The 57,671-nt window shown below is 30.6% G+C and carries 54 protein-coding genes and 1 other annotated feature (2 of these 55 running past the window's edge); of the genes, 43 read left to right on the forward strand and 11 right to left on the reverse strand.

The annotated features are described in order from the left end of the window. From uxuA to RSA29_RS07795, 5 genes are all read left to right on the forward strand, one after another. Positions 1-972, forward strand: partial view of a mannonate dehydratase gene (uxuA, locus tag RSA29_RS07775; protein ID WP_346943468.1) — the 3' portion only. 102 nt of this gene lie to the left of the window's left edge; only the last 972 of its 1,074 coding nucleotides appear in the window; the start codon falls outside the window, past its left edge; its stop codon occupies positions 970-972. A 28-nt stretch (positions 973-1,000) separates the two neighbouring features. Further along, positions 1,001-2,611 carry a mannitol dehydrogenase family protein gene (locus tag RSA29_RS07780; RefSeq protein ID WP_346943469.1) on the forward strand — a complete coding sequence of 537 codons (1,611 nt, stop codon included), beginning with the start codon at positions 1,001-1,003 and terminating at the stop codon, positions 2,609-2,611. Positions 2,612-2,987: 376 nt separating this feature from the next. After that, positions 2,988-4,733, forward strand: a complete 1,746-nt coding sequence (locus tag RSA29_RS07785) for a methyl-accepting chemotaxis protein (RefSeq protein ID WP_346943470.1) — start codon at positions 2,988-2,990, stop codon at positions 4,731-4,733. Positions 4,734-5,005: 272 nt separating this feature from the next. Beyond that, a complete protein-coding gene (locus RSA29_RS07790) occupies positions 5,006-7,132 on the forward strand; it encodes an EAL domain-containing protein (RefSeq protein WP_346943471.1) in 2,127 nt (708 codons plus the stop codon). 283 nt (positions 7,133-7,415) lie between these two features. Then, a complete protein-coding gene (locus RSA29_RS07795; protein WP_346932178.1) occupies positions 7,416-7,973 on the forward strand; it encodes a hypothetical protein in 558 nt (185 codons plus the stop codon). Between the two features lie 205 nt (positions 7,974-8,178). On the opposite strand, the gene RSA29_RS07800 is transcribed toward RSA29_RS07795, so the two are convergent. Then, complete coding sequence (locus tag RSA29_RS07800) at positions 8,179-8,334, reverse strand: hypothetical protein (RefSeq protein WP_346943472.1); 156 nt, start codon at positions 8,332-8,334, stop codon at positions 8,179-8,181. A 115-nt stretch (positions 8,335-8,449) separates the two neighbouring features. Continuing rightward, positions 8,450-9,040 (reverse strand): restriction endonuclease, encoded by a 591-nt coding sequence (locus RSA29_RS07805; protein WP_346943473.1) that lies wholly within the window; start codon positions 9,038-9,040, stop codon positions 8,450-8,452. A 282-nt stretch (positions 9,041-9,322) separates the two neighbouring features. Here RSA29_RS07805 and RSA29_RS07810 point away from each other — a divergent pair, with 282 nt between their 5' ends. The 3 genes from RSA29_RS07810 (at position 9,323) to galE (ending at position 12,785) form a co-directional block, all read left to right on the forward strand. Beyond that, complete coding sequence (locus tag RSA29_RS07810; RefSeq protein WP_346943474.1) at positions 9,323-9,592, forward strand: hypothetical protein; 270 nt, start codon at positions 9,323-9,325, stop codon at positions 9,590-9,592. A 261-nt stretch (positions 9,593-9,853) separates the two neighbouring features. Further along, positions 9,854-11,608 carry an HD domain-containing phosphohydrolase gene (locus RSA29_RS07815; protein ID WP_346943475.1) on the forward strand — a complete coding sequence of 585 codons (1,755 nt, stop codon included), beginning with the start codon at positions 9,854-9,856 and terminating at the stop codon, positions 11,606-11,608. A gap of 160 nt (positions 11,609-11,768) precedes the next feature. Continuing rightward, complete coding sequence (gene galE / locus RSA29_RS07820; RefSeq protein ID WP_346943476.1) at positions 11,769-12,785, forward strand: UDP-glucose 4-epimerase GalE; 1,017 nt, start codon at positions 11,769-11,771, stop codon at positions 12,783-12,785. A gap of 106 nt (positions 12,786-12,891) precedes the next feature. Here galE and RSA29_RS07825 read toward each other — a convergent pair whose 3' ends face one another. The 3 genes from RSA29_RS07825 to RSA29_RS07835 form a co-directional block, all read right to left on the reverse strand. Continuing rightward, on the reverse strand, positions 12,892-13,110 hold the full coding sequence (locus RSA29_RS07825) for a hypothetical protein (protein WP_346943477.1): 219 nt from the start codon (positions 13,108-13,110) through the stop codon (positions 12,892-12,894). A gap of 18 nt (positions 13,111-13,128) precedes the next feature. Continuing rightward, positions 13,129-13,755: a flavodoxin family protein gene (locus RSA29_RS07830; RefSeq protein ID WP_346943478.1), complete on the reverse strand. Its 627-nt coding sequence runs from the start codon at positions 13,753-13,755 to the stop codon at positions 13,129-13,131. A 186-nt stretch (positions 13,756-13,941) separates the two neighbouring features. Next, positions 13,942-14,490, reverse strand: coding sequence for a tryptophan transporter (locus RSA29_RS07835; RefSeq protein ID WP_346943479.1), 549 nt, complete (start codon positions 14,488-14,490; stop codon positions 13,942-13,944). 248 nt (positions 14,491-14,738) lie between these two features. After that, positions 14,739-15,041, reverse strand: a binding site (T-box leader). 394 nt (positions 15,042-15,435) lie between these two features. Here RSA29_RS07835 and RSA29_RS07840 point away from each other — a divergent pair. The 11 genes from RSA29_RS07840 to RSA29_RS07890 all read left to right on the forward strand — a co-directional run bounded on the left by RSA29_RS07840 (position 15,436) and on the right by RSA29_RS07890 (position 23,679). Further along, a complete protein-coding gene (locus RSA29_RS07840; RefSeq protein ID WP_346943480.1) occupies positions 15,436-17,631 on the forward strand; it encodes a DNA topoisomerase III in 2,196 nt (731 codons plus the stop codon). Positions 17,632-17,770: 139 nt separating this feature from the next. Further along, the gene (locus RSA29_RS07845; RefSeq protein ID WP_346943481.1) at positions 17,771-17,962 is read left to right on the forward strand and encodes a YwbE family protein; all 192 of its coding nucleotides are present in this window, start codon (positions 17,771-17,773) and stop codon (positions 17,960-17,962) included. A gap of 189 nt (positions 17,963-18,151) precedes the next feature. Next, entirely contained in the window at positions 18,152-18,427 is a 276-nt protein-coding gene (locus RSA29_RS07850) for a metalloregulator ArsR/SmtB family transcription factor (protein ID WP_346943482.1), read from the forward strand. Between the two features lie 150 nt (positions 18,428-18,577). Then, a complete protein-coding gene (locus tag RSA29_RS07855) occupies positions 18,578-19,510 on the forward strand; it encodes a CobW family GTP-binding protein (RefSeq protein WP_346943483.1) in 933 nt (310 codons plus the stop codon). A gap of 17 nt (positions 19,511-19,527) precedes the next feature. Further along, the gene (locus RSA29_RS07860) at positions 19,528-19,767 is read left to right on the forward strand and encodes a thioredoxin family protein (protein WP_346943484.1); all 240 of its coding nucleotides are present in this window, start codon (positions 19,528-19,530) and stop codon (positions 19,765-19,767) included. A gap of 236 nt (positions 19,768-20,003) precedes the next feature. Beyond that, positions 20,004-21,017, forward strand: coding sequence for a permease (locus RSA29_RS07865; RefSeq protein ID WP_346943485.1), 1,014 nt, complete (start codon positions 20,004-20,006; stop codon positions 21,015-21,017). 14 nt (positions 21,018-21,031) lie between these two features. Further along, positions 21,032-21,274, forward strand: a complete 243-nt coding sequence (locus RSA29_RS07870) for a thioredoxin family protein (RefSeq protein WP_346943486.1) — start codon at positions 21,032-21,034, stop codon at positions 21,272-21,274. A 105-nt stretch (positions 21,275-21,379) separates the two neighbouring features. Continuing rightward, positions 21,380-21,799, forward strand: coding sequence for an arsenate reductase ArsC (locus tag RSA29_RS07875; protein WP_346943487.1), 420 nt, complete (start codon positions 21,380-21,382; stop codon positions 21,797-21,799). Positions 21,800-22,015: 216 nt separating this feature from the next. After that, complete coding sequence (locus tag RSA29_RS07880; RefSeq protein ID WP_346932195.1) at positions 22,016-22,198, forward strand: DUF1858 domain-containing protein; 183 nt, start codon at positions 22,016-22,018, stop codon at positions 22,196-22,198. A 365-nt stretch (positions 22,199-22,563) separates the two neighbouring features. Next, entirely contained in the window at positions 22,564-22,917 is a 354-nt protein-coding gene (locus RSA29_RS07885) for a cupin domain-containing protein (RefSeq protein WP_346943488.1), read from the forward strand. An 81-nt stretch (positions 22,918-22,998) separates the two neighbouring features. Continuing rightward, positions 22,999-23,679 carry a hypothetical protein gene (locus RSA29_RS07890; protein ID WP_346943489.1) on the forward strand — a complete coding sequence of 227 codons (681 nt, stop codon included), beginning with the start codon at positions 22,999-23,001 and terminating at the stop codon, positions 23,677-23,679. Between the two features lie 211 nt (positions 23,680-23,890). Here the strand turns inward: RSA29_RS07890 and RSA29_RS07895 are convergent, their stop codons facing one another. After that, the gene (locus tag RSA29_RS07895; protein ID WP_346943490.1) at positions 23,891-24,424 is read right to left on the reverse strand and encodes a DUF6512 family protein; all 534 of its coding nucleotides are present in this window, start codon (positions 24,422-24,424) and stop codon (positions 23,891-23,893) included. A 407-nt stretch (positions 24,425-24,831) separates the two neighbouring features. Between RSA29_RS07895 and RSA29_RS07900 the strand changes: the two genes are divergently transcribed. The 12 genes from RSA29_RS07900 (at position 24,832) to RSA29_RS07955 (ending at position 38,529) form a co-directional block, all read left to right on the forward strand. After that, on the forward strand, positions 24,832-25,167 hold the full coding sequence (locus RSA29_RS07900; protein ID WP_346943491.1) for a PadR family transcriptional regulator: 336 nt from the start codon (positions 24,832-24,834) through the stop codon (positions 25,165-25,167). Beyond that, complete coding sequence (locus RSA29_RS07905) at positions 25,160-26,113, forward strand: DUF1700 domain-containing protein (protein WP_346943492.1); 954 nt, start codon at positions 25,160-25,162, stop codon at positions 26,111-26,113. Before RSA29_RS07900 ends, RSA29_RS07905 begins: the two co-directional genes overlap by 8 nt. Beyond that, positions 26,106-27,215, forward strand: coding sequence for a hypothetical protein (locus RSA29_RS07910; RefSeq protein ID WP_346943493.1), 1,110 nt, complete (start codon positions 26,106-26,108; stop codon positions 27,213-27,215). The genes RSA29_RS07905 and RSA29_RS07910 overlap by 8 nt, the downstream gene beginning before the upstream one ends. Before the next feature lie 359 nt (positions 27,216-27,574). Further along, positions 27,575-28,255: an ABC transporter ATP-binding protein gene (locus tag RSA29_RS07915; RefSeq protein ID WP_346943494.1), complete on the forward strand. Its 681-nt coding sequence runs from the start codon at positions 27,575-27,577 to the stop codon at positions 28,253-28,255. A gap of 12 nt (positions 28,256-28,267) precedes the next feature. Further along, a complete protein-coding gene (locus tag RSA29_RS07920; protein WP_346943495.1) occupies positions 28,268-30,787 on the forward strand; it encodes an FtsX-like permease family protein in 2,520 nt (839 codons plus the stop codon). A gap of 375 nt (positions 30,788-31,162) precedes the next feature. Then, entirely contained in the window at positions 31,163-32,206 is a 1,044-nt protein-coding gene (locus RSA29_RS07925; protein ID WP_346943496.1) for a GGDEF domain-containing protein, read from the forward strand. 98 nt (positions 32,207-32,304) lie between these two features. Next, positions 32,305-33,003: a response regulator transcription factor gene (locus RSA29_RS07930; RefSeq protein WP_346932208.1), complete on the forward strand. Its 699-nt coding sequence runs from the start codon at positions 32,305-32,307 to the stop codon at positions 33,001-33,003. Positions 33,004-33,124: 121 nt separating this feature from the next. After that, entirely contained in the window at positions 33,125-34,372 is a 1,248-nt protein-coding gene (locus RSA29_RS07935) for a HAMP domain-containing sensor histidine kinase (protein WP_346943497.1), read from the forward strand. Positions 34,373-34,471: 99 nt separating this feature from the next. Continuing rightward, entirely contained in the window at positions 34,472-35,335 is an 864-nt protein-coding gene (locus tag RSA29_RS07940; RefSeq protein ID WP_346943498.1) for a hypothetical protein, read from the forward strand. A gap of 43 nt (positions 35,336-35,378) precedes the next feature. Further along, on the forward strand, positions 35,379-35,939 hold the full coding sequence (locus RSA29_RS07945) for a hypothetical protein (protein WP_346943499.1): 561 nt from the start codon (positions 35,379-35,381) through the stop codon (positions 35,937-35,939). Positions 35,940-36,152: 213 nt separating this feature from the next. Further along, positions 36,153-37,532 (forward strand): DNA recombination protein RmuC, encoded by a 1,380-nt coding sequence (gene rmuC / locus RSA29_RS07950; protein WP_346943500.1) that lies wholly within the window; start codon positions 36,153-36,155, stop codon positions 37,530-37,532. 52 nt (positions 37,533-37,584) lie between these two features. After that, positions 37,585-38,529 (forward strand): GGDEF domain-containing protein, encoded by a 945-nt coding sequence (locus RSA29_RS07955; RefSeq protein WP_346944397.1) that lies wholly within the window; start codon positions 37,585-37,587, stop codon positions 38,527-38,529. A gap of 44 nt (positions 38,530-38,573) precedes the next feature. On the opposite strand, the gene RSA29_RS07960 is transcribed toward RSA29_RS07955, so the two are convergent. The 4 genes from RSA29_RS07960 to RSA29_RS07975 all read right to left on the reverse strand — a co-directional run bounded on the left by RSA29_RS07960 (position 38,574) and on the right by RSA29_RS07975 (position 41,267). Continuing rightward, positions 38,574-39,686: an aldo/keto reductase gene (locus tag RSA29_RS07960; protein ID WP_346943502.1), complete on the reverse strand. Its 1,113-nt coding sequence runs from the start codon at positions 39,684-39,686 to the stop codon at positions 38,574-38,576. A 63-nt stretch (positions 39,687-39,749) separates the two neighbouring features. Next, positions 39,750-39,905, reverse strand: coding sequence for a hypothetical protein (locus tag RSA29_RS07965; RefSeq protein WP_346932215.1), 156 nt, complete (start codon positions 39,903-39,905; stop codon positions 39,750-39,752). A 111-nt stretch (positions 39,906-40,016) separates the two neighbouring features. Continuing rightward, entirely contained in the window at positions 40,017-40,721 is a 705-nt protein-coding gene (locus RSA29_RS07970; protein ID WP_346943503.1) for a glycerophosphodiester phosphodiesterase family protein, read from the reverse strand. Positions 40,722-41,111: 390 nt separating this feature from the next. Beyond that, positions 41,112-41,267: a hypothetical protein gene (locus tag RSA29_RS07975; RefSeq protein ID WP_346943504.1), complete on the reverse strand. Its 156-nt coding sequence runs from the start codon at positions 41,265-41,267 to the stop codon at positions 41,112-41,114. Between the two features lie 313 nt (positions 41,268-41,580). On the opposite strand from RSA29_RS07975, the gene RSA29_RS07980 reads away from it, so the two are divergent. Further along, positions 41,581-42,825 carry a glycoside hydrolase family 3 N-terminal domain-containing protein gene (locus RSA29_RS07980; RefSeq protein ID WP_346943505.1) on the forward strand — a complete coding sequence of 415 codons (1,245 nt, stop codon included), beginning with the start codon at positions 41,581-41,583 and terminating at the stop codon, positions 42,823-42,825. A gap of 161 nt (positions 42,826-42,986) precedes the next feature. On the opposite strand, the gene RSA29_RS07985 is transcribed toward RSA29_RS07980, so the two are convergent. After that, entirely contained in the window at positions 42,987-43,826 is an 840-nt protein-coding gene (locus RSA29_RS07985; protein WP_346943506.1) for a phosphatase, read from the reverse strand. 408 nt (positions 43,827-44,234) lie between these two features. Here RSA29_RS07985 and RSA29_RS07990 point away from each other — a divergent pair, with 408 nt between their 5' ends. The 11 genes from RSA29_RS07990 to RSA29_RS08040 form a co-directional block, all read left to right on the forward strand. Further along, a complete protein-coding gene (locus RSA29_RS07990; protein WP_346943507.1) occupies positions 44,235-45,083 on the forward strand; it encodes a Rossmann-like and DUF2520 domain-containing protein in 849 nt (282 codons plus the stop codon). Further along, a complete protein-coding gene (gene panB / locus RSA29_RS07995; protein WP_346943508.1) occupies positions 45,083-45,910 on the forward strand; it encodes a 3-methyl-2-oxobutanoate hydroxymethyltransferase in 828 nt (275 codons plus the stop codon). Before RSA29_RS07990 ends, panB begins: the two co-directional genes overlap by 1 nt. A 177-nt stretch (positions 45,911-46,087) precedes the next feature. After that, a complete protein-coding gene (gene panC, locus RSA29_RS08000) occupies positions 46,088-46,933 on the forward strand; it encodes a pantoate--beta-alanine ligase (RefSeq protein WP_346943509.1) in 846 nt (281 codons plus the stop codon). Positions 46,934-47,016: 83 nt separating this feature from the next. Next, positions 47,017-47,400 carry an aspartate 1-decarboxylase gene (gene panD / locus RSA29_RS08005; protein WP_346932224.1) on the forward strand — a complete coding sequence of 128 codons (384 nt, stop codon included), beginning with the start codon at positions 47,017-47,019 and terminating at the stop codon, positions 47,398-47,400. A gap of 221 nt (positions 47,401-47,621) precedes the next feature. Continuing rightward, positions 47,622-48,077: a DUF4870 domain-containing protein gene (locus RSA29_RS08010; protein WP_346943510.1), complete on the forward strand. Its 456-nt coding sequence runs from the start codon at positions 47,622-47,624 to the stop codon at positions 48,075-48,077. A gap of 310 nt (positions 48,078-48,387) precedes the next feature. After that, the gene (locus RSA29_RS08015) at positions 48,388-49,092 is read left to right on the forward strand and encodes an ABC transporter ATP-binding protein (RefSeq protein ID WP_346932226.1); all 705 of its coding nucleotides are present in this window, start codon (positions 48,388-48,390) and stop codon (positions 49,090-49,092) included. A 2-nt stretch (positions 49,093-49,094) separates the two neighbouring features. Further along, complete coding sequence (locus tag RSA29_RS08020) at positions 49,095-52,343, forward strand: FtsX-like permease family protein (RefSeq protein WP_346943511.1); 3,249 nt, start codon at positions 49,095-49,097, stop codon at positions 52,341-52,343. An 87-nt stretch (positions 52,344-52,430) separates the two neighbouring features. Further along, a complete protein-coding gene (trxA, locus tag RSA29_RS08025; protein ID WP_346943512.1) occupies positions 52,431-52,739 on the forward strand; it encodes a thioredoxin in 309 nt (102 codons plus the stop codon). A 366-nt stretch (positions 52,740-53,105) separates the two neighbouring features. After that, positions 53,106-54,140: a type I glyceraldehyde-3-phosphate dehydrogenase gene (gap, locus tag RSA29_RS08030; protein WP_346943517.1), complete on the forward strand. Its 1,035-nt coding sequence runs from the start codon at positions 53,106-53,108 to the stop codon at positions 54,138-54,140. A 266-nt stretch (positions 54,141-54,406) separates the two neighbouring features. Continuing rightward, positions 54,407-56,548: a YgiQ family radical SAM protein gene (locus RSA29_RS08035; RefSeq protein WP_346943513.1), complete on the forward strand. Its 2,142-nt coding sequence runs from the start codon at positions 54,407-54,409 to the stop codon at positions 56,546-56,548. A gap of 308 nt (positions 56,549-56,856) precedes the next feature. Beyond that, positions 56,857-57,671: the 5' portion of a DegV family protein gene (locus RSA29_RS08040; RefSeq protein WP_346943514.1), read on the forward strand. 31 nt of this gene lie beyond the right edge of the window; only the first 815 of its 846 coding nucleotides appear in the window; the start codon lies at positions 56,857-56,859; its stop codon lies beyond the right edge, outside the window.

A 57,671-nucleotide genomic window follows, 5' to 3' on the forward strand; every position in this document is an offset into this window, starting at 1 on the left:
GATATTCCAGCAGGTGAAGTATGGCCTTTAGAAAACATTTTAAAGTTAAAGAGTGAAGTAGAAGCAAGTGGATTGAAAATAGAGGGAATAGAGAGTGTAAACATTCATGATTCTATTAAGATAGGATTACCAGAGAGAGATCAATTTATCGAAAATTACATTACAACTTTAGATAATTTAGGTAAAGCAGGTATTGATATGGTTTGTTATAACTTTATGCCTGTATTCGATTGGACTCGTTCAGATCTTGCAAAGGTAAGAGAAGATGGTTCTACTGTTTTATCATATGATCAAGATTTAATAGATGGAATTGATCCTAAAAAAATGTTCCAACAGATTGATAGCAATAGTAATGGATTTGTAATGCCAGGTTGGGAACCAGAGAGATTAGAATATGTAGAAGAATTATTCGAGAAATATAAAGAAGTGGACAATGAAAAATTATTTGAAAATCTTGTATACTTCCTAAATAAGATTCGTCCAATTTGTGAAAAACATAATATAATGATGGCGATTCATCCAGATGATCCTGCATGGCCTGTATTTAATCTGCCAAGAATAATAAATAATAAAGAAAATATATTAAGACTTTTAAATACAGTAGATGCTAAGTTCAATGGACTTACACTATGTACAGGATCATTAGGATCTAACCCTAAGAATGACATATGTGATATAATACGTAGCGCAAAGGGGAGAATTCATTTTGCTCACGTACGTAATTTAATTCACCATGCACCAGGAAAATTTGATGAAGCAGCTCATTTATCAAAGGATGGATCCCTTGATATGTATGAGATAATGAAAGCTTTACATGAAATTGGATTTGAAGGACCAGTACGTCCAGATCATGGTCGTGCTATTTGGGGTGAAGTTGCAATGCCAGGATATGGTTTATATGACCGTGCACTAGGAGCAGTTTATCTAAATGGATTAGAAGAAGCAATCAAAAAATCAAGTAAAGTAAAATAGCTGAAATTAGATAAAAGGAGGTAATGACTTGAAACTTAAACAAAAAGAATTAGAAAACAGACAAATATGGGAAGAAAGTGGCTTTGAATTACCTAAATTTGACAGAGTTAAAATGATCGAAGAGACTAAAGAAAACCCAGAGTGGATACATTTTGGGGCTGGAAATATATTTCGTGCATTTCCGGCAGCTGTTTGTCAAGATTTACTTAATAGAGGGATTTTAAATACTGGAATAATAGTTGCTGAAGGCTATGACTATGAGATTATTGAGAAAAGTTATAAAGAATTCGATGATTTAAATGTTTTAGTAACATTAAAGGCAGATGGAAGTTTAGAGAAAAAAGTAATAGGAAGTATTGCTGAATCTTTATGTGTAGATATAAGTAACACAAATCATTGGAATAGATTAAAAGAAATATTTAGAAGTAAGACTTTAAAAATGGTTTCTTTTACAATTACAGAAAAAGGTTACAATCTTAAAAATGCAAAAGATGAATTCTTTAAAGATGTGGAAAGCGATTTTAAAAATCAACCATCATCAGCAACAAGCTACATTGGAAAACTTGTAGCATTATGTTATGAGAGATTTAAAGCTGGAAAGTTACCAGTAACATTAGTGAGCATGGATAACTGTTCTCATAATGGAACTAAGCTGGAAATGGCAATTACTGAATTTGCAAAACAGTGGGCAGATAATAAATTAGTAGAACCTGAATTCGTAACTTATATAACAGAAGATTTATCTTATCCATGGACTATGATAGATAAGATTACTCCAAGACCTGCTGATTCTGTTATAGATATGTTAAAAAGTGTAGGATTTGAAGATACAGAAGCAATTATGACTTCTAAAAATACTTTTATTGCACCGTTTGTTAATGCTGAAGAACCACAATACTTAGTTATTGAGGATAATTTTAAGAATGGTAAACTTCCACTTGATAAGGGTGGGGTTATCTATACGGATAAAGAAACTGTTGATAAAGTAGAGAAGATGAAGGTGTGTACTTGTTTAAATCCACTTCATACTGCATTGGCTATTTACGGATGTTTACTATCTTATACTAAAATATCAGATGAGATGAAGGATGAGGACCTTGTAAAGCTAGTGGAAAACATAGGCTATAAGGAAGGATTACCTGTTGTTGTAAATCCAGGTATTATATCACCTAAGGACTTTATAGATGAGGTATTACAGGTAAGATTACCAAATCCATTTATGCCGGATGCACCACAAAGAATTGCATGTGACACTTCACAAAAGTTAGCGATACGTTTTGGTGAATCTATTAAAGCTTATGAATTAAGTGATTCTCTTGATGTTAAAAGTTTAGTATCAATACCTCTTGTTATAGCTGGATGGTGTCGTTACTTAATGGCTATAGATGATGAGGGTAATTCCTTTGAACTAAGCCCAGATCCAATGCTTTCAGCAGTAACTCCAATAATAGCTAAGATTAGCATTGGGGAAGTTGAAAATGTTCATGATATCTTAAGCCAAGTTTTATCTGATGAAAGAATTTTCGGAGTTAACTTATATGAAGTTGGATTAGGAGATAAAATAGAAGGTTACTTCAAGGAACTGATTGCTGGAAAAGGGGCAGTTCGTGCTACTCTAAAAAAATACAATAATATATAAGTTGTAGTTTAGAAAATACATTTATGTATATTAGATGTAACCCATACTAAGGAAATTTTAATCAAGAAGATTAAAATATGAAGAATTAATTTGAAGAACTTTATAAAAAGTTTATTTTAATATAGCTAAGGAAGTTTTAACTATTATAGTTTTAATTTCCTTAGCTATTTTATTTGGAAGATTTTTGATGATGCATTTCACATACATGGAACTAGAAAAATTACTCGCTATAATAACCTATAATTGGATAACAAGTTACAAAAAAGTGTAATAAAACTAATTAATTTACAAACTTATAAAGATGAAAGCTATTGAAACGATAATATACATGTAATTGATATTAATTAAATTAATTATTATAAAAGGGGGATAAGAAATGAAATTATTAAAAGTTTTCAAGTGCAAAAAGGGTGTAAAACGTGTTAAAGGTAAATTGATTAGATCGTTTTTGGGGGTAGCTCTATTTATTGCAATAGTTGGGGTGGCAGGAGCAATAGGGATTAAGAGTGTAGAAAGAATAGCGGATGGTATTTCTAACTTGATATTGAAAAGTGTTTACATAGTCTCAGATATTAAAGGAAACATAATGGAAAGTAAGAGTGATATACTAGAGTTAGTGTATATAAAGGATTCATCTAAAATAGATAAATTGAAAAAAAACATTGAAAAAAATGTAAGTGAAAACAATGAATACATAAAAGTTTATGATGAAATTTTTAGTGAGATGGATCACCTAAAGGATGAAAATGAGGTATATGAAGGGTTTAAAATCAATTTAGGTAAGGATAGAGGACAAAGAGAGAATATTATTAAACTTATAAATGATAACAATTATGTAGAAGCGGAAATTCAATATAAAATAATGGCGGAAGATGATCATGAACTTTATGAAAGTTTAGATAAAATAAAAAGCATTAATTTGAAGAGAGCAGATCTGGCGGATGATTACATTGGTGTTATATATAAAGGGGCTAGTATAGGTAGTATTATATTTACTATATTAGGATTTTTAACAGCAATATTAATAGGAATGATTACTGCAAAAAATATTGAGAAACCGCTTAATGAGATAAAGGAATTAGCTAATAGGCTATCCACATATGATTTTTCAACTCCAATTGAGCTTACGAGAAAAGATGAATTTGGACAAACTGCATTAGCTTTAAATACAGCACAGGAAAATGTGAGTAATTTAGTGAGGATAATTATGGAAAATTCTCAGGATATAAGTGCATCATCGGAGGAACTTTCAGCGACAGTAGAAGAGTTGTCATCAAAAATTACAATAATAGATGAATCTGTAGGAAATATAGCCTATGGAATGCAGGAATCAAGTGCTACTGCGGAAGAGATAAGTGCATCAGCTCAAGAGGTAGATGAAAATATTAACCTACTTTCATCTAAGGCTTCAGAAGGAAGCAATAATGCGAATAAATCTAAAGAGCGAGCAGGACAAGTAAAGAAGAATAGCGAAAATGCCATTGAGGAAATGAGAAAAATTTCAGATGAAAAGCGAAGCAATATGGGAAAAGCTATTGAGGATGGGAAAATAGTTGATAATATAAAAGCTATGGCAGATACCATTGGGGGTATAGCTACCCAGACAAATTTATTAGCATTAAATGCGGCAATTGAGGCAGCTAGGGCTGGTGAACAGGGAAGAGGTTTTGCAGTAGTAGCAGAAGAGGTAAGAAAACTTGCAGAGCAATCATCACAAGCGGTAATAAACATTCAAGATACTATTATCAAAGTTCAGCAAGCATTTAAGAGTAGTATAGAGACTGGTACTGATATATTAGAATTTATAAACACAGAGGTAAGTAAGCAATTTGATGAGTATGGAGAAACTGGTAATCAATATTATAGTGACTCAGAACTTGTTAGCGAAATGTCAGAGGAAATTGCTACTATGTCTGAAGAAATCACAGCTACAGTCGGAGAAGTAAGTAAAGCTGTACAAAATATGGCAGACGTTTCGCAAAAATCAAGTGAAGATGCAGAAACAATAAGAGAGAGTATTAATGAAGTTACGCAGGCTATAGAACAAGTAGCAATGACAGCGCAAAGTCAAGCAGAACTTTCTCAAAGGCTTAATGAAATAATTGAACAGTTTAAAGTTTAATAGTGTATTGTTGTGAATAGCGATTATGGCATAAATTTTAGAAGAATTTAGTTAGGATGGAGTTAGTGATTAACATATGAACTAACTCCATACGATTATGTTGCTTGCCTTGATGAGATTCACCAGGCTTAGTGATTAACATATGAACTAACTCCATTCAAATATATTTGCTATTAGCATAAACTATAGGATTATTTGAAAAAAACTGTATTAAAACAAAGAAATCACATGATGAATTATAATCATACCAATTATTTAAGTGGAGGTTATATATGGAAAATAAAGTGCTTAATTTCATAATTAACATATTTAATGCTATTGAAGATAATAAAATTATTGGAGCTATAAGGCGAGGGTTAGTTATATCGATTCCTATACTTATGGTAAGTTCAATAGTTATTGTGGTACTAAATATACCAATAAACTCTTATCAAATATTTTTAAATGAATTTTTAGGTGGAAGCATTAAAAGTATACTAACATATGTAACAAATGGAAGTTTAGAAATTATAGCTCTTATTTTACTTATTACTATAAGCTATAGCTATGGGGAGATGGTAGATAAAACTAGGTTTGATTGTATAATTATGTCTGTAGTATCAGTGTGTTCATTTATAGCGTTTGCAGGTTCCGAAGGAACAAACTCTTTAACGAATATATTTAACTCATTGTGGCTATTTACGGCAATTGTAGTATCAGTTTTGTCTTCTGTAATTTATGTTAGAGTTAGTTCTATTAAGTGGTTTAAACTTAGAACTCATTTTGATGGGACCGATATTTATTTTAATTCCTCAATATCAGCTATAATACCGAGTTTATTAGTGATATTATGTTTTTCATCTCTAAATGTATTAATTAGTAATTCATTTGGAGTAAATAGCTTTCAAGAACTATTCTCAAGGGGTATTAATTCACTGTTTGATGGTATGGGTAGAAATTTAGGGAGTGCAATATTATTTGTATTTTCGATGCAATTTATGTGGTTTTTCGGGATACATGGAAGTAATATATTAGATTCTGTTGCAAGAGGATTATTTACTTCAGGTCTTAATACTAATATGAACCTAATTGCAATGATGGAAGCTCCTACAGAAATTTTCACTAAAACATTTTTTGATACATTTGTATTTATGGGTGGTTGTGGTAGTATTATTTGTTTAGTAATAGCCATACTTATAAAGGGCAAAAGAAGAAATACAAGGCAACTAGCAACTATGTCGATTATACCAGTATTTTTTAATATTAGTGAATTTGTAGTCTTTGGAATGCCAATAGTATTCAATCCAATTTTACTTATTCCATTCATATTAACTCCAATCGTTTTAACAATAGTATCATATGTGTCATTAGCATTAGGGTTAGTTCCACTTACGATTTCTCAAGTTGAATGGACAACACCTATATTTTTTAGTGGATATGCTGCTACTAAATCATTAAATGGAAGTGTACTTCAACTTATTAATTTGTTCATAGGAACCCTTATATACATGCCATTTGTTAAAGTTTGTGATGAAGTACATATAAGCAAGGTGAAGAATAATATAAATGAGCTTACTAGAATACTTCAGGAAAGTGAAGTTGCAGGTGAGGTGCCAGTTTTATTAGAGCGGAAAGATAAGTTATCTTCAATAGCAATAATGTTAGTAGAAGATTTGAAAAGTGCTATTAAAAACAATGAGTTAATGTTATTTTATCAACCACAAGTAAATTCAGATGGAGAAACTATAGGTGTAGAAGCTTTACTTAGATGGGAACATAGCTTAGGGGGATATATGTATCCACCTCTGATAATAGCATTAGGCAAGGAAGCTAATATATTAGATGAACTTGGATTTATTATAATAGAAAAGGGCTGTATTGCAGTTAATAAATTAGAAAAGCTGTTTAATTTATCAATAAAAGTATCAATAAATGTATCAGTAGATCAACTGAATAATCCAAATTTTAACAAAGAATTAAAGAGCTTAATAGATAAATACAATATTAAACCTAATAGTATTGGGATTGAATTAACTGAACAGATAGCATTAAGTAATAGTATAGCTATTACGAATAGATTAAAGGCAATGAAAAAACTCGGTGTTCAAGTTTTGATGGATGACTTTGGAATGGGGCATAGCTCTATGATGTATCTACAAAAAAATGAATTTGATGTAGTAAAGCTTGATGGAACATTAATAAAAGACATACTTAGTAATGATAGAAGTGTTGATATAATTGCATCAATAGTACATCTTTCAAAATCACTAGGTTTTTCTATAATAGCAGAGTATGTGGAAACTAAGGAGCAAAGAGATAAACTTTATGAAATAGGATGTAGCAATTATCAAGGATATTTATATAGCAAGCCTTTAGATTTTGATACTTTAGTTGAATATATAAAAACAAGTATGAATTAAAATGATTTAACAAGATTTAGGTATAAAGGTTAAAGTTTAGTAATCGATATTAATTTAGGATAAAAAAATTATAAAAAGAGATAATATGAAAAAAATAAAAAATCCTATAGGATATTATCTTTGGATGTGATATAATCATTTTTTGAACATAGGAATACATATTAAAGAAGAATGAAATTACATAGGGTAATATTAGGGTAAATGTCGAATGGAAATGTAACTAGACATATTATATTGCTTAGTTAACAAGGGGAAAATGCAATAAGACTACGGAGGAATAAACATGGAAGAGAAAGTAATAAAACTATCTAAATTTAAATTAAGAGAATTTGTAGAGTATTCAGTAAGAAATGAAGAATTGCTTCCAATAGCATATAATGTAGGAACTATGGACAAACTATGTGATGGACCAGACTATGTTTCAACGGCTATTATTAAAAATGAGGAAAAAATTGAAACTTTTTTAAGAGCATTTTTAGAAGAGGGTAAGGCAATATATAGTGTCTTTGCGTATCAAGGAGTTGGAGAAGAAGATGATGTTTACTTCATTAGTGGAGAAAGAGCATATAATCCACTCCCATGGAATTATTCTTCAAGTATTACTAATGAGGAATGTAAAAAAGCCGGGTTGTTAGACACAGGAGATTATAGATTTGCATTAACAGGTGAATTAGGTTTGATTTTAAAGCTTGAAGGTGATGATGTAGTTATTAATTCAGCTTATTGTGAGGATGTTAAGGGGACTGAATGTAAACTTATAGAAAACTGTGGAAAACTTGATGAGATGATAGAAGAATTCTTAGAGGATTTTAAGATTGAAATGGACAGGTTATATGCATAGATTTTTGGCGTTAAGTTAGAATTAGATTTAAAGGATATATTATAAAATGGAAGCAGAATATGAACATATCCTTTTAAAAATATTATGTGTTTCTAAGTTGAAAATAGCTAAAGTGTAAAATTAAAGTGAATATAATAAAGTGAGGACTATGTAATTTTTAATGTAGCCCTCTTTTTACTATATTTATTATTAAAATATTGTTTTATTATTTGTTCGAACAAATTTTACAAATGTTAATTGTCTTGCCAGATACATCTTTTTTACTCCAAACTAATCTCACCCTTTTTCGCCCACATAAAGGACAAGTGCCTCTCCATCCAACTATACTTTTAATAACTTTACCTCTTTTTTGTTTACCCATTTTCTTATCCCTCCTTTCATTTACAATAAAGTATATTAAGAAAAGTAAAAGTTATGACTAAATACAAAAAGTTGCTATTAAAATTATGGATGAAAACTTTGCATAAATTATATCTTTATATTTCTAATATCAAGGAATAGTTTTCTTGTCCTTGACGATTTTTTATAATTTCAACTATATCCTTCATTGTTAGAATTTTAATAGTTAAACTACTAGAAGATTCTAGAGTTTTAATATAATCAAGAGCATTCTGATGGACACTACCGGTAGTTACAATAAAGCCTGATTTTACATTGTTAGCCATCATAGCTCCCACAAGCTTTTGACATATAACTCTACCTATAGTGAAATCTTCATCTTTAGTAGTTACAGGATTACCATTCTCATAAGATTCTTTAATATTATATCTTTTACATTCTACATATATTTTTTCACTATCTTTAGATGTGAGTATTAAATCAACACCTCCATCATTGGCTTGTGAAGTAAGTTCTACGTTTGTATATTGTGGATTTTCTTCAAAAAGCCATTTACAGAATCCTTCAAATTCAAGACCTGTCATATTATGAATACTTTCTTTTTTCACATTAATAGTGAATTTGATTTTCTCGTCCTTTAAATTTATAAACAACATAATAATTGGAGTAACGCTTTTAAATAATATTAAAAGAAAGATTAATAAAAAAGCTATTTCAAATAATTTCATTACAATCACCTCAATACAATTATTTCCATATATTGAATTTTTAGTCTTGAAAGATTAAGTATACAGGTAATTATTCATTAAGGTAAGAGTACTAAGTTTTAAATAACTCAAAAATAAAGTTAAGTACACATATAATGGTATTTATTCATATTAATAATAGTAGGTGTGAAATACTTATTATATTTAATAAATATTTATATGTTAAGTATAAGTAAAAGTTTGAATTAAATTTAGATAGTTTATTTAGCATAAAACGAGAAATTTAAAGGAGTTATTTTAAAGGTGATTATAAGAAGAATAAAAGATAGATATCTCTCACGAGGAGATAAAAGTCAAATTGAAGATGAGGTAAATAGAAGACTAGAGGCAGAAGAGGAAATTAGAATAATTTTAGAAGAAAGAATTTTAGATGCTATTGAAGATTTAGTAGATAGAAATGGTGGAGTTTCAGGATTAGATGGACAGACGGTTAGCGACATCTTAAGTTATTATATTGCTGGAGATCCTAGATTTAAGGATAAGTTGAAAAATGAACTTCAAAGGTTGGGATAAGAACAAATTGTATGAAATGGAATATAAGGATAGTTAATCATATTACTATTTTATATAGTCTATATTTTTAGAAAAGTTTTGTGGATGGGAATAAAATAAGTTTGAGATTTCAATAGACGTATCACCTATATTTTGTATACCCCTGGAAGAGTGGAGACTTTTCCAGGGGTTAAATATTATTTATTCACTTTAGGAGTCCAATATAGTAAAATATGTAGAATCATGGTAAAATAATATCATTGAGAAATGTAGGTGATAAAAATGAACTTATGGGAATTGTTTGTAAAAAATATGCCTTGGCCAGTTTGGATTGAGGATTCAGATACAAGAGTTATTTTTCTAAATGAAGCTTACGAAAAACTTTATAAAGTTAGGTTTCAAGAAGTAAAAGGAAAAACAAATAAAGAAATTTATCCAACCACTATAGCCGACAAATATGATAATAACATAAAAGCATGTTTGTATAAAATGGGTATAAACACATCAGAGGAAATTATAGATAATAGAGTAAAACAATGTCATACATTTCCAATCTTTGACAATGAGGGAAAGATTAAGTTTGTGGGTGGAATAATTGTTGATGTTGAAAACGATAAAGTTAAAGAGCGTGAGCTTAATTATCAAAAGAATATAGTAAGGACTATTATAGATGCACTTCCAGAAGCTATATTTTATAAAAATAAGGAATGTAAATATATTGGATATAATAAAAAATTCCAGGATTACTATAGAAATCTAGGTGTGTATGACATAATGGGAAAAACAGATTTAGAGATTAATCCTAATAAATTAGCGGCAGAGAAATTTAATATTGAAGATAATGAAATAATTAAAAATAAAAAACAAAAGTATATAGAAGGTGTTACTTATGATAAATATGGTAATAAGGGGGCAGAAGAAAGCTTAAAAGTTCCAGTTATAGATGACGACGGTGAGGTTTTGGGAATTGTTGGGCTTGCTAGGGATGTAACTCCACGAAAAAAATTAGAAGAGAAACTTCGATATTTAAGTTATACAGATACTCTTACTGGAATTTATAACAGAACATATTTTGAAGAGAAGATAGAGGAATTAAACAAAGATGAATTTCTTCCATTGGGATTAATAATGGGAGATGTTAATGGTCTTAAGTTAATAAATGATTCAGTAGGTCACTTAGAAGGGGATTTGCTTTTAAAAAGTATATCTAAAGTGTTACAGCTTGCTAGTGATGATAAGGGGTTTGTTTTTAGATGGGGTGGGGATGAATTTATGATTCTTATCCCAAATTGTAATGAATATAGTTGTGAGAAAGTAGTACAAAGAATTCAAGAAGAGTGTAGAAATGATGATTATAAATATATTGAGCTAAGCATATCCTTAGGTCAGGTTGTGAAATATACTATTGAGGAGGATATTTATGATTCAATTAAAGAGGTTGAAGAGCGGGTATATCGACAAAAACTTTTAAATCAACACAGTATTAGAAGTTCTATGATGAATTCATTAAAGAAGAGTTTAGAGGCTAAGAGTATAGAAACAGAAGAACATACAGAAAGAGTTGAAAACTATGCCTTAGAAATTGGAAGAAGACTTAAGCTTAGTGTTTCTGAAATGGATGAACTCGCTATCGGAGCTAGACTTCATGATATAGGTAAAATAGGTGTTGAAGAGGACATATTATTAAAACCGGGACCACTTACTGAAGAGGAATTTGAAATTATGAAAACCCATACAGAAAAAGGATATAGAATAATTAATGCATCTAGTGAACTATGGAATGTTGCAAAATGTGTTCTAACGCACCATGAAAAATGGGATGGAAGTGGTTATCCTCTTGGCATTGAAGGGGAAGATATACCTTTAATGGCAAGGATTATATCAATTTCAGATGCTTATGACGGTATGACACAGGATAGGGTTTATAAGAAAGCTATGAATAAAGAGCAAGCTATTAAAGAAATAAAAAAATTTTCAGGAACTCAGTTTGATCCAAGTGTAGTAGAAATATTTTTAGATTACATTGAGCAGGCGTAATAAAGATATGTTGAGCTAATACTATTTTAGGGTAAGTAAAAAATCCTAGAATAGCATTAGCTTTACTCTTTAATAATTGTATATTATGGTATATAATTGTATAAGTGTTAATATAACAATGACAAACATATTGAAGAAAATTATGAATGGAGTGTTTAATATGGCAGTTTTAGTAACTGGCGGAATGGGATATATAGGTAGTCATACTACTGTAGAACTATTAAAGGATGGTTATGAAGTTGTAATTGTAGATAATTTAAGCAATAGTAAGGAATTAGTTAATGATAGAATTAAGGCTATAACAGGTGTTAAACCTAAATTTTACAAATATGATGTATTAAATGCGGAAGATATGAACAAGGTTTTTAAGGAAAATAATATAGATTCAGTTATACACTTTGCAGGGTATAAGGCTGTAGGAGAATCTGTAGCCAAGCCTATCGAGTACTATTACAATAATATAACGAGCACCTTAGTGCTTTTACAAATTATGAGAAATCATGGCGTGAAAAATCTTGTGTTTAGTTCATCTGCGACGGTTTATGGGGATGCTAAGATTATTCCAATAACAGAAGAGTCACCTCTTTCATCAACTAATCCATATGGAAGTACAAAACTTATGCTAGAAGATATTTTAAGAGATGTATATAAATCAGATAACTCATGGAATATAGCATTACTTCGTTATTTTAATCCGGTTGGTGCTCATGAGAGTGGAACTATTGGAGAAGATCCATGTGGGATTCCAAATAACTTAATGCCTTTTATAACTAAGGTTGCCATTGGAGAGATTAAAGAACTTAGTGTATTTGGAGATGATTATAACACTCCAGATGGTACAGGGGTTAGAGATTATATCCATGTAGTTGACCTAGCTAAAGGGCATATTAAAGCTATTGAGAAATTAAGAGGAAACTCTGGTATTGTAACTTATAATTTAGGGACAGGAAATGGGTATAGTGTTCTTGATATGGTTAAAGCATTCTCGGAAGCTAGCGGAAGAGAAGTTCCTTACAAAATTGTGGATAGAAGACCTGGAGATATTGCAACTTGTTATGCAGATCCAGTAAAAGCAAACACTGAACTTGGGTGGACGGCTGAAAAAGGAATAAAAGATATGTGTGAAGATTCTTGGAAATGGCAAAGTAATAATCCAAAGGGTTATGAAGAAGCATAGAATTAAATTATTTATAATACATTGGTGTAACTAATGAAAAAAACAGCAATAAAATATAATTTTGTTGCTGTTTTTTTATTCATTTATTGCTGTGTTACAGATCGCATTATTGTGATTTAGGACGTGTTTTCAAAAGATTTTTTTTGAAAAGTTTTAATTTAGAAACATCATATTTTATAGAGTACAGGCCAAGTGCCTCAAGTAGAATACCAAGGCTTAAACATGCCCCCATAAGAAAATCTGGCAATATTGCAAATTGGTTAAAAATGAAATAGGCGCAAATAAGCAACATACCGAAGCGTAGATAATTATTTGATTTTTTCAAGTAATAACCTCCTTATTGCTATCTAATAAAGTTAGTTCTTTCTTTTTTCTCTTTTTCGGGTAATGAAATTCCAGCTTTTTTGCCAGCATCAATGGATTTAAGCATCCATGCCATATTTTTACCTAGAGTTCTCATAGTCTGCATACCTTCAAGGTCCTGCTTAACCTCATCAGGCGTATTACCATGAACCATGTTCCAATATTGTGAAGAAACAATTGGCATATTTGATATTGTAAAATATTTATTTAACTGGTCAAAGGTAGCTGTTGCACCACCTCTACGACAGCTTACAATAGCAGCTCCAGGTTTATATGCGAAACTATTTCCAGCATAAAAAAATCTATCTAGGAAAGATGTAATCATACCAGATGCACCAGCATAGTGAACTGGAGAACCAAAGATAAATCCATCTACATCTTCAGCCTTTTCTAGGGCAATATTAACAGTATCATCGTTAAATATACATTTACCACTACCACTTCGAGAACAGTGACCACACCCCATACATCCTCTTATAGGATTTTTGCCAACATAGAATATTTCAGTCTCTATATTTTCATTTTCAAGCTCCCTTGCAATTTCACAAAGAGCAGTATAGGTGCAGCCCCTCTCGTTAGGACTGCCGTTTATTAATAATACTTTCATATAAAAATCCCCCTCAACTAGATTGAAAAATTATTTGTTACTATGATAATTATATCATTAAATTTGAAAATAAATGCAATTTATAGATAGTATATCTACTCACTTATATAGAATTTTTAACAATTAAATATATAATAGAGGTGAAAATAGATGAAGGTCCTTAAAATAGTATAACGTTTGAACAAATTACCCTCTAGCTGAATAAGAGCTTCTTTTCAAAGCTAAGGTTACGGTTTTATATAAAAAAATACCACCAAGTAGGTTTATTGCTACAGTTGGTAATACTACAGTTAAAAATAAAGCAGTGAAGGGTGCTGGTAGTCCTACTAGTATTTGTGCTGATACTAAAAATATTGTGCCGCTAATTAATGTTCCAATAGGTAATATTAATACTACGACTATATTATCTTTTTTTAATTCATCTATCTTATTTAAAGCTTTTACTTTGAAGATAAAAAACATTAGTAGATAGATGAAGTTAGCTGTAACCATCTTATCTATGATGTTAGGAAGTTGTCCACCTGGAAATTTAGTTGTCATTGATGCAAATATTCCTGTGATTAATGCAGCTATCATTGAAGTTTTATAATCATGTTTGTTTAATATCATAATTATAAATAACATAGCCAGTGCAAAATCTGGTTGCATTGGTAATCCTAAGGCAGGGGTGATTTGGTGAAGTATTGCGCCTATGGCTAAAAGTATTCCATTCATTGTTAGTTTTTTTGTGTTCATAATTTGAATCCTCCTAAATTTAATTAATATTTTATTATTTTGCCAGTCTCCAATGTCATCTTTATCAGAATTAATACTTCATACCATGTAAATCACCTCCTTAAAATTTGTATATTTTAATAAATTATAGAGTAAAAATTGTGATTAAAGTAACCATTCGTAGAGTGGAATACTACTATACTCATATAATATTGATAATAATTTAAATATTATTATTAAAAAATAAGCAAAAAAACTCCGTCCTAAATTAATAGGACGGAGTTGTTATCCGCGATACCACCTAAATTGCAATATATGTATAGAAGAAATATCTTATTAACTCTACAATAGCTAATAAAAGATTATATACATAAATACGCCTCTCAAAATTCGAGTACTAACATACTCTACCCGCTATAACGTGCAGTCCACGGTAACCAGTACTATCTAAAAAGATTTCCCTTTACTCCTCTGAGGCCCATTCATTAAATTCCTTCATGTCAGGATTCCACCGTCCCCGACTCTCTGTAACGAAACTAAATTTAAATACTATCCCTCATCAATGGATTAATCTATATTATTATATATATATAATTGTAAGATAAAATATTCATCAATTTCTAATAATAATATAACTATTTTTGTTATTTGTCAACTCTGGTTGTATTATTATTTAATATGGTCTGATTGATTATTATTTAATATGGGAGTAATTGAGTGAACATTAATGAGATAAGGTATAAATATAAATTAAGGCAAAGTATGGTATAATACAAAGGATGATATAAGGCATCTTCAAAAAATAAACAAGTTAGTATGTTCGATTATTTTGACTTATTATTTATTTTCAGATGTCTAATGGTAAAATTATTTTAATAAGTTAATAATATAGCTACAACTTATGTGCTTTAGTAATAAAATTTCAAGTTGAAGGTAAGTTGTGGTAAGAATGAAAGGAAGTAAGTAATGGGAAAAATATTAGTTTTAGCAGAAAAGCCAAGTGTAGGTAGAGACCTAGCAAAGGTTTTAAAATGTAATCAAAATAAGGGTGCATATATAGAGGGAAGTAAATATGTTGTAACTTGGGCACTTGGGCACTTAGTTGGACTTCAAGATCCTGAGGAATACGATGAAAAATATAAAAAGTGGAGTATGGAAACACTTCCAATGTTACCACAGCGTATGAAGTTAACAGTTTTAAAGAAGACTCAAAAACAGTTTTATGAAGTGAAAAAGCAGATGTTAAGAGCTGATATTGATCAGATAGTTATAGCGACAGATGCAGGACGTGAAGGGGAGCTTGTGGCTAGATGGACAATTGAGAAGGCTGGAGTTAAAAAGCCTCTTAAGAGATTATGGATTTCTTCTCAAACTGACAAGGCTATTTTAGATGGATTTAATAACCTTAAACCAGGTGGAGCTTATAATAATTTATATAAGGCTGCTGTATGTAGAGCTGAGGCAGATTGGATAGTTGGACTTAACGTAACTCGTGCTTTAACCTGTAAGTATAATGCACAACTTTCTGCAGGAAGAGTTCAATCGCCGACTTTAGCTATGATAGTTCAAAGGGAAGAGGATATTAAAAACTTTAAACCTAAGGATTATTATACAATAACTGCGAAAAATAATGATTTTTCACTTCAGTGGGTGGATAAAAGTAATGGCCAAAGTATATTTAGTGAAGAGGCTACAAATAAAATTTTGAATAAAGTTAAAGGAAAAGAAGCCACTATCGTTGATGTTACGGAGAGCTTAAAAAAGAAAAGTGCTCCAGCTCTTTATGACTTAACTGAGCTTCAAAGGGATGCAAATAGAATATGGAGTTACTCTGCAAAACAAACTCTTTCTATAATGCAAAGACTTTATGAGAATCATAAGATATTAACTTACCCAAGAACTGATTCAAGATATATCACAACAGATGTAGTTGGAACCCTTCCAGATAGATTAAGAGCAATTTCTATTGGGGCATATAGAGCTGTAGCTACTAATATTTTAAAGGGTAAAATTAATCCTAGTAAAAGTTTTGTAGATAATAACAGGGTTTCGGACCACCATGCTATAATTCCTACAGAGCAAAGTCCTAATATTTCTAACCTTAGTACAGAGGAAAAAAATATATATGATTTAGTAGTGAAAAGATTCTTAAGCGTTATGATGCCACCTTTTGAATATTTACAAACTAATATAGTTATAGATATGGCAGGAGAAAAATTTATAGCTAAGGGTAAAGTTATAAAATCAAAGGGATGGAAGGCTGTTTACGATAGAGAAGATGTGGAAGAAGGTTCAGATGAAGATGGACTTAAAGATCAAGTTCTTCCACAACTTATTAAGGGTAATAAGTTAAAAATAAACTCTGTAAACTCTAATAAGTGTCAAACTAAACCACCAGCTAGATTTACTGAAGGAACACTATTATCTGCCATGGAAAATCCACATAAGTATGTAAATGTGGGAAAAGATGCAGCTAAAACACTTAATGAAACTGGTGGACTTGGAACAGTTGCTACAAGAGCGGATATAATAGAAAAGTTATTCAATGCTTTCTCACTAGAAAAAAGAGGTAAGGAAATAGTTCCAACTTCTAAGGGGAAGCAGCTTATAGAGCTAGTTCCTAGTGAACTGAAATCACCACTGTTAACTGCAAAGTGGGAAAGTCAATTAGATGATATAAGTAAAGGTAAAGAAGATTCATTAGATTTTATTGTAGAAATGAGAAATTATGCAAAGGCTCTAGTTGAGGATGTTAAGACCAATGGCAATAAGTTTGTACATGAGAATGTAACAGGAGCAAAATGCCCTAACTGTGGGAAATATATGCTAGAGGTTAAAACTAAAACAGGAGTTATGAACGTGTGCCAAGATAGAGAATGTGGACACAGAGAAGGTGTTAGTAGAACTACCAACGCAAGATGTCCTGAGTGCAAGAAAAAACTTACACTTAAAGGTCATGGGGAAGGTCAAATCTATGTATGCCCAGGCTCAAACTGTAACTTCAGAGAAAAAGCGTCTCAGTTTAACAAGCGATTTGAAAAGGGTGGAAAAGTTGATAAAAGAGATGTTGGTAATTATATGAAGAAGATGAAAAAGGAAGCCGAGGCAGAAGCAGCTAATGATAATCCATTTGCAGCACTTGGAGATTTATTTAAGAAATAGAGCTAAATAATTAAAACTAGATTTAATAGTTAAAGCAATTGAAATTAAATTTATCTATGATAACATCAGCTATTAGTAAACTTGAAGAAGGTAGAGGTTGTAGCGATGAGATATTAGATAAATAGTAAGGAGAAATATAATGGATGGAACTAAAAGAGCAGATGTTAAACTAGGATCAAAGGTTCTAGTTGTAAAGAAGGAAGACCAACGTACAGGAAAGTTAACTGAGGGAATAGTTAAGAGATTACTAACTAATTCGGCAGTTCATCATAGAGGCATTAAGGTAATGCTTGAAGATGGTGTTGTTGGAAGAGTTCAGAAGATAGTTTAATATGTAATAATATGAAATAAGCCAAGGTATAATATGTAACCTAGGCTTATTTGTATTATAAGTATTTATTTATTTCGTTATGTAAGTATAATTACTTATATTCTCCATATAGACAAATATCTATATGGAGAATATAATATTGGTAAAGAGTAGAGGTTCAATGAAATATAAAAGTAGAGGTGAATTAGCGTGAAATATGGATATTCTGAATATGTACAAATGTTTAAGGGGTTAGCAGATGAAACCAGATTAAAAATTGTTAAGATGCTTACAGAGGAAGAGGAATTATGTGCATGTAAGATTCTTGAGAATTTTAATATTACACAACCAACCCTGTCTTATCATATGAAAATTTTAATTGATAGTGGACTTGTTATAGGCAATAAAGAAGGTTCATGGATGCATTATAGAATAAATGCGGAAAGAGTAGAGGAACTTAGAGAGTTTTTGAAATTTAATTTATAATTTCAGCTATGTTTTAGCTTAGTGTTGATAAGGACTTAACATTATCTTCGATAACTGTGCTAAGAGTTTAAATTAGATTTATAGGATATTCTTAAAAAGTTTTTTGCAATTATTTATTGATGAATATTAATTATAAAGGGTGGGGTTAAAATGGGAGATAAAACTAATTTATATGTATTAACAGGATTTTTAGGTTCAGGTAAAACTACGGTACTTCTAAGGCTTCTTGATTTGTTGAAGGAAGAGAGAGTAGGAGTTATCCAAAATGAATTTGGAAAGCTAGGTATTGATGGGGAAATAATTAGAAAAGATAATATTGAGATGGTGGAAATAAACAGAGGATCAATATTCTGTTCTTGTTTAAAGTTATCATTTGCACAAGCTTTAGCTGACATGGGAAAACAGGATTTGAAATATTTGTTTGTGGAGAGCTCAGGACTTGCAGATCCTTCAAATGTGGAGGAAATACTTCAAGGTGTTAAGGTTTTAGCAGGAGATGTATATGACTTTAAAGGGGTTTTATGCCTAATTGATGGAGTGAATTTCATAGAACAACTTGAAGATTTGGAGACTGTTAATCGTCAATTAAAGCATTGTAATATGGCTATTTTAAATAAGGTGGATTTAATAAGTGAAGAAAAATTACAAGAAGTAATCCAAGAGATTAGAATAATAAATCCAGTTTGTGACATAATAACTTGTTCTTTTGGGGAGTTTGATATGGATTTCTTAAGTGAAGATTTATTAAAAAATCAATGGGTTGAAGGTGAAGAAACTACCAATACACCAGATACTAAACCTAATAGCTTTACAATGAAGTTTACTGGCGTTGTTGCAAAGGACAAGTTAGAAGAATTTCTTAATAATATAAAAGCTAGTAGTTATAGAATAAAAGGGTTCTTCAAACTAGAAGAAGGGTGGCATCAAGTTGACGTTGTTGGAAAAAATATTGACTATAAGCCATGTGAAGAGAAGGATATTTCCCATATGATATTTATATCTAAAATAGGTCCAAACATAATAAAACAGATAATGGATAATTGGAATGAAATCATAGGAGAGAAGATGGAGTTAAGAAATTAGATTAGGGGGTAAATACTATGGAGATTAAAATTCTTGGAGAAGGATGTTCAAAGTGTAGTAAGCTTTATGACAATACAGTAGAGTCGGTAAAAGGGCTTGGTATAGAAGCGGATATTATTAAGGTGGAAGCTTTAATGGATATAATAGCCCTTGGTGTTATGACAACACCTACATTAATGGTGGATGGGAAAGCGAAATCTATGGGGCAAGTTTTGTCTGCCAAGCAAATTGTTAAGATTCTTAAGGCTGAAATTTAGTTGAAGAGATGTGAAATCTATAAGTGAAAATATCCATTGGTATTTTAAGATAAAATGCTAATGGATATTTTTTAGGGATTTACATGTATCTAGGTATTATTATCAATAACACCTCTAGAAAACATAAAAAATTATTGCCAAAAATTTAGAAATCATATAGACAAATATCTATATGATGCATATAATAAAGATATAGAGATTTATCTATGTAATGCTTAATGATAGGAGTAAAGATTATGAATTTATTAATTGGACTATGGAATTTTTTTCAGAACCAAATTCTTGGAATGAAGTGGCTAAGTGAAGTTATAGGATTAGGATTATCATCTTTAGGATTGGATATTACAACTAGAGTAGGTGGAAGCGTACAGTTTTTTATATATGATACGGTGAAAATAATGATCTTATTATCAGTGTTGATTTTCTTGGTTTCATATATTCAGAGTTATTTTCCACCAGAGAGAACTAAAAAAATTATAGGGAAATTTAAAGGGGTAAAGGCTAATATAGTTGGAGCATTGCTTGGAACATTGACTCCGTTTTGCTCATGTTCATCTATTCCACTATTTATAGGGTTTACCAATGCTGGACTTCCAGTAGGTGTTACATTTTCATTTTTAATATCATCACCACTGGTTGATATTGCAGCATTTTTACTTTTAACTAGTATATTCGGCATTAAGATTGCATTAGCATATGTAATAGTAGGAATAATATTAGCGGTTATTGGTGGAAGCTTAATCGATAAATTAGGAATGGAAGATTATATAGAGCAATATATAAAAACGGGAACTGCTATTGATATAGAGGCTCCAGAGCTTACTAAAAAAGATAGAGCTACCTTTGCTAAGGATCAGATGTTTTTCACTGTGAAAAAGGTATGGCTTTATGTTTTAATTGGAGTTGGAATTGGAGCAATAATTCATAACTGGATACCTACAGAGGTTATTCAAAGTATATTAGGTGAAAATAATCCATTTTCTGTATTGCTAGCAACAGCCGTTGGTATACCAATGTATGCAGATATTTTTGGCACACTTCCAATAGCAGAAGCATTATTCTTTAAAGGGGTAGGTGTAGGAACCGTATTATCATTTATGATGAGCGTAACAGCACTATCACTACCATCAATTATTATGCTTAGAAAAGCTGTAAAACCCAAATTATTAGCCACTTTTGTAGGCATAGTTAGTGTCGGAATTATTATTATTGGATACGTATTTAATTTCTTTGGTTACTTATTTATTTGAAGGAGGATTATATTATGAGAATTATTGTGTTAGGAGCATGTTGCAAAAAGAGTGCTCAGATGTTTGAGAATGCTAAGATTGCCGTTGAACAAATGAATTTAGGTGTTCAGGTTGAGAATACTGGTGATGTTATGGAGATAGCACGTTATGGAGTTATGCAAACACCAGCTTTAGTGGTAAACGATAAAGTGTTATGTTATGGTAAGCTTTTATCACCAGATAAGATTATAGAATTAATTAAGAAAGCTATTAGCTAAACTAGAGAAAATAACTAGAAGAAATATAGGATTATTTTGAATGGCTATCTCAATTTTGAGACAGCCATTTAATATAAGTATAAGAAGAAGTGGAGAGATTATATTATGAAAACAAAGGTAGCATTTATCTGTGTTCACAATTCATGTAGATCACAGATGGCAGAAGCATTAGGAAAATTATATGCAAGTGAGGTCTTTGAAAGTTATTCTGCAGGGACAGAGTTTAGACCACAAATAAATCAAGATGCAGTAAGAATAGTAAAGGATTTATATAATGTGGACATGAATAAAACACATAAGTCAAAGCTTTTAGAAGATATTCCAGAAGTTCATATAGTGATAAAAATGGGATGTAACGTAGTGTGTCCATATCTTCAGGGGAATCATGTAGAGGATTGGGGACTTGAAGACCCAAGTGGAAAATCAGATGAGGAGTTTATAAAGACTGCAAAATCAATTGAAGAAAAGGTTAAAGACTTAGCTAAAAGGATTAAAAATAATGAGATAAATATTAGAAGAGCATAGATAAATAATTAAGGATATATGTAATTATTGGTATCATATGTTACATAATTATTAAAAAGAATATGGTATAGTAATAACTATAAAAGATAAATATAAGAGGGAAATTAAATAAGTTTTATGTATGCTAAATATGAAATGAAGTTTTACTATTTGTAGAAATGGATTGAAGTATTTGATATACTGAATAAAATGTATAAATAAGAGGAGGAAAATTATATGATAACTAAAGAAATGACAATTGGGGAAGCAATAAGACAAAAGGGTTCTGTGGCTGAGGTATTAATGGGATTTGGAATGGGTTGTGTTGGATGCCCATCGGCACAAGCGGAAACAATTGAAGAAGCAGCAAACGTACATGGATTAGAACTACAAGAATTATTGGAAGCATTAAATAAATAAATAAATAAATAAAGTGAGGTTATCTTGGAGTGATTTTAAAATCATTTTAGGATAGCCTCACTTTTTATCATTACATAAATTTTTGTTAAGATGTACGACTTAAAATTAAAAATTTAAGATTTGAAGTCGGATAGTAGGATTAAAATCATTAATTGATTTTTAAAATTAAATTGTATAAATTTTATTAGAATATATATATTAATTAAGTGGTAACTAGTGTTACAGATTAAAGTAGAGTTATTTGGTATGATTTCATTATAAGGAATAATAAATTATTTAAAAGAGGTTAAAAACTTATATTTATAGACAAATTATTAAAGAATGTGAAGTTATATTTTAAAATGATATTAGAGGGGTGTAATTAAATGGATAAAAACATAAAAAAACCATTAAAAACAATGAAACTTCAGGATAAAAAAACGTTGAAGGTTATAAATATTGATACCGTGGAAGAAAATAAAAAAATGTTGGCCTTTAATAAGAAGTTTAAGACTGTATTTTTTAATTTCACTGAGGGAAATGGATTGCCGAATCACAAACACAATGGGTATGCAGTAATACAGGTCTATGAAGGAATTGTAGATATGGAATTTGCTACAGGTGAAAAGTTTAAGTTAAAAAAAGGAGACTTTATGGAGTTTGATGCAAGGATAGAGCATAATGTAATTGCCAAGATAGATAGTAAAATATTAGTAACAATTTCTGAAACATTAGTATAATCGAATGAAAGATTAAAATGAAATCAACGAAGAACACAATATAAGAATATCAGCAAGGAATAAGCGCAAGGAGGAACTTAAATGAGTGCATATTTAGGGAAAATACATTATTGGCTATTTAATAAAATAATGTGGTTTGAGGGGTTAGAGGAAGAAATAATTAAATTGGTAAGCGAGGAAGAATTAGATATAGAGATTATATCGGAAAAAATCAACAAGAAATATGGGGAGAGACTTCCAAAATTATCACTAGAAGATATGATAGATAAAAGTAATATTCATGGATGGTTACAAGGAAAAATTCACGCAGCAGAAGGAAGAATGGCTGCATGGATAACGGAAGTTTTGAAAAAAGATGGAGCTAAGGATAAGTTGGAGAATATATATATTACCCAAGGGATGCAGGCTGCTGAAGAAGTAAAAGCAAGGGGAGTGAAGCAAACCACGGCCTTGGAGATATTTAATAGTATAAATGACTATATTTTAGATGGAATGCCTTGTGATAGAGTAAATGAAGTAATTACTTCCAGTGATGATAGAGTGGAGTGGATAAGAAGAGTTTGTGTTCATAAAGATATATGGACAGCAGAGGGTGGGAGTGTAAATTACTTTTATGAGCTCAGAGAACTTTGGATTAAAGCTTTTGTAACTGAGATAAATAGCAGTTTTAGATATATTGAAAAGGAAGATGGAACTAAGGTTATAGAAAAAAGTATGACTAGTGAAGAATGGGTAGTTTACGATCTGGGATTGAAAATTTAAAGTAGCTGATAGAACTATGTAGGAGTTTTATAAAAAGTTAAGTAAAGGAATTTCTAAGGAGCTATAATCATAATTTCAAATTATGGATTAGAACCTTGTAGTAACATTGTCAATTAAATTTCCAATATATATATATTGATTAAACAAAAGCTTTAGGCGTATAGAAAATGCACCTAAAGCTTTTGAAGAATTAAGGATTATGAATAGTGTATTAATCATTCAATCCATATTTACCCGTTGAAGAACAATGGAATATTGGAAGGTGTGGCGGGTAATAAGTAAAAAAATAAAATAAGAAGGTGGCACAGATTAAAGCAAAGATAGATACTGTGTTTAAAAGATCTGGAAGTGGTTCCATTAGCATTAAGTTGTAGCTAATAAATAAACCAATTAGGATACTAATTTCAAATATAATTAAGTCAGCTATAAAGCTGTGTTTATGAAAAAGATTAAGCCAACTATAATAAAGTATTACCATTGCAATAGTAGTAACAAAGGCACTAGCAACTTTCGCTACTAAAAAATTGTTTGCATAATGACCAATAAAGAAATACTCTATTAGGGCAAAGATTAAGGGTGCCCAAAAAGTTAATTTGCAATGTTCCCAGATACTTTCATTAACAGCAAAAATACCGGATAAAGGTGTGAATTTATCTGTAATTTCATAACCAAAGTGGATTATTGCGCCGATGAGAAAAATCATGATTGCACCAATGGATTCCCACATAAATATTGTAGAGTTCATAGAAATAGACCTCCTAAATTTATATAACAGTAGTGTACTATGTTTAATGTATATGCATTGTTAATCAATTAATATGTTATAAATTTAAGGAATCACATGAACTATTCAAAAAGTTAAGCTAAGTTGTTAATACAAATTTTAATGATTTATGATCTGAAAGAATTTAGGCAAGTTGACATTAACCGTATAACAATACCAGTTGGAAACATAGCTAAAATTTAAATAGTAGGTTCAATTGAAGTGTATGATTATTATGGAATGTCAAAAACATATAAAAAAAATAAATACCTATTGTGTATCACACAGTACTATGGTATTATTAATTCAAGGGTACTATGTAAAACGTAGTACTAAATTTAAAGCGACTACTGTGTTTTGCATAGTAATTTTATAAAGGAGGTATAACCATGAGTACACAACTGAGGAAAGGTGTAATTGAAATATGTGTTCTTACACTTATTGATAATAATGATATGTATGGATATGAAATTGTTGATAACATTTCAAGAGTTATGTCTGTAAAAGAAAGTACAATATATCCACTACTTAGAAGACTTACATCAGAAGGAAACTTTGAGACTTACATGGTTAAGTCAGAAGGTGGACCAGATAGAAAATATTATAAAATAACTGATTATGGAAAAGCTAATTTAAGAACATTAGTTAAAGAATGGGAAGAATTTGTGAGAGATGTGAATTTAATATTAGAGTGTTATAGGAAGGAGATAAAAAATAATGAATAAGAATGATTTTTTAGATATATTAAGGGATTATCTAAAGGGAACCTTTAGTGAGCATGAGATAAATGATATTTTAAGAGACTATGAAGAGTTTTTCCTAAATGGAGAACTTCAGGGAAAAAGTAATGAGGAAATTATAAAAAACCTAGGTTCACCTAAGAGCATAGCAAAAGAGCTTATGGAAGAGATGAAGGGTCAAAGTAAAGCTACAAATAATAATGGAGAAATTAAGGATAAGATTTCTAGGGATGCAAAAAATCTTTGGAGAAATGTGAAAACACAGGGTACAAAGGCTGGGAATAAAACTAAGAAGTTCTTAGATTCTAACTCTGTATTAAATGGAAAGGTTTCTGCTGCTGGAGTGAAGATAATTATGATTATTATCACTGTGTTATTATTCTTTCCTAGTTTAGCAGTTGCAACATCAATGGTTGCTTGGTTATTTGGGCTTATAGCAATGTCTATTGGAAACTTCGTAGGGTATATTGGTGCGGCAGTTCTTATGGGAGTAGATATAGGTGCTGGTATTTTCGGAATCTTTGCTTGCTTTGCTTGGACTGGATTTACAATTCTATTTTGGACTATATATTCTCTAATATACAAGGGGTTAAAGTATCTTGTGGTTAAATATGTTTCTTGGATTAAAACTAGAAATATGTATGTAAGAGTTAAAAATCAACAGGAAAGTGGTAAAAACCAAGATATAAATGTAGGCGAAAATGTTGGGTCACACTCTGATGTAGAATATAATCACAATGAAACTTTTGAGGATGAAGTAGATGGATATAATTTAAAGAAGGAGATTGAATATATAAATCAAAAATCTTTAACAGAAGCTTCATTTAGTAGCGAAGAATTAGAAGATAGAAATTCAGAATTAACAGAGATTATAGATGTGGAATATGAAGATGAAGAGAAGAAAAATAAGGAGGATGGAGCTCATGAATAGATGGAAAAAATCACTTATAGTAGCGGCTGTTTTTCTTGGAGTTGGGATTACTGGTTCAATAATTAGTGGTATATATATGGTTCCAAAGGTTGTAAATGAAGTTTACAGGGTTCAAAGAGAAGTTGCTAATGCAAAGGTGGCAGAAAAAGAAGTATTCATAACAGCAGAAGAGGTATTATCTATTAACATAGAATCATTAAGGGATCAAGGATTTGATGTAGAGGTTAAAAAATCAAAAGATAGTAATACAAGGGTTATGATTAATGAGTATATGGAAGATAGTATTAAGGTTGAAAGCACTTATGATGAAAGTAAAAAAGAATTAAAGATAGTAGGAGAAAGATCTATATATAACTTTTTTGAATCTGATAGCTTTAGAGGTTTCTTTGAGAAAGGCTATGATCAGATGATATCTGCAATAGTAGAGGAAAGAAATGACAATAGTCAAATAATTATAGAAGTACCAAATGGTGTTGATATAAACGTTAATAGCAGTTATTCTAATAATTTAATAATAAAAGATAAGGAAGTATTAAAGGACAATTTGATATTTAACACTCATTATGGATATGTAAATTTACCAAATTACAATAACCTTAAAAATATAAGTATAAAAACAGGGGCTTATATAGAGATGGATTTAAGAGAATTTTTAAATGCGGAGAATGTAAATATATCAGCTGGAGAAATAGAGATTGCGTCTAAAGGTCTTGAAAAGGAATATATTGAAGCAGCAAAATTACCTACTAGTGTTACTTTAAATGCAAATGACATAGATATTATTTCATACATACCAATAGGTAAAGATGTTAAGTTAAAAGGTAGTAATATAAATTATGAGACTAACTTTAAAGATTATGGAATGAATGTTAATTTAGAAGGTAGAAAATCAAATAATTCCTATAATGTTTCATTTGATGGAGAGGCCTTTGATAAGCAAAATGATTTTATTAATAAGGTAGGAAGTTATTCAGGTTATATTGGAAAAGGAGAGAATAAGGACTTTAACTTATATGTATCAGAGTTTTATAACTGTGAATTTGAACATGTATATCCAAATGAATTAGAATTAGATGTAAAAGAATTGAATATAAATGATTAATGTTTAAAAAATATTAATAAGGAAAGCTTTGAGTGTTTAGTTTCACTTAAGGTTTTTTCTTTGCATAAATTTAAGGTGGATAAGTGGTTATAAGATGTCTAATCAATGTAATAACACCATGTTTTATTTAGGTGAGGGATAATAACGGACATACACTAGATAAGTTTTTTAGTATTAAGACGCAGAGAGGCACTCATCTTAAAGAAATTCTCTTTGATTATAAGAATCACTTTATGACTAAATTGTAAGATAACTATTTTTTCTGTAAGGTTATGTTTATGGTTAACTTTAGCAAAACATAATATAATCATAAATGTAGAGTGATTAGAGAAAATAATTAAACTTTAAGGAGAATAGATATGGAGATTTTAAGAGTTGAAAATTTGAAAAAATATTATGGTAAGGGTGATAATCAGGTTCGTGCATTAGATGGAGTAAGTTTTTCAGTAAACAAGGGTGAATTTGTAGCAATAATTGGGGCATCAGGTTCTGGCAAATCTACATTACTTCACTTAATTGGAGGCCTTGATAGGCCTACAGATGGAAAAGTAATTATAGAAGATAAAGATATATATAAACAGAATGAGACTGGACTTAGTATTTTCAGAAGAAGAAACATAGGTTTTATATTTCAATTCTTTAATTTAATGCCTATTCTTGATGTAGAGGAAAATATTTCACTTCCAGCTCTTCTTGATAATGAAAAGGTAGATAAAAAATATTTGGATGAGATTATTTCAATGATAGGTCTTGAAGATAGAAGAAAGCATATTCCAGCAGAACTTTCAGGTGGTCAGCAACAGAGAGTTTCTATAGCTAGGGCACTTATAAATAAACCATCTATAGTTCTTGCAGATGAACCAACAGGTAATTTAGATAGCAAAAATTCTAAAGAGGTTATTGAACTTTTGAAGACTACAGCAAGAAAATATAATCAAACACTAATACTTATAACTCACGATAGCAAGGTGGCGGAGCAAGCTGATAGAGTTATAACTATAAGCGATGGAAAAATACAAAGTGATAAATACATGGCATAGGGGGCTGAAATTTTGATTAATAGCTATAAAGCTTTAAGTGGAAGGTACTTAAAGGATAATAAAAAAAGAACTATATTAACAATTATAGGAATAATACTATCAGTGGCACTAGTTACCTCCATATGTACATTTATTTTAACGGTACAAAACTCTATGCTAGAAGATGCAAAGAGGGAGACAGGCGAATTCCATGCTTCTATATCTAATGTATCATCAGAGATGATAGACAAGATTAAAGTCAATCCAAAGGTAGATAGTTTGGGCAGCATGGTAAGTAAGGAGCCAGTGAATTTTATTAAAGGTAAAAATCTTCAGCTTAATTATTTAAATGAAGTTTCATTTAAGCTTATGAATGTAAATTTAGAAGAGGGAAATATACCAAAGGCTAAAAATGAGATTGCTATAGAAAGGTGGATACTTAGATACTTTGAAAAAGAAGTTAAAGTAGGGGATACAATTAAAGTTCCAGATGAAGGGGGGAATAATATAGAATATGTTCTTTCAGGAATAGTTAAGGATGACTGGGAATCTCAAAGTAACGGGATAGCTACAGCTTATTTAATAGATAGCGGTATTAACTTTGAACCAGAAGCTGCTATTACATTAGTTAAAATTAAGGAGAAAGCTAATAAACAAGAAGTAATTGGTGAAATATCAAATTTAGTAGGTGATAAAAATAAGGTAGTAAGAAACGAAAAGCTATTGAGACTTACAGCGGAATCTAGCAATATTGGTAATAATGAATCTATGTATATGCTAGTTTTCATTGTCATTGGAATTGTAGTTATAGCTACAGTGGTAGTTATTTATAACGCTTTCCATATTAGCATTGCAGAGAGACTGAAACAATTTGGACTTCTAAGAGCAATTGGGACTACAAAAAAACAAATTATGACACTGGTAATTAGAGAAGCATCTCTTATGATATTAATAGGAGTTCCACTAGGATTATTCTTCGGAGTTGTAGCTGTATATTGTATTGCGTTTGTATTTGAAAATATGTCGGGGGTTGGAGAATTCCGAAATCTTAAAGTTGTAATATCACCTATAGCAATGCTTATAAGTGCAACAGTTGGAATAGGGTCAATATATGTTTCAGCTTATATGCCAGCTAGAAGTGCAGGGAAAATATCACCACTGGTGGCTATAAGTAGCCAATCTCTAATTAAAAAGGAAAAGAAAAATAGAGGTGGAAAGATTCTAGGAAAGTTACTTAAAATAGATACAGCCATGGCGCTTAAAAATGTTAAGAGAAATAAAAAGAGATTTTATATAACTGTATTATCTATGGCTATAAGTGTAACTATATTTGTTACATTTACAACATTTGCAAAGTTCGCTACTAACTTTGCAGATAAAGTTACAGAGGATAATGATATGGCATTTAGAATATCTCAAAACTACCGCAATGATGAAATTGTAGGGATAGATAATAAATTATTAGATGATATAGAAAATATTAAAGGTGTAGATAAAGTGTATGTAAATTATCAATCTCTACAAATGGAAGGATTTGTAGAAGAGTCTGCAATTCCAAAAGAGGTTAGACTGTGGGCTTCGGAAAATCAAGATGCAAATCAATTTGATTGCAATATAGATGGGGAAAATAAGTCCAAAATAAGAGTTGGATTTCAAGGGTATGATAATGAAAAGTTAAAGCTAGTTAAAAAGTACGTTAAAGAAGGTAGCGTTGATAACATTAAGGATGGAGAAGTAATTATAGTTAGAGAAACAATGTTTTATAGTAGGAGTAAAACTCTAATTTCACCTATGGCAAATCTTAAAGTAGGAGATGAGATTTTAATTAGTAACATTGAATACTCAGATGGAAAAAAAGAATTTGAGAGTACAAATCTTAAAAAGGTTAAGGTTGCAGCTATTGTAGACGTACTACCGTTTAATTCTACAAGCTATTCAAGTATGTTAAATGTTATAGGAAGTAAAGCTACGGTGGAAAACTTAATATCTGACAATAAAGAGCAAGTTGAGAGATTTAAGATTATTGGAGCAGATATAAAAATTACTGATGAATCCTATGCTGATGAAATAGATGAGAAACTAAGGGAAATTGAGAATACTAATGCTAGTTTTAGCTATTATAATAAGATTGAAGAGGCTAAAAATGACAAGGCATTTAAAATGCAAATTGCAATATTACTTATGGGATTTACCCTAGTAATAACGTTGATAAGTGGAGTAAATACAGTAACTACAAATATTCTTCTTAGAAAGAAGGAATTATCTGCTTTAAAAGCCATTGGGATGACTAAAAAGCAAATGAGAAAGATGATAACCTTTGAGGGAGTGTTATTTGGACTATATGGTGGAATTATTGGATCTATTACAGGAACAATATTAGCTTATGCACTATATAACCCAATGTCTAATATTAGAGATTTCAAATTTATATTACCATGGGAAAGTATAAGTATAGCTATGATATCAGTTATAGCCATGGGATATTTGGCAGCACTAATGCCGCTTAGAAAACTTGATAAGGAAAATATTATTGAAGGAATAAGAGGAGAGTAAGGAAAAAGAATAATAGAGTTAAATTTGTAACTTCGCATTTTGTACTAAAGTATTATACAAAATGTGAGGTTTATCTATTTTATATTATTAAGTGTAAAATTAATTTTATGCTGTAAATAAATGGTGATACTACAGTCTAGGACTAATTTAAATGTAAAGCTTAGCGAAAAATAGAGTTGTATTAAAAATAATATGGAATAATTATCATAAATATGTAATAATATAAATAAGTTGTAATATTAAAATAACTAATATAAATTTTAATTAGGGATGAAGGGGAGTAATATAATTAATGCTATATTGAAGGTTTATATAAATATTTTTATGTGCATATTACTTTGTATTATATTAGGACATGCAGCCTTAAAATTAGACATGAAAAACCAAAGAGACAAAATATTTATTACTATAAATGCGGTAGTGGTAGCATTACTTATACTGGAGATTTTTTCTATTGTATTTAATGAAATTAACATGTATAGCAGTATGGAAGTTCATAAAGTTATAAATGTCATGGGGTTTTCAATGGCGCAAATTCCATCATTCTTAATGTGGATGTTTTTGAATAAATGTGTGGATAAAGATAGAGAAATAAGCAATAAAAAGTTAGTAGCATTGGCAATGCCATTAATAATAGTAGTAGTATACTCTTTATTAAGTTATAAATTTAATTATATATTTGAAATAACCGAGAATAATAAATATATAAGAGGTGAGATGTTTTTTATTTCTCCGTCAGCCAGTTGCTTTTATTTTATGATTAACCTAATGTTTTTGTGGAAAAACAGAACTGTATTATGGAAAGATGAATTATTTATATTTGGATTATGTATATTTATTCCACTTATATTAGGAATTATTCAAATAAAATACCCGGTAATTTTGGCTATATGGAGTAGTTGGTCAATTGTAGTTAGCTGTATATATATATATATATTACATGATAAATCAAGAAAAGATTTCCTGACGGGATTAGGCAATAGAGTAGAATATAATGAGTATATTTATAACTTGAAGAGGAAAAAACATGTAGAGCTAAGTGTAATTAACATTGACTTAGATGGACTTAAATATATTAATGATAATTATGGTCATCATGAAGGGGATGAAACCATAAAAGTATTTTCTAAATTATTGAGAGAAACATTTGCTAGGAAAACGAAAAGTATAAGGCTTGGTGGAGATGAATTTACCATTTTAATTGAGGAGAGTAATAAACAAAATATAGAGTGGCATATTAAGGTATTAAGTCAAAAATTTGATGAATATAACAAAAATATGAATAAGCCATATATTATTAAGTTTAGTTATGGGATAGGAGTATATAATCCAGAACAGGAGAGTATAGAAGATTTAATGAGGCGTTGCGATGATTTAATGTATATGCATAAGCGTAGTAAGGATGCATATGCAAATTAACTATATTATATAAGAATGAATTTTACATTTAAACTTTATATTAATTAAAGAGGCTTATGCCTCTTTGTTTTTTAGTGTTGATAATTGGAGGGTATATTGTGAATAGAATTTTATTAGTTGAGGATGATGAGGCTCTAGCAATTGGGGTTGAATATACATTAAAAGAAGACGGGTACTCAGTAACTAGAGTAGCGAATATAAGGGATGGAGAGAATATAGTTGATAGTGAAAACTTTAGCTTAATACTTTTAGATATAAATTTACCAGATGGAAGTGGATACGATTTTTGCAAGTATGTTAAGGCAAAGAAAGATATACCTATAATATTTTTAACGGCCCTGGATGAAGAGGTAAATGTAATTTTAGGTCTTGATATAGGTGGAGATGACTACATAACGAAGCCTTTTAGAGTGAGAGAGCTATTATCAAGGATTCGTGTAGTCTTAAGAAGAAATAATAAAGGAAATAATAATACAGGGATTTTATGTTGTGGTGATATAGAAATAAATACTTCTATTGCAGAGGTTACAAAGTTTGGTAAAAAGATATCAGCAACGGCAAATGAATATAAGTTACTTTTAATTTTCATAAAGAACCAAGGGGTTTTACTTAGTAAGGATGAAATTTTGAATGAATTATTTGATGCTGAAGGTGCATATGTAGAGGACAACACTCTATCTGTTTATGTGAAAAGACTTAGAGAGAAGATAGAAGACAATTGTAGTAAGCCTGAATACATAATTACGAAACGGGGATTAGGGTATGTTTGGAATAGGGAAGTTAAAATTAAAGATTAAGTGAATGTAAAAAATGTATACTAAGTAGTTTATATTTTAAGGGGCAATTGGGTTAATAATAGGAAATAGTAACAAACTTTGACTTTAAATATAGCCATAATTTAAAATGGGAGAAGTAATTATGAAAAATTTTTCGAATCCAGAGTTAAGGAAAAGCTCTATGATGTTAATTATTATAGCAATACTGTTTATAGGAATAATAAATATAGTAATTACAGTTAAGTTTAATGATATAAAAAATAGTTATATAGATGGAAGAGCCGCGATGATAGGCACCATAGCAGATAAGTATCCAGACCTTGAGAGTGAAATTGTAGCTAATTCATTTATTACGCCAAGTGATGAAAAGATTGAACGCGGAAAAGCTATATTAGAGGACTATGGATATAAAGAAAGTTTACATATAAGATTCATGGGAAGTTTAAATGAAGTATTTATAAGTAGTAGGCTAGTATTAAGCTTTATGTGGATAGCAATTGTAGGTATATTGTTAATTCTAAACTATTTTCAATATGAAAGAATATATTCCCGGGTAAGAAATATAACGAATGTTTCAAAACAAATATTAGAGGGAAATTATGATATAAATATATATGAGGAAAAGGAAGGAGATTTTGCAAAGCTATCCTATGGATTTAGCAATATGAGACAAATAATTCAAAATCAAATGATAGATTTAAAGAATGAAAAGGAATTCCTGGTAAATATATTATCAGATATATCACATCAACTTAAAACGCCTTTAGCAACATTGATGGTTTACAATGATATTTTAGCCAGAGAAAGAATAACTAAGGAAGATAAAACTAGATTTTTAGATAATAATAGAAGTCAATTAGATAGGATGAATTGGCTTATCAAAAGTATGCTGAAACTTGCAAGAGTAGATGCCAGAGCTATTGAATTTAATGTTAAGGAAAACAATTTAGTGGACACAATAAAGGCAGTTATTGACTCACTACAAGTTATGTCTATTGAAAATAATGTAGAGGTTATTTTTGAAGATGGTAATGGGGTTGAGAACAAGGGTTTTATATTTAAATATGATGATCACTGGCTTGGAGAAGCTTTAATTAATATAATTAAAAATGGAATAGAGCATAGCAATGGTGGTAGAATTCAAATATCAATGGAGGAAAATATTATAAACACAAAGATAATTGTAAAGGATAATGGTGAAGGTATCAGTGAAAAAGATATTCCAAATATTTTTAAAAGATTTTATAAAAATGGTAAGACAGATTCCGTTGGTATTGGACTTTCCCTTAGTAAATCTATAGTGGAAGCTCAAAATGGGTATATTGAAGTTGAAAGTGAAATCGGAGTTGGAAGTGAATTTAGAATTATCCTTATTAGAAGTCAGTGGTAATATAAAATCACTAGCTTTTTTCGACAATATTTTTAAAAAATAAGTGGTATAATTAGTTACAATATTTAAAATATTTAGATAATTTAAGGTGGGAATATGATGGAATATAAAAAAATAACGATAATAGCGCTTATGATAATTATTGTAGGATCATGGACTTTTAATGTATATAAATTTGCTAAGACATCTTTGAAAGAACCTATATTTTTAAATCATTATATTGATAGTGATGAAAAAATTGTAGATATTTATTATATTGACAATGTATTTAGTAATGAAAAATATAATCTATTTACGGCACCAAATATAAAGGGTAAAGGGAGTTTAGTTTCAGAAAAGGAGAAAAAGGTTAAATGGGAAAGGTATCAATGGCCTTATAAAATAAATAAATTAACTGTGGATTTTAGTGATGTAGTTGCATCAACAGGACAAGAGGTAAACACTCTTTTAGAAAAAGGACAAGTTCATATATCAGAAATATGCATCGCTCCAAATAAAGGTAGTGCATTTAATGTGGAAGTTGGTGACATTTATTTAAGGAAAAGTGATATAGGGAAAAGTAGTTTTTGTGAAAGCTTAGGTGGAGATAGTTTTTCGACATCTACAGGAAGTGAAACATATATAGCTAATAGAGATATTGAAATAACTGGGGTTAAAGGAGGATTTCTAGATTATATAAACGAAAATTATCACATCATTATTAATAATAAAAGTATAGAAAATGAGGATACATTTCCAATAAAGATAGGGACAGGTAAAAAAATAGAGATATATTATATTTCTAAATTTAGTGGCGAAAATAAGAAATTAGATAATGTTAATAAGTTAAGACTTGCTTTAAATATTATAGACAAGGATAACAATGAAGATCACATTAATTTTCAAATAGGTAATGGAGAACCATGGATATCTAATGAATTCGAAATGAAAAAGGTTGTAGAGGAATTGAAAAATAGTAATTAAATGTAGGAATAAGTTAAATTAGCTTAAATTTAGAGGTGTTATTATGAATAAAAATTTTAGGGTCATACTTTGGGGATTAATTTTGATATTTTTTAGAGTTAGAATTTTATCTGTTGATATACTCCCAAATTTTATTGGATATATTTTAATTTGGCAAGGGTTATATAAAATGAAGCAGCATGATATAGAATTTGGTAAAGGTATAATCTATGCACAGGTAATGGTGGCAATATCTATACTTCAAGGGTCAATGTTATGGTTTGGTATAGATAGTAGCTCTATAATTATGGCAAATATGTGGGTTATTGTATTGGAACAATTAGGTGTGATAATAATGATTGTTATAATTTATTATATTTGCAAGGGAAGTTATAATCTTGAAGAAAATAGAATGAATGCGCAGTTATATAATAAAATAAAATTCAGGTGGAAATTTTACTTTAATAGTACAGTTGCAATAATTATAATTACGGCATTTACATTAAATTATTTAGGTACAGTAATGATTCTTCCAATTATTTTAATTGTGAATGTACTTTCAAAAGTTTTAATTCTTTTTATGGTAAGAAAAGAGGGAAAAGAATTTGTTACATTAGTTGAATAATAATAATTAGGTCTGATTTAAAAAACTATTAGAATATAGTTAAGTTCAAAATAATATATTTTAAACTATTATTTCTGTATAGAATAGAAGTAATGGTTTTTATTTTGGAGTTAATATATATATTATAATCCTGTAGAGTAGGATTTTAGCGATATAGATGTTACAATATATATTGAGAAGGTTATTTAAGTAAGAAGATTTGGAGATGGTCGTATGGAAATTTTATTAGTTATTGTAATTATATTATTGGTTATAAATATATATTTAACGTTTATGTTGAAAAGTGTAAGGGTTAGGGGTACAGGCAGCTTAGTTGAGGTTGAGAACAAATTTTCTTTGGTGCAGCAGAAGGTAGAGGAAATTGATAGAGGAATAGAAAAGCTAGAGAGATCGTTTAGAGATGAGATTTCAAGAAATAGGGAAGAGGCTAGAACCAATGAAAAAGAATCCAGGTTAGAGCTCAACCTACAGGTTCAAAGATTAAGTGAAGCTATTTTAATTAGGATGAGCGAAATAGCTAAATTCCAAAAAAGTCAGTTAGATACATATTCAATTACAATGGAAAAATCTTTAAAATCTTTTGAAAATCAGTTTTCTAAGAGTGTAAATGATTTTAATGAGCTTCAGAGGGAAAAATTCAATGAGTTATCTAATAAACAAAGCGAATTACTTAAATCAACTGAGGATAAACTAGAAAAGATGAGAGAAACGGTAGACGAAAAACTGCAAAGCACTTTAGAAAAAAGGCTAGGAGAATCATTTAAGTTAGTAAGTGATAGATTGGAAGTAGTACATAAGGGTCTAGGAGAAATGCAGACTTTAGCCATGGGAGTTGGGGATTTAAAGAAGGTACTTTCTAATGTTAAAACAAGAGGGACTTTAGGCGAAATTCAGCTAGGAAGAATTCTTGATCAAATACTTACAAAGGATCAGTATGATATCAATGTAGCAACAAAAAAAGGTTCTAGGGATAATGTAGAGTTTGCTATAAAGCTCCCTGGGCGGGATAAGGGGGATATAGTATATTTGCCTATGGATTCAAAATTTCCACTAGATATGTACCATAATTTAGTTGATGCCTACGAGGGGGGAGATCAAAAGCTTATTGAGGAGAGTTATAAAAAATTAGAATATGCAATAAAAAAGGCTGCTAAAGATATTAGAGATAAGTATATAGATCCACCAAACACTACAGATTTTGCAATAATGTTTTTACCTATCGAAGGACTTTATGCAGAGGTAGTTAAGAGAACTAATTTAGTGGAAATACTTCAAAGAGAGTATAAAATTAATGTAACGGGACCAACAACATTAGCAGCTCTTTTAAATAGCTTACAAATGGGATTTAGAACTCTGGCTATAGAAAAGAGGTCCAGTGAAGTTTGGAATGTGTTAGGTGCTGTTAAGACAGAGTTTGGCAAGTTTGAAGAAGTGCTTCAGGCGACTCAGAAAAAACTAAATCAGGCAAGTACAGATCTTGATAAATTAGTTGGGACTAGAACAAAGCAAATTAATAAAAGGCTAATGAGTGTGGAGAGTTTAACTAGTGATAGTCCAGATGCCTATATAGAAATATTTCCGATAGATGAATAACATAAGAAAAATAAATGATCGACAAGGCAGGTCTTTAAAGGGGATTTCAAATATGAACATAATAGAAAAAATTAAGGAAAGGCTTTCAATTTTTAATAATATTTATGATATATTAAGAGTGGTTAATCCAATAGATAATAAAGTAGTGGTAATAGAAAATGATTTACAGGTTGCAATTGAAGGTAGTTGCTACGATTTTTGGAAAAGGAATGAAGCGTGCAAAGAGTGTATTTCATTTAAAGCGTATCAAGACAATGATACTGCAGTGAAATTTGAGTATACAAGTAAAAGTATATTTTTGATAATAGCAACACCTGTAGAGATAGATGGAAAAAAATACGTGGTGGAAATGCTCAAAGATATATCTAAAAATGGTGTGATTATAAATAAAGATAATCATTATGCAGAGACTATGGAGAAGTTTTTAGATGATGTAAGGGAAGCGAGCATTAGAGATGATTTAACGGGAGTTTATAATAGAAGATACATAAGGGAAAGGCTAAGTGAAGATATTAGAGAAGCATTAAAAAATTCTTATTCTATGTCAGTGATAATGGCAGATATAGATTATTTTAAAGAAATTAATGATACGTACGGACATCTGATGGGCGATAAGGTTCTAAAGGAATTCACTTTAATTGTTTCAAAATATATAAGAAACAATACAACAGATTGGATTGGACGATATGGTGGTGAGGAGTTTCTCATAGTTTTAAATGATACAGATGAAGAAAGTACACAAATTATTGCAGAAAGAATAAGGGCAAAGATAGAAGAAACTATATTTAACTTCAATGGAAATAGTGTTAATATAACTTGTAGTTTTGGAGTATATGGATGGAATGGATCAGAATTTAATAGGAATGAATTATTTAATATGAGGAATAAAGATTTTTGTGAAAAAAAAGTTCATGAGTTAATAGATATTGCAGATAAAAAACTTTATGAAGCTAAAAATAATGGAAGAAATCAGGTTGCATGGGGTAGTAAAAAATAGTTAAAAAGGTATGAAATTCAATGGAAGAATTTCATACCTTTTATTTACTTGGTTATTAGGTTTTTATCGAGCCAATGTAATCTGTCAATTATGTTTAATTTTTGAGTACAAAGAGTTTCACATTTTTTACAGTTTATACAATCAGCTGGTGACATGTCTTTTTCGAAATTAATGCTTTTGAATTTTTTTAAATCCTCATATCTCTGATTAATTCCATCAATTCCTTTTAGGACATAATGATTATATAAATCCATATATTTAGGGATATTAATGTCTTTAGGACAATGTTTACAGTATTGGCAAGTAGTACAAAGTTCATTCATATCTTGCCTTATAGAGGATTTTAATATATCTAACTGAGAATTTTTAAGAATTGTAAGGTTGTTGACTGCATCTACATTATGTTTAATTTCTTCTTTACTACTCATTCCAGAAAGTGTAACAGAAATGCCTTCGTGGGATGCATTAAATCGTAATGCTGCTTGTACAACACTTTCAGCAGGATTTTCTTTTATAAAAGAGAAGTAGTCTTTTTGTTCAGGAATTAACCCGCCACCTAGTGGATTCATGGTTGCAACTCCAAGGCCATGTTCTTGGGCTGCTAAAATTCCTTCTTGACGATAAGGGAAGTTTAAAATGTTATAACCAAGAGTTACTCCTTCGAAGAAGCCCTCTTCAACCATGATTCTAATTTCTTCTCCAGATGCATGGGTTGAAAATACTAAATGATCAATTAATCCTTCTTCCTTAGCTTTAAGAGCACCCCAGTAAGGTCCTCCTTTTGCCATAACTCTTCTATAGTGAGCAAGGTCCATAATACACCACATATGGTGGAAATTTATTTTGTCAACACCAAGTCTTTTAAGAGAGTTGTCTATTCTTCGTCTTACAGCATCTGCATCAGGTTCGCTACCGATACTGCTTTTAGTTGAAACATAGAAGTCATTAGGCATATTTTTAAATGCTTCTCCGAATATGTCTTCACTTCTGTCATTACAGTAGTTAGGTGCTGTATCAAAATAGTTTATTCCTAAACTATTCGCATATCTAACTATTTCAGCACCTTCTTCAATAGTGCAATCATCAGTAAATCTCATACCACCAAATCCAATGGCAGAAACCATTTTACCAGTATTTCCATAAGGTTTATAAATCATTTTAAAATCTCCTCTAACACTTTGTTTTAAATCAATAAATTATTAGTAATAAGAAATATATGATTACTTATCAGTAACTCCACCTTGTTTTTTGTTTTTAAAGGCTTTTTGAGTTTTACCCATACTTTTAGTTGGGTGAAGTGTTCCGCCATTTACTTTACCTTTATTCTTTTTTTCTTCAATAAGCTTTTTCATCATTTCTATATTTTTATCTGACATAATTAATCCCCCTTCGTTATTAAGTTATTTTTAAATATTAATAGCAATTTGAACATTGAACGAAGTATAAAGGTACTATAATTTGCAAGTAATGAAATTATAACTTTAAGACTATATAAATTTTTCAATGCTATCTGTAAATATACCATCACATCCTATTTTGTCAAGGTGGTTGGCAATAGAAGGTTTATTCACTGTATAAGTAAATACTTTAAGGTTGTTTTCGTGAGCAGCAGATATGAAAGTTTCGTCAACTGAATTTACATTTGGGTTAAGGGAATAGGCACCTAATGATTTTGCATAACTAAATAAGTCATTTATCCTTTTATCAAAAAGTATACCTATATTTATTGTATCATCTATTGATTTACATATTTCAAGTGATTTAGTATTAAAGCTGGATATTAATACATTTTCTTTAATACCATATTTTTTTATAACATTTATAACATCTTTTTCAATATCACGATAATGAATTTTATCTGTTTTTAATTCTATATTTATAAATATATCTTTATGTCTGATAATTTCTAGCACTTCATTTAAGGTGGGTATTTTACACAATTTACTGTTTTCATATTCTAAATAAGCACTTTTAAATTCCTTTAGTTCTGCAAGGGTATAGTCTTTTATAAGTCCTTTACCTTGAAAAGTTCTTTTTATATCTTCATCATGAATGACAACAAGTTCTTCATCCTTAGTTTTGTGTACATCAAACTCTATAGCTTTTGCACCAGCCATAATAGCTTTATCAAAGGAAAGGATAGTATTTTCAGGATAATTTTCACTAGCACCTCTATGAGCAAAATAAATCACAACTCATACACCTCCATATATAACATATATTACTATATTAATACTTACATGTTAATACTTTAGAAGAGAATAATATATGAAATTTACAAATGCATATATAATCAAGGTATAAACATAGGGAATAGTAATGGAACATTTTGCAAAAGTGTTTATTCAATGAAGCTGAAATTTAATACTTATATTTATTATATGTATGGACAACATGTAGCATTTTAAAATTTTATTGCGTGAAAATGGATTAGTATTTGCAATATGAAGTGATGATTAGAGATTAAAGGGAAAATTATTATAGTAGGAGAATATACAATGGTGGATAAGAATAATGTATTGAATGCTTTGTATAAATTTTACTAAGTTTAGAGGGAGAAAAAACTCCCTCTGAATTTAATATTAATTAATGTGAGGACTTTGAAATCCTTCTCTCTTAATGGAGTGCTTCTTTGCAGTTCTGTTATGATTTTTGCCGGTTTCACTAGTTAGGGGTGTTTGGTAATTACATTTTTCCATTCTAGCTTGTTTGTTATCGGGTTGACTGTCTTTTGCCATAAAAACTCCTCCTTAAAATAAATTAATTTAAATTACCAATTTAGTTTGGCCTAAATTTATTAATTTTATTAAGGTAAATTTTAACTATAAAAAGCGACTATCTTTATTTATCAGATGAATAGTTGATGTAATACCACTATAGATCAGGATTTTTAATAAACTCTAATTAAGAATGTCTAATTTAAAATTTATAATCAAGTGAGAAACTATTAATTAATTTTAAAAAATAAAGTGTGAAAATTAAATTGCAAAATATATATAAGTGAAATTTAAATATATAAATGGAATTGAAAAAATAGTTACGAGGTGAAATATGAAATATATGTATAGTAAAGCTAAGCATTTCGTGGAAAAAATTAGGTGTAAAAACAATGAAAAAAATAGTTATAATTATATTAAAGAAATTATCAGTGGAACAATTTTACTAGGTATAACGTTAACTTTGTTATGTGGATGTAGCATTGCAGCAAATTATAAAGAAAATGAGATACAAAAGGAAGAAGAAAAAAATGAAACAGAGTTACAGGAGAATCAGAGAGATTTAGTACAAGAGAAGGTTAAGAGTATGACATTGGAAGAAAGGGTTGGTCAATTATTTATTGTTGGATTTAATGGAACTGAAGCAAATGAAGAAATTACCAATATGATAAAAGTGAGAAAAGTTGGGGGAGTAATATTTTTCGGTGGGAACTTAGGTACAGTAGCTGAGTCAAAGGAACTTATAGAAGATTTAAATAATCTAAATAGTGAAAACCATGTTAAGCTTTTTATGTCACTAGATGAGGAAGGTGGTATCGTAAGTAGGATACCTAAAGAAATGGGGAGTTTTGAATCAGCTTGGAATGTTGGGTCAAAGGGAGATTTGAAATATGCATTTGACCATGGAATGGCTATTGGAGAAACTATAAAAAGTCTTGGATTTAATTTGAATTTTGCTCCAGTGCTAGATGTGAATTCTAATCCTAACAATCCGGTCATAGGAAGTAGAGCTTTTTCAGATAATCCAGAGGTTGTTAAAACAATAGGTACAGAGGTATTCAAAGGGATGAAATCTACTGGTATTATAGCATCAGGTAAGCATTTTCCAGGACATGGAGATACAAGTGTTGATTCTCACTTTACAACGCCTATAATAAATAAATCAATAGAGGAACTTAGAAATTTGGAATTAATTCCATTTAAATACGCTATAGATGAAGGGATAGATATGATAATGGTTGGACATTTATATCTACCACAGTTGGATAGTGAATATATTTCAAGTCTATCAAGTAAAATAATTACGGGATTATTAAGACAGGAACTTGGATTTAATGGTGTAGTAATAACAGATGATATGATGATGGAGGGAGTAAAAGGAAAATATTCAACAAAGGAAGCTGCAGTAAAAGCTATTCAGGCTGGCAATGATATTATGATAATGTCGAGAACATTTCAAGATCAAGGAGATGCTATTGATGGAGTAATGGAAGCGATTAAAAATGGAATTATTTCCGAGGAAAGAATTAATGAGAGTGTATATAGAATTATAAAGCTTAAAAACTTAAATGGGCAGTAGTTATTGCTAAGTTGTATGTCTCTATTAATATTAGTAAGTATCTCTAACATTAATAAAATTCAAAAGACTTTGAACCTATAGTGTAGATGTTTTTAAAATCTACACTATAGGTTCTTGTTTGTATAATAAAATATAGATAGTTCGTGAATAGGGATAAAATATTATTGTTTAGACCAAACAGAGAATGGAACTTTAAAGTTATCGTCAACATTAGCTTTGGTATAGTTATAGAAATCTTGAAGGAACTTTGCTCTAGTATTGTTATCTGTTAGAACGATACCACCTGCATCTAACTGTTCATTAAGAATTTCATCTAAGGATTTAGTTGTACTTTCCTTCATCATTTGAAATAGTGACATAAAGGTAGTAGTTCTACCTTGACCTTCTTTACAGTGAAAATGAAGATGGGTTGTAGAGGGTGTATTTTTAACAAATTCTACAAAGCTATCAACCATTTCAGGTGTTGGAATATGACCATCTCGAGTAGCAAAAAGTACATATTTAAGATCAGCTTTTTCTGCTAGATTAGGCTCGATTTGAGAAGTTTCTACTTTAATAGATTTTATAAGTTTAGACTGTTTATTATAAAGATTAACTTCATCTCCAGGTTTAATTGCTTCAAATCTAGACTTTTCATTGGCTAAGGTTTCTTCAGATGTAAAACCTTCATTTAGTAGTTTTTCAGGGCTATAGTAGTTCACAGCTATGTTGTTTAAAAAACCATGTGATTCCTGTCTCAAGTCTACAATATAAGTATCAGGTACATTTATTGATTTTTTTATAGTATCTATTTGAGATGGAATAAACTGTGCACTACCAGAAATGTTTAAGGTTGGTATAATCCTAAATCGTTTTGGAAGTGGTGTTTCTTTATCAGTGTCAATAGTAAGGAAACCCTCATTTTGATTAGCTACACTACTGGCAATGGCTGATTGAGGAATAAATAAAATACACATAACTAATAATAGTAAAAAACAAATCCCCTTTAAATATCTTTTCATAATAACGCTCCTTTAATAAAATTCCATATATGATATTACTTATATGTGGTTTTAGTATTTTATAAATTGGATATTTTATTCAGAAGAAAGATATTATCAGCAGATAAAATTAAATTATTAATTTATATAAGGTATATTAAAAAATTAATAGTGGCAAAAATGTTGAAAAAGTTTGATGAGTATGATATAAGTAGGGAAAGGGCAGTATAGAAATAATTGCACCTACTAATAATTTATATCTATAGGATTAGGCGATAAAGTGATAGCACAATAAAGCTTAATCTAACATGTATGGAGATAAAAACTTATTTCCTAAGTGATAAAAAGATTTCACGGACAGCTCATATCTTTTGGAGTGAGACTAAGATAATAAATTACTTCACATATTTTTAGTGAGGAGTGATTGTTATGAAATTTGGATTCATTGGAGCCGGTAAGGTTGGTTTTTCCTTAGGGAAATACTTCAAGGAAAATGGTATCTTGCTTTCAGGTTATTATAGTAAGAATCAAAATTCGTCGAAGGAAGCTGCGAACTTTACGGACACAAAGCAATTTTTGAGTTTGAAAGAACTTGTAAAAGAGAGTGATGGAATCTTCATTACTACCCCAGATGGAGAAATTCAAGGGGTATGGAATGAAATAAAAGAGTTGTCTATAAATAATAAATTAATATGCCACTGTAGTGGTTTATTATCTTCGGAAATCTTTTCAGATATAAATAAGCATGGTGCTTACCCCTATTCTATACATCCAATGTTTGCCCTTTCGGATAAATATAATTCCTACAAAAACTTTAAAAATGCCTTTATAACCATTGAAGGACACGAAAAATATATTGATGAATTAGTAACTATGATTAAAAATATGGGAAATCAGGTGAAAATTATTGATAAAGAAAACAAGAGTGTGTACCACTTAGCATCAGTTATGAGTAGTAACTTGGTACTGGGGCTTATTAGTAACGGTGTAAATTGTTTAAAACAGTGTGGGTTTAGTGAAGAACTAGCTATTGATGCGCTATATCCTCTTATAACAAATAATATTGAGAATATAAAAGCTTCAGGAACGGTTAAGAGTCTTACAGGTCCACTAGAAAGAGGGGATCTTAATACTATCAAATGTCATTCATCATGTTTAGAGGGTGAAGATAAAAATTTGTACAAAGCTTTAAACAAGAATTTACTTAAGGTGGCAAAGGAAAAAAATAAAAGTAGGGATTATAGTAAAATAGAAAGATTTTTAGGAGATGAAGATTAATGAAAAATACAGTTGTAACATTCAAGGAAGCAAAGGCAAAGGGCGATAAACTTACGATGCTTACTGCTTATGACTATTCCATGGCAAAAATCATAGATAACTCAGGAATTAATGGAATCTTAGTTGGAGATTCTGTGGGAATGGTTTGTCTTGGTTATGAGGATACTATTTCAGTAACTATGGAGGATATGATTCATCATACAAGGGCTGTTACAAGAGGTGTTAAAAATGCTTTAGTAGTTGCAGATATGCCTTTTATGTCTTATCAAACATCTGTATATGATGCAGTTGTAAATGCTGGTCGTCTTATGAAAGAGGGACGTGCTCATGCAGTAAAACTTGAAGGTGGAGTAGATATGTGTGACAGAATAGAAGCAATAACAAAAGCATCTATACCAGTTATGGCACATATAGGATTAACACCTCAATCTGTTAATTCATTGGGAGGATTTAAAGTTCAAGGGAAAAGTGAAGAAGCAGCAAGAGAACTTATTGAAGCAGCTAAGGCTGTAGAAAAGGCAGGTGCCTTCGCTGTAGTTTTAGAATGTGTTCCTGCAAAACTTGCAGAGCTTGTTACAAGAGAGGTTTCAATTCCGACTATAGGTATTGGAGCGGGAGTTGATTGTGATGGTCAAATTCTAGTATATCAAGATATGCTGGGTATGTTTAATGATTTCACTCCAAAATTTGTAAAAAAGTATGCGAATTTAGGTGAAGCAATGACAGAAGCGTTTAAAGAATATATAAATGAAGTTAGTACAGGCGCTTTTCCGGCACCAGAGCATGGATTTAAAATAAGTGAGGATGTTATTTCTAAACTTTATTAGAAGATAAGGTTTAAACTTTAATTAAAGGTTTAGAATTTAGAGTTTAAAATTAAGGATAAAATTCTTCACGAATTTTAAGTAATGGAACGTATAAAATTTATGAGGATATAAATAAATAAATAAATAGAAAAAGCATATAGAGGATAAATATATAAATAGCAAAAAGAGGGTAAAGTTATGAAAGTGTTAAATAATGTATCAGAAGTTAGAGCCATAGTTAAAGAATGGAAATCACAAGGGTTAAAGGTTGGATTTGTTCCTACGATGGGATATCTTCATGAGGGTCATGAAAGCTTAATTAAAAAAGCTGCTGATGAAAATCATAGAGTTGTAGTAAGTATATTTGTAAATCCAACACAGTTTGGACCAACAGAGGATTTGGATAAATACCCTAGAGATTTAGAAAAGGATTCAATACTTTGTGAGGGTGCTGGAGCAAGCTTAATATTTAATCCGGATAGTGAAGATATGTACTTTAGTGATGCGTCAACGTTTGTAGAAGTTGGTGGACTTACTTCAGGACTATGCGGAAGTAGTAGGCCTAGTCACTTTAGAGGTGTTTGTACTGTAGTTTCAAAACTATTCAATATTGTACCAGCCCAAAGAGCTTACTTTGGAGAGAAAGATGCTCAACAACTTGCAGTTATTAGAAGGATGGTAAGAGATCTTAATATTGATATAGAAATAGTAGGATGTCCTATTGTTAGAGAAGCAGATGGACTTGCAAAGAGTTCAAGAAATGTTTATCTTTCAAAGGAAGAAAGACAAGCAGCCCTAGTTTTAAATAAATCTTTATACTCGGCTAAGAATCTTATGGAAGCTGGGGAAAGAAATGCAGAAACTATAGTAAAATTTATAAGTGAAAATATAGGGAAAGAAAAGCTAGCAAAAATAGACTATGTGAAGGTTGTAAGCAGTAGTACACTAGAAGAAGTTTGTGAAATTAAAGAAGATGTACTTGTAGCCCTTGCAGTTGGCTTTGGGAAAACTAGGTTAATAGACAATTTTACTTATCATATATAAGGCATTTTCAAAAATAAATAAATCAGTATCATCGACTATCTGACTTATTTATCTTCATATGCCTAACTTAGGAGGGAAAGGTTATGAGAATAACAATGTTAAAAGGGAAAATACACAGAGCTACAGTAGTTCAAGCAGAACTAGATTATGTTGGGAGTATTACAGTAGATGAAGATTTACTTGATGCTTCAGGTATTTTAGAATATGAGAAGGTTCAAATAGTAGATATAAATAATGGTAATAGATTTGAAACATATACAATTGCAGGCGAAAGAGGTAGTGGACTTATATGCCTTAATGGAGCAGCAGCAAGATGTGTTCAAGTTGGAGATAAAATCATACTTATGAGCTATTGTGAAGTAGATTGCGAAGAAGCCAAAGAACATAAACCAAAGGTGGTATTTGTGAGTGAGGATAACAAAATAACTCAGGTTACTAATTATGAAAAACATGGACAGTTAAAGTAAAATTATAAGACTAGAAGGGTGTGTCAAAATGAATATGTTTTAAATTCTTAGATAAAACATAAATAAATCATTTTGATACACCCTTTTAAAGTAGAATTAATTTAGCATAAGAGAATATTAAATAGGTTAGAAATAATATAATATTAATTATTATATTATAAGAAATATAATTAATATTAAAGCATAATATAATATAAAAGGAATTTGAAAGGAGAGTTATTATGTTAAATTATGATTGTGAGCCGCATAAATCATCAATACTAGATTTAAATGCAAATGTTATTGCATTAATTGCTTACGCAGCTGCTATTATTACAATTTTTATACCAGGTGTAAATTATATATCATGGTTGGTTCCTATTATTATTTACTTCATGGAGAAAAATAGTGAATTTGTTAAGTTTCATGCAATGCAAGGATTTTTACTTAACATGGTTGGGATCATTATTAATTTGGTTATACTTTTTGTTATAGGTGGAAGTGTAGGTATGTTATTTTTCACTCCACTTGCATATGGAGCTTTAGGAACTTTGCTCATTGTAGGGTTAGTTACAGGGGCAGTAAATATAGCTATAACTATATTTGAAATTATAGCTATGGTAAAGGCATATCAGTATAGGGGATATAAAATTCCAATGGTAGGTAGGTTTGCTGAGAAGATTGTTAAAAAAATATAAAAAGAAGATATTTATAATGGAATACAGTGAATACTTTATAAGGCAGGGTATCTAGTTTTAAACTGGTACCCTTTTAATATATAGACATTTATCAAAAACCGTTTCTAATTTATTATAATTTGGTGAACAGATAGTAAATATTAGCTAAAGAAAATAGGGGTTATCTTAAATTAATTGACAGCAAATATAAAGTGCTATAACATTAATTTTATATTTAAAAGATTGTTATAAAATTGAATATCAAATGAAGAAAAACATTTATATAGTAATAAGTTATGTTATTTTATAGTGGGTGGAGGAGTAGTAGTAAATGAGCAAATATATTGAGTTTGTAGATGTAAGAAAAACATATAAAATGGGTGAGGTCGAAATTAATGCTTTAGATGGAGTTGATTTCTCTATTAATAGAGGTGAGTTTGTTGTAATTGCAGGAGCCAGTGGAGCTGGAAAGAGTACAATATTAAATATACTTGGTGGGATGGATACTTCAACATCAGGTGAAATTTATGTGGATGGAAATAGAATTGATAAGTACAGTGAAAAAGACCTTACAACCTATAGAAGATTTGATATTGGGTTTGTTTTTCAATTTTATAATCTAGTTCAGAATTTAACGGCTATAGAAAATATAGAACTAGCAACTCAAATATGTAAAGATCCGTTAGATACAGAGAAAACATTAGAGGATGTTGGGCTTAAAGAAAGAAGAAATAATTTTCCAGCACAGCTTTCTGGTGGAGAGCAACAGAGAGTAGCAATTGCTAGGGCTCTTGCAAAGAACCCAAAGTTATTACTTTGTGATGAGCCTACAGGAGCATTAGATTATAATACAGGAAAGGCTATTTTAAAGTTGCTTCAGGATATGAGCAGAACCTTAGGAATGACTATTGTAGTTATCACACATAACCTAGCGCTTACAGCTATGGGTGACAAGGTTATAAAGGTTAAGAATGGTAAAGTCCATAGTATTGCTATTAATGATAATCCAACTCCAGTGGAAAGGATTGAGTGGTAGCCATGAGGAGTTCATTATCAAAGGATACGTTTAGAGATATCAAAAAGAGCCTAAGTAGATTTTTATCTATTGTTGCCATAGTGGCAATAGGTGTAGCTTTCTTTGCAGGAATAAAGGTTGCATCTCCTGATATGAAGATTACAGCTGATGCGTACTACGATGATCAAAATTTTATGGACATACAACTTATTTCAACACTTGGGATTACAGATGATGATGTTAATGAAGTGAGAAATATAGAGGGTGTTAAGGGTGTATTTCCAACATATTCTTTGGACGTGCTTACAAGGCTTGAAACTGAGGAAATTGTAGTGAAAGTACACGGGTTTTCATTAGAAAATCATAAGAATTCAAATGAAGACTATATAAATATACCTAAGCTAGTAGAGGGAAGATTTCCACAAAAATCAGGTGAATGCGTTATTGAAGCAGAGTCAATGATGAAAACGGATATACCTATAGGAACAATTTTGGAGGTTACCTCAGGCACTGGTGATGATATTAGTAGCTCTTTGAAAACTAGTCAGTTTACAGTGGTAGGGAAAGTTCATAGTCCAACATATCTTTCAATGGAGAAGGGGAGTAGTACCATTGGAAATGGTCAGGTTGGTAGTTTTATGATAATTCCTAATGTGGATTTTAATATGGATGCATATACAGAAATGCTACTTACAGTACAAGGTGCTAATGAAATTCAAACTTATAGTAATAGATATGATGAGGTAATTAATCAGGTTCAAGAAAAACTTGAAACTTTAGGGTTAGCAAGAAGTAAAGTTAGGTATGAAGAAGTAATTGGTGAAGCTATGGGTAAGATTGATGATAGCAGAAAAGAACTTCAAGATGGAAAAACAAAGGCTGAAAAAGAACTAAAGGATGCTGAGGATAAACTCAAGGAATCAAGAGATGCCTTAGTGGTTGGAGAAAGCCAGCTTTTAGATAAGGAAACTAAATTTAATAGCTTTATTAAAGAGTCTGAGGGTAAGATTTTAAGTGGTGAAGCGACACTTATAGATAATGAATCGGAATACAATAAAAAGTATAGTGAGTTTATCACAAAAAAAAATGAGGCTGAAGTACAATTTAAAGTAGCGGAAGAGCAAATAGCAGCTGGAGAAGCTGAACTTAAAAATGCAGAGGGGTATCTACTTGCTCTTCAAGAGAAGATAAAAAATGAAAATCTTTCAGAGGCTGAGAAGGCACAAATTCAAGGTGAAATATCAACGCTTCAAACTGTAATTGTAACAAATAAAGAGAAGCTAAGTAAGGCAAGTATAGAACTTGAAACCAACAAGGCGCTGATACTAGAGGGTGAGAAACAGTTAAATGATGCTAAGACGGCTATCGAGTTAGGGAAGGTGGAAATCTCAAATAAAAAACTTGAATTAAATCGTGGGAAAGAAGCAGCAAATAGGGAATTTTCAGATGCTCGTAGCAAATTAGAAGAAGGTAAGATATCTTTAGCACAGGGTGAAGAAGAATATGAAAAAGCCAAGGCTGAGGCAGAAAAAAAGATTCATGATGGTGAGAGGGAATTAGCTGAGGCGGAAGAAAAAATTGGTAAGTTTAAAGACGCTAAGTGGTATGTGTTAGATAGAAATACTAATTATACTTTTGTGGATTATGAAGGGTCAGCAGATAGAGTTAATGCAATTGCTCAGGTATTTCCAGTATTTTTCTTTGTTGTTGCGGCTTTAGTGTGTTTAACAACTATGACTAGAATGGTGGATGAACAAAGAGGAAACATAGGAACATTAAAAGCTCTTGGGTATAGTAAGGGAGCAATTGTTTCAAAGTATATTATATATGCAGCATTGGCAAGTCTAATTGGAAGTATCATCGGAATTATTATAGGATTTACGATATTTCCAACGGTTATATTTAATGCCTATGGGATAATGTATAATCTGCCTAAGGTTATATTAACTTTTAATGTGAAATATGCAATTATGTCAACTATGGCATCAATACTTACAACTACTTTAGCTGCGGTATTTGCATGTTATAGAGAATTAGTAGAAACACCAGCACTTTTGATGAGACCTAAGGCGCCGACAGAAGGGAAGCGAATTTTATTAGAAAGAATACCTTTCATATGGAATAGATTTAATTTTATTCAGAAAGTGTCTGCAAGAAATATATTTAGATATAAAAAGCGCTTTCTAATGACTGTAATAGGGATTTCTGGTTGCACAGCACTACTATTAGCTGGATTTGGAATAAAGGATTCTATACGGGCTATTGTAGATAAACAGTTTGGTGAAATATATGAGTATGATATGATGGTTGATTTGGAAGGTAATATGTCAGAGGGGGATTATACGGAGCTTATAGATAATGTTTCAAAAGAAAATAGGATAGAAGAATATATGTTAGCTAAGAACTTAAATATAAAGGCTTCAAAGGATGAGATAGAGAAAGATGTAAAATTGTTTATTCCGAATGATTTACAAATTTTCAATGATTTTATAGATTTAAGAAATCGTAGGACAAAAGAAAATTTAATTCTCTCAGATGACGGTATTGTAATTAGTGAAAAACTTGCAAAACAACTTAGTGCAAAGGTTGGCGATACTATATATATTGAAAATGAAGATAAAGAAAAGTTCTCAGTTAAGATAACTGGAATTACAGAGCATTACGTATTTCATTATGTATATATGACAACATCACTTTATGAAAAAATTTATGGGGAAAAAGTTGATTATAATCATATAGTATCAAGAATTCAGGATACTTCAGAGGAGTTTCAAAAGAGTTTGGCTAAAGATATAATAGATATGCCTAATATAGGTTCGGTTAATTTTAATTCTAGTATTAAAAATAACTTTAGCGATATGATTAAGAGTCTAAATTATGTGGTACTAGTTATGATTATATCAGCTGGATCGTTAGCTTTCGTAGTACTTTATAATCTTACAAATGTAAATGTTAGTGAGAGGATAAGAGAAATTGCTACAATTAAGGTTTTGGGATTCTATGACAATGAAGTTTCAGCCTATGTGTATAGGGAAAACTTTATATTAACCTTCATTGGAATGGGTACTGGTCTTGTTTTGGGTGTGTTCTTACACAGGTTTATCATGGTAACAGCGGAACTTGAATCAATGATGTTTGGGCGTAATATAGCTATGTTTAGTTATATATGGTCGGCCTTACTTACAATATTATTTTCAGCTATAGTTAACTGGGCCATGTATTATAAACTTAAAAAAATACATATGGTTGAATCTCTAAAGTCTGTAGATTAGAAGTTTAGAAAATAATTTAACCATATGTAAAAATATATGAAACCATGGTAAAATTGTTATATAAACAAAATTATGGGGGAGATAGATATGAAGGTAGTAAGTGAAAAGGAATTTGAATTAGAAACAGGTAAAGGATTAGTTTTAGTAGATTTTTTTGCTACATGGTGTGGACCATGCCAAAGATTAACTCCAGTACTTGAAGATCTTCAAGGGGATTTTGAAGGTAAGGTAAAGTTTTTAAAGAGCGACATTGATGAAAGTAGAGCAGTTGCAAAGAAATTTTCAGTTATGAGTGTTCCTACAATGATAGTACTAAAAGATGGGGCACCGGTAGAAAGAATGGTTGGATTCATGCAGCCAGAGGATATAAAGGCTAAACTTAAAAATCATATATAAGTTTACTGAATAGCTGATATAAAATTAGATTTTGAGAATAAAAACATTGGATAAAACCTCTGTCATATTGTATGACAGAGGTTTTATTATATTACAGGGGTTTATTGTATATCACATATAAAGGTATATGATGCTTAGAATTCTTAGAAAATCCCTAATAAAAAGGATATAAAGTTAGAGAGTTCATATTATTTATGATTACTGTTGGATTAATATAGCATTTTGGAGAAATGATGAGAAAAATGGAGTAAAGACATAAGAAACTATTAAATTTAAAGAAAAATATGATGTACTTTATTTGACAAGCGGTAAAATATGATGTACTTTATAAATATAAAGAGTATAACAATGATTCATGGGGGTTTAATTATGATAAACGTTGGAATAAATGGGTTCGGAAGAATAGGGAGAACTTTTTTAAGGATAGCATGTGAAAATCAAAAAAATGATTTTAACATTGTTGCTATAAATGCTAGAGCAGATGTAGAAACTCTTGCACATCTATTTGTGTATGATTCTTGTTTTGGTATTTTTAAAGGCGAAGTAAAGACAACGGAAAATTCCATAATTATTAATGGTAAAGAAATAAAAATAACTAAGTGTGATTCTCCAAAGGATATTCCATGGAGAAAACTTAATGTAGATATAGTAATAGAATCTACCGGTAAATTTACATCTAGAGAAGACCTTATGCAACATGTGAAGGCTGGAGCAACGAAAGTTTTGCTTACGGCGCCAGGTAAAGATGAAGATATTACTGTTGTTATGGGGGTAAATGATTCGGAATTAGATCTTTCTAAGCATACATTGATTTCTAATGCTTCATGTACAACAAATTGTTTAGCTCCAGTAGCTAAGGTTTTAGATGATAATTTTGGGATTGTAACTGGATTTATAACAACAGTTCACTCTTATACTAATGATCAGCAAATACTTGACAAGAGTCATAAAGATTTAAGGAGAGCAAGAGCGGCTGGTGAATCCATAGTACCAACTACTACTGGCGCTGCAAAGGCTGTTGCAAAGGTATTGCCACAACTTAAAGGAAGATTGGATGGATTTGCTTTAAGAGTTCCAACAGCAGCGGTATCAATAACAGATTTAGTTTGTGAAGTGAGAAAAGAAACTACAGTAGAAGAAATAAATGAAGCATTTAAGAGAGCTTCAGAAAATGAACTTAAGGGTGTACTTGGATTATGTGAATTACCGTTAGTGTCTGTAGATTTTAAGGGTGATAGCAGATCTTCTATAGTTGATGGATTATCAACTATGGTAAATGGAAAGATGATAAAAATTGCATCATGGTATGATAATGAGTGGGGATATTCTGCAAGGGTAGTTGATTTAACTAATTATGTTGCACACTTATTAAAAGTAGAAAAAATCTCTAAAATTGCTTAATTCACTGGTTTATCTAGTGATTGATATATATTATTATCAAATCCCATAAAATGAAAATATATTTGAAATCCCGTAAGATGAAATATATTTTAAAAGACTCAAAGGACTATTTGAAAAAGAAATAGGACTTTGGGTTTTTTTACAGTATAATTATTAGTTAAGTTATATTATAATAGGTTAGGCATCTTCAAAAAATAAATAAGTCAGTATCTTTGACTTATTATTTATTTTCAGATGCCTTACACTATATTTAAGTAGGTGATTGGATGACGGAAAATAAATTTTTACCAATATGTAAACAGGATATGATTGAAAGAAATTGGGATCAGTTAGATTTTATTATAGTAACAGCAGATGCGTATATAGATCATCATAGTTTTGGAACGGCCATAATTTCAAGGGTTCTTGAAGATGTGGGGTACAAAGTTGGGGTAATTGCGCAACCGGATTGGAATGATACAAAGGACTTTATGAAGCTTGGAAGACCGAGACTTGGATTTTTAGTTAATGGAGGAAACATGGATTCCATGGTTAACCATTATACAGTTGCTAAAAAACTAAGAGAAAAGGATTTTTACTCTCCGGGTGGGAAGATGGGATTAAGACCTGATATGGCAACTATCGTGTATTGCAATAAGATAAGAGAAGCACATAAAAGCATTCCGATTATAATTGGAGGCGTTGAGGCTAGTCTTAGAAGATTTGCTCACTATGATTACTGGAGTGATAAAGTTAGAAAATCTATGCTGGTTGATAGTGGGGCTGATCTTTTAATCTATGGCATGAGTGAGAAGCAAATTGTAGAGGTTGCAAATAATTTAAATGATGGACTAGAGATAAGGTATATTAGGCACGTACCTGGTACTTGTTACATAGTAGATGATTTAGAAAATGTAAGTGATTATATTGAGATTCCATCTTATAAGGATATTTGTAAAGATAAGATGGACTATGCTAGGGCTTTTAAGGTCCAATATGAAGAGCAAGACCCGGTAAGAGGAAAGACTTTAGTTCAAAAACACGCTAATAGATATGTGGTTCAGAATAAACCTGAGATGCCACTGTCAAGAGAAGAACTAGACCATGTGTATGGACTTCCGTATCAGAAGAATTATCATCCTTGCTACGAAGGGCAAGGTGGTATTGCAGCTATAGAAGAGGTTAAGTTTAGTATAGTTAGCTCAAGGGGATGCTTTGGGAATTGTGCATTCTGTGCTATAACCTTCCATCAAGGACGAATTGTGCAAAGTAGAAGTGAAGAGTCTATTCTTCAAGAAGCTGTTGAGATAACTAATTTGAGTGATTTTAAAGGGTATATTCATGATGTGGGAGGTCCTACAGCAAACTTTAGACGTCCTGCATGTAGTAAACAGCTTAAGCATGGAGCTTGTAAAAATAAGGAGTGTTTATATCCAAAACCTTGCAAAAACTTGGATGTAGATCATACTGAATATCTAGATTTGTTAAGAAAGGTAAGAACTGTTCCTAAAGTGAAAAAAGCCTTTGTGCGTTCTGGACTTAGATATGATTATATAATGGCAGATAAAGACGACACATTCTTTAAGGAATTAGTTGAGCATCATGTTAGTGGACAATTAAAAGTTGCACCAGAACATGTTTGTGGTAATGTTTTAAAATACATGGGAAAACCAGCTGGAAAAACCTATGACAAATTTACTGAGAAGTTCTATAAAATTAATGAAGCAGCAGGAAAGAAACAGTATATAATTCCTTATCTAATGTCAAGCCATCCAGGGAGTACTTTAGATTCAGCTATAGAGCTTGCGGAATACTTAAGGGATATAAAGTACCAACCGGAACAAGTTCAAGATTTCTACCCAACTCCAGGAACTTTAGCTACGGCTATGTTCTATACAGGGGTGGACCCGTTAACTATGGAGAAGGTTTATGTACCTAAGAGCAAGAGTGAAAAGGCTATGCAAAGAGCGCTACTTCAATATAGAAATCCTAAGAAGTATGATATAGTCTATGATGCATTAGTTCAGGCAGGAAGACAAGATTTAATAGGCAACGGCCCTAAATGTCTTATAAAATCGAAGGGTCAAGGTAAGAGTTTTAATGGCAATGGGGATGATGGTAGAATATCAGAAGGTAATAGGAAGAGCAGTAATTCTAGCAAAGGCCGAGGGGCTAAAGTTACGGGTTCAGGAGATAAAAGAAGTAAAGGAAACTCTAATAGTAATGGGAAAGTGAAGGTTGAAGGTGGCTTCAGGAGCAAGCCTACTGGGAATGATAGTGGTAAAGGTTCAGGTAAAAGCAGAGATTCTCAGGTAAGTAAATCTAAGGTAGCCAATGGGAAAACAAATGACAAATCTAGAGGTAAATTTGCAAGCCAAAATAGTAAAGCGGCTTCGAAGGGGAAATCAGTGAAGAGAACTCGTAAATAGAGAAATAGCAGTAATGGATACTAAAAATCATGAAACTCATTCCCATATGCATTTGATAATAGGAAACTCATTCTCATATGTAATCGAATGAGTAAGCTCAATTTGCTAAATCATAGATTTAGAATTTCACTTATAATAATAAATAAATAAATGAGGAAATAATAAAGTTATAAAAATAAATTGGTAGCCATATAAATTTAACAATTATTATGTAATGCTATTAAAAACTTAATAGTGTGAAGATTAATTGTTAAATTGAACGGAATATGATATAGTTTAAACACTAACGTTTCGGGGAGGAATTTAACGTGCAAAGGATAGCTTTAGTTTCAGATAGTAGTTGCGATTTAAGTAGAAAAACTGTAGAAAAATATGGTGTTAGAATAGTGCCTACTAGGATAATATATAAGGATAGAGAGTATTTAGATCAAATTACTATAAGTTCAGATGAGATGTATGCCTCACTTGCTACAGAAATACCTACTACATCTTTGCCAGATGTAGGTTATTGTCATAAGGTATTTGATGAAATAAAATCTGAAGGATATACGGATGTAATTGTTGCAACTGTATCTGGGAAGTTATCAGGAACACTTAATAGCCTTAGAGTTATTTCTAATGACTATGAAGGAATTAACTTTCATTTTTATGACACAAAAACACTTGGATATCCTCAAGGTGCCATTGTGATGGAAATTGCAAAGATGATTGATAAGGGAATGAAATGTGAGGATATACTTGAAAATCTTGAATCGGTAAGACAAAGAGTTACAGGATATGTAGCATTAAATACTTTGGAGTACCTAATGAAAGGTGGCAGAATTGGCAAAGTTGCAGGGACAATAGGAGAGATGATACATCTTAAACCTATAATTTCATCTAATGATGAAGGTGTTCTATATAAATATGCAAGAAGCAGAGGAAGAGTTCAATCAATAAGTAAACTTAAAAGTATACTACAAGAACATTTAGAAAAAGCTAAATGTCACGTGTGGGTATTAAGTGGAGATGCGTTTGAAGAAGCTAAGAAGCTTTATGAGGAATTTAAAAATGATCCAAGGATTACAGAAATATCACTTGAAACTATAGGACCTGCTATGGGGATTCATACAGGACCGAAATC

This window comes from Clostridium sp., assembly GCF_036660475.1.
Lineage (GTDB): Bacteria > Bacillota > Clostridia > Clostridiales > Clostridiaceae > Clostridium_J.

Bases quoted from the DNA above. Each gene is read 5' to 3' on its own strand.
- RSA29_RS07940 (WP_346943498.1), top strand. From the start codon at position 34,472: ATGGAATATAAAAAAATAACGATAATAGCGCTTATGATAATTATTGTA.
- panC (WP_346943509.1), top strand. From the start codon at position 46,088: ATGAAAGTGTTAAATAATGTATCAGAAGTTAGAGCCATAGTTAAAGAA.
- RSA29_RS07855 (WP_346943483.1), top strand. From the start codon at position 18,578: ATGGGAGATAAAACTAATTTATATGTATTAACAGGATTTTTAGGTTCA.
- RSA29_RS08015 (WP_346932226.1), top strand. From the start codon at position 48,388: ATGAGCAAATATATTGAGTTTGTAGATGTAAGAAAAACATATAAAATG.
- RSA29_RS07860 (WP_346943484.1), top strand. From the start codon at position 19,528: ATGGAGATTAAAATTCTTGGAGAAGGATGTTCAAAGTGTAGTAAGCTT.
- panD (WP_346932224.1), top strand. From the start codon at position 47,017: ATGAGAATAACAATGTTAAAAGGGAAAATACACAGAGCTACAGTAGTT.
- RSA29_RS07785 (WP_346943470.1), top strand. From the start codon at position 2,988: ATGAAATTATTAAAAGTTTTCAAGTGCAAAAAGGGTGTAAAACGTGTT.
- RSA29_RS08020 (WP_346943511.1), top strand. From the start codon at position 49,095: ATGAGGAGTTCATTATCAAAGGATACGTTTAGAGATATCAAAAAGAGC.
- RSA29_RS07795 (WP_346932178.1), top strand. From the start codon at position 7,416: ATGGAAGAGAAAGTAATAAAACTATCTAAATTTAAATTAAGAGAATTT.
- RSA29_RS07885 (WP_346943488.1), top strand. From the start codon at position 22,564: ATGGATAAAAACATAAAAAAACCATTAAAAACAATGAAACTTCAGGAT.
- RSA29_RS07935 (WP_346943497.1), top strand. From the start codon at position 33,125: ATGAAAAATTTTTCGAATCCAGAGTTAAGGAAAAGCTCTATGATGTTA.
- RSA29_RS08010 (WP_346943510.1), top strand. From the start codon at position 47,622: ATGTTAAATTATGATTGTGAGCCGCATAAATCATCAATACTAGATTTA.
- RSA29_RS07905 (WP_346943492.1), top strand. From the start codon at position 25,160: ATGAATAAGAATGATTTTTTAGATATATTAAGGGATTATCTAAAGGGA.
- RSA29_RS07895 (WP_346943490.1), bottom strand. From the start codon at position 24,424: ATGAACTCTACAATATTTATGTGGGAATCCATTGGTGCAATCATGATT.
- RSA29_RS07890 (WP_346943489.1), top strand. From the start codon at position 22,999: ATGAGTGCATATTTAGGGAAAATACATTATTGGCTATTTAATAAAATA.
- RSA29_RS07845 (WP_346943481.1), top strand. From the start codon at position 17,771: ATGGATGGAACTAAAAGAGCAGATGTTAAACTAGGATCAAAGGTTCTA.
- RSA29_RS07975 (WP_346943504.1), bottom strand. From the start codon at position 41,267: ATGGCAAAAGACAGTCAACCCGATAACAAACAAGCTAGAATGGAAAAA.
- RSA29_RS07815 (WP_346943475.1), top strand. From the start codon at position 9,854: ATGAACTTATGGGAATTGTTTGTAAAAAATATGCCTTGGCCAGTTTGG.
- panB (WP_346943508.1), top strand. From the start codon at position 45,083: ATGAAAAATACAGTTGTAACATTCAAGGAAGCAAAGGCAAAGGGCGAT.
- RSA29_RS07840 (WP_346943480.1), top strand. From the start codon at position 15,436: ATGGGAAAAATATTAGTTTTAGCAGAAAAGCCAAGTGTAGGTAGAGAC.
- RSA29_RS07870 (WP_346943486.1), top strand. From the start codon at position 21,032: ATGAGAATTATTGTGTTAGGAGCATGTTGCAAAAAGAGTGCTCAGATG.
- RSA29_RS07805 (WP_346943473.1), bottom strand. From the start codon at position 9,040: ATGAAATTATTTGAAATAGCTTTTTTATTAATCTTTCTTTTAATATTA.
- RSA29_RS07925 (WP_346943496.1), top strand. From the start codon at position 31,163: ATGAAAAACCAAAGAGACAAAATATTTATTACTATAAATGCGGTAGTG.
- RSA29_RS07800 (WP_346943472.1), bottom strand. From the start codon at position 8,334: ATGGGTAAACAAAAAAGAGGTAAAGTTATTAAAAGTATAGTTGGATGG.
- RSA29_RS07830 (WP_346943478.1), bottom strand. From the start codon at position 13,755: ATGAAAGTATTATTAATAAACGGCAGTCCTAACGAGAGGGGCTGCACC.
- RSA29_RS07910 (WP_346943493.1), top strand. From the start codon at position 26,106: ATGAATAGATGGAAAAAATCACTTATAGTAGCGGCTGTTTTTCTTGGA.
- RSA29_RS07985 (WP_346943506.1), bottom strand. From the start codon at position 43,826: ATGAAAAGATATTTAAAGGGGATTTGTTTTTTACTATTATTAGTTATG.
- RSA29_RS07990 (WP_346943507.1), top strand. From the start codon at position 44,235: ATGAAATTTGGATTCATTGGAGCCGGTAAGGTTGGTTTTTCCTTAGGG.
- RSA29_RS07960 (WP_346943502.1), bottom strand. From the start codon at position 39,686: ATGATTTATAAACCTTATGGAAATACTGGTAAAATGGTTTCTGCCATT.
- RSA29_RS07980 (WP_346943505.1), top strand. From the start codon at position 41,581: ATGAAATATATGTATAGTAAAGCTAAGCATTTCGTGGAAAAAATTAGG.
- trxA (WP_346943512.1), top strand. From the start codon at position 52,431: ATGAAGGTAGTAAGTGAAAAGGAATTTGAATTAGAAACAGGTAAAGGA.
- RSA29_RS07865 (WP_346943485.1), top strand. From the start codon at position 20,004: ATGAATTTATTAATTGGACTATGGAATTTTTTTCAGAACCAAATTCTT.
- RSA29_RS07945 (WP_346943499.1), top strand. From the start codon at position 35,379: ATGAATAAAAATTTTAGGGTCATACTTTGGGGATTAATTTTGATATTT.
- RSA29_RS07915 (WP_346943494.1), top strand. From the start codon at position 27,575: ATGGAGATTTTAAGAGTTGAAAATTTGAAAAAATATTATGGTAAGGGT.
- RSA29_RS07880 (WP_346932195.1), top strand. From the start codon at position 22,016: ATGATAACTAAAGAAATGACAATTGGGGAAGCAATAAGACAAAAGGGT.
- RSA29_RS07955 (WP_346944397.1), top strand. From the start codon at position 37,585: ATGAACATAATAGAAAAAATTAAGGAAAGGCTTTCAATTTTTAATAAT.
- RSA29_RS07790 (WP_346943471.1), top strand. From the start codon at position 5,006: ATGGAAAATAAAGTGCTTAATTTCATAATTAACATATTTAATGCTATT.
- RSA29_RS07875 (WP_346943487.1), top strand. From the start codon at position 21,380: ATGAAAACAAAGGTAGCATTTATCTGTGTTCACAATTCATGTAGATCA.
- RSA29_RS08035 (WP_346943513.1), top strand. From the start codon at position 54,407: ATGACGGAAAATAAATTTTTACCAATATGTAAACAGGATATGATTGAA.
- rmuC (WP_346943500.1), top strand. From the start codon at position 36,153: ATGGAAATTTTATTAGTTATTGTAATTATATTATTGGTTATAAATATA.
- RSA29_RS07900 (WP_346943491.1), top strand. From the start codon at position 24,832: ATGAGTACACAACTGAGGAAAGGTGTAATTGAAATATGTGTTCTTACA.
- galE (WP_346943476.1), top strand. From the start codon at position 11,769: ATGGCAGTTTTAGTAACTGGCGGAATGGGATATATAGGTAGTCATACT.
- RSA29_RS07965 (WP_346932215.1), bottom strand. From the start codon at position 39,905: ATGTCAGATAAAAATATAGAAATGATGAAAAAGCTTATTGAAGAAAAA.
- RSA29_RS07835 (WP_346943479.1), bottom strand. From the start codon at position 14,490: ATGAACACAAAAAAACTAACAATGAATGGAATACTTTTAGCCATAGGC.